At 59.3% G+C, this 57,671-nt stretch carries 47 protein-coding genes and 1 pseudogene (2 of these 48 only partly in view); 17 read left to right on the top strand and 31 right to left on the bottom strand.

The features are described 5' to 3' along the window. Window positions 1-44: the start of a DNA (cytosine-5-)-methyltransferase gene (dcm, locus tag ACK4HL_RS01615; RefSeq protein ID WP_409756068.1), read on the bottom strand. 1,231 nt of this gene lie to the left of the window's left edge; only the first 44 of its 1,275 coding nucleotides appear in the window; the start codon lies at window positions 42-44; the stop codon falls past the left edge of the window. Window positions 45-1,002: 958 nt separating this feature from the next. Between dcm and ACK4HL_RS01610 the strand changes: the two genes are divergently transcribed. Further along, complete coding sequence (locus tag ACK4HL_RS01610; RefSeq protein ID WP_409756066.1) at window positions 1,003-1,284, top strand: HNH endonuclease; 282 nt, start codon at window positions 1,003-1,005, stop codon at window positions 1,282-1,284. A 36-nt stretch (window positions 1,285-1,320) separates the two neighbouring features. Here the strand turns inward: ACK4HL_RS01610 and ACK4HL_RS01605 are convergent, their stop codons facing one another. From ACK4HL_RS01605 to ACK4HL_RS01575, 7 genes and pseudogenes are all read right to left on the bottom strand, one after another. Beyond that, on the bottom strand, window positions 1,321-3,132 hold the full coding sequence (locus ACK4HL_RS01605; RefSeq protein ID WP_409756064.1) for an AIPR family protein: 1,812 nt from the start codon (window positions 3,130-3,132) through the stop codon (window positions 1,321-1,323). A 1-nt stretch (window position 3,133) separates the two neighbouring features. Beyond that, on the bottom strand, window positions 3,134-4,138 hold the full coding sequence (locus ACK4HL_RS01600) for a PD-(D/E)XK motif protein (protein WP_409756062.1): 1,005 nt from the start codon (window positions 4,136-4,138) through the stop codon (window positions 3,134-3,136). After that, complete coding sequence (locus ACK4HL_RS01595) at window positions 4,122-6,989, bottom strand: Z1 domain-containing protein (protein WP_409756060.1); 2,868 nt, start codon at window positions 6,987-6,989, stop codon at window positions 4,122-4,124. The genes ACK4HL_RS01600 and ACK4HL_RS01595 overlap by 17 nt, the downstream gene beginning before the upstream one ends. A 2-nt stretch (window positions 6,990-6,991) precedes the next feature. After that, on the bottom strand, window positions 6,992-8,452 hold the full coding sequence (locus ACK4HL_RS01590; RefSeq protein WP_409756058.1) for an ATP-binding protein: 1,461 nt from the start codon (window positions 8,450-8,452) through the stop codon (window positions 6,992-6,994). A gap of 40 nt (window positions 8,453-8,492) precedes the next feature. Then, window positions 8,493-10,676, bottom strand: coding sequence for a sigma-70 family RNA polymerase sigma factor (locus ACK4HL_RS01585; protein ID WP_409756056.1), 2,184 nt, complete (start codon window positions 10,674-10,676; stop codon window positions 8,493-8,495). A gap of 434 nt (window positions 10,677-11,110) precedes the next feature. Further along, window positions 11,111-12,222 (bottom strand): annotated as a pseudogene (locus ACK4HL_RS01580) (IS3 family transposase). A gap of 208 nt (window positions 12,223-12,430) precedes the next feature. Then, on the bottom strand, window positions 12,431-13,174 hold the full coding sequence (locus ACK4HL_RS01575; protein WP_409756054.1) for a competence protein: 744 nt from the start codon (window positions 13,172-13,174) through the stop codon (window positions 12,431-12,433). Window positions 13,175-13,819: 645 nt separating this feature from the next. On the opposite strand from ACK4HL_RS01575, the gene ACK4HL_RS01570 reads away from it, so the two are divergent. The 3 genes from ACK4HL_RS01570 to ACK4HL_RS01560 all read left to right on the top strand — a co-directional run bounded on the left by ACK4HL_RS01570 (window position 13,820) and on the right by ACK4HL_RS01560 (window position 16,983). Continuing rightward, window positions 13,820-14,716 (top strand): NAD-dependent epimerase/dehydratase family protein, encoded by an 897-nt coding sequence (locus ACK4HL_RS01570; RefSeq protein ID WP_409756052.1) that lies wholly within the window; start codon window positions 13,820-13,822, stop codon window positions 14,714-14,716. Window positions 14,717-14,813: 97 nt separating this feature from the next. Beyond that, window positions 14,814-16,145: an aspartate aminotransferase family protein gene (locus ACK4HL_RS01565; RefSeq protein WP_409756050.1), complete on the top strand. Its 1,332-nt coding sequence runs from the start codon at window positions 14,814-14,816 to the stop codon at window positions 16,143-16,145. A 4-nt stretch (window positions 16,146-16,149) separates the two neighbouring features. Beyond that, window positions 16,150-16,983 carry a 3-keto-5-aminohexanoate cleavage protein gene (locus ACK4HL_RS01560; RefSeq protein ID WP_409756048.1) on the top strand — a complete coding sequence of 278 codons (834 nt, stop codon included), beginning with the start codon at window positions 16,150-16,152 and terminating at the stop codon, window positions 16,981-16,983. A gap of 5 nt (window positions 16,984-16,988) precedes the next feature. Here ACK4HL_RS01560 and ACK4HL_RS01555 read toward each other — a convergent pair whose 3' ends face one another. The 8 genes from ACK4HL_RS01555 to ACK4HL_RS01520 are packed head-to-tail and all read right to left on the bottom strand — an operon-like array spanning window position 16,989 to window position 26,856. Further along, window positions 16,989-18,044: a zinc-binding dehydrogenase gene (locus tag ACK4HL_RS01555; protein ID WP_409756046.1), complete on the bottom strand. Its 1,056-nt coding sequence runs from the start codon at window positions 18,042-18,044 to the stop codon at window positions 16,989-16,991. Further along, entirely contained in the window at window positions 18,041-20,113 is a 2,073-nt protein-coding gene (locus ACK4HL_RS01550; protein WP_409756044.1) for a hydantoinase B/oxoprolinase family protein, read from the bottom strand. Before ACK4HL_RS01550 ends, ACK4HL_RS01555 begins: the two co-directional genes overlap by 4 nt. Further along, window positions 20,110-22,152, bottom strand: a complete 2,043-nt coding sequence (locus tag ACK4HL_RS01545; protein ID WP_409756042.1) for a hydantoinase/oxoprolinase family protein — start codon at window positions 22,150-22,152, stop codon at window positions 20,110-20,112. Before ACK4HL_RS01545 ends, ACK4HL_RS01550 begins: the two co-directional genes overlap by 4 nt. 25 nt (window positions 22,153-22,177) lie before the next feature. Next, a complete protein-coding gene (locus ACK4HL_RS01540) occupies window positions 22,178-23,251 on the bottom strand; it encodes an ABC transporter ATP-binding protein (RefSeq protein WP_409756041.1) in 1,074 nt (357 codons plus the stop codon). Window positions 23,252-23,265: 14 nt separating this feature from the next. Continuing rightward, on the bottom strand, window positions 23,266-24,018 hold the full coding sequence (locus ACK4HL_RS01535; RefSeq protein ID WP_409756039.1) for an SDR family NAD(P)-dependent oxidoreductase: 753 nt from the start codon (window positions 24,016-24,018) through the stop codon (window positions 23,266-23,268). Between the two features lie 58 nt (window positions 24,019-24,076). Continuing rightward, on the bottom strand, window positions 24,077-24,862 hold the full coding sequence (locus ACK4HL_RS01530) for an ABC transporter permease (protein WP_409756038.1): 786 nt from the start codon (window positions 24,860-24,862) through the stop codon (window positions 24,077-24,079). After that, window positions 24,852-25,718: an ABC transporter permease gene (locus ACK4HL_RS01525; RefSeq protein ID WP_409756037.1), complete on the bottom strand. Its 867-nt coding sequence runs from the start codon at window positions 25,716-25,718 to the stop codon at window positions 24,852-24,854. Before ACK4HL_RS01525 ends, ACK4HL_RS01530 begins: the two co-directional genes overlap by 11 nt. Window positions 25,719-25,770: 52 nt before the next feature. After that, complete coding sequence (locus tag ACK4HL_RS01520; protein ID WP_409756035.1) at window positions 25,771-26,856, bottom strand: PotD/PotF family extracellular solute-binding protein; 1,086 nt, start codon at window positions 26,854-26,856, stop codon at window positions 25,771-25,773. 194 nt (window positions 26,857-27,050) lie between these two features. Between ACK4HL_RS01520 and ACK4HL_RS01515 the strand changes: the two genes are divergently transcribed. The 7 genes from ACK4HL_RS01515 to ACK4HL_RS01485 all read left to right on the top strand — a co-directional run bounded on the left by ACK4HL_RS01515 (window position 27,051) and on the right by ACK4HL_RS01485 (window position 34,610). Beyond that, window positions 27,051-27,926 (top strand): MurR/RpiR family transcriptional regulator, encoded by an 876-nt coding sequence (locus ACK4HL_RS01515; RefSeq protein WP_409756032.1) that lies wholly within the window; start codon window positions 27,051-27,053, stop codon window positions 27,924-27,926. A gap of 19 nt (window positions 27,927-27,945) precedes the next feature. After that, window positions 27,946-28,791 (top strand): carbon-nitrogen hydrolase family protein, encoded by an 846-nt coding sequence (locus tag ACK4HL_RS01510; protein WP_409756124.1) that lies wholly within the window; start codon window positions 27,946-27,948, stop codon window positions 28,789-28,791. A 29-nt stretch (window positions 28,792-28,820) separates the two neighbouring features. Beyond that, window positions 28,821-30,200, top strand: a complete 1,380-nt coding sequence (gene hydA, locus ACK4HL_RS01505; protein WP_409756030.1) for a dihydropyrimidinase — start codon at window positions 28,821-28,823, stop codon at window positions 30,198-30,200. A 448-nt stretch (window positions 30,201-30,648) separates the two neighbouring features. Then, entirely contained in the window at window positions 30,649-31,437 is a 789-nt protein-coding gene (locus tag ACK4HL_RS01500) for an ABC transporter permease (protein WP_409756028.1), read from the top strand. Window positions 31,438-31,451: 14 nt separating this feature from the next. Continuing rightward, a complete protein-coding gene (locus ACK4HL_RS01495) occupies window positions 31,452-32,279 on the top strand; it encodes an ABC transporter permease (protein WP_409756026.1) in 828 nt (275 codons plus the stop codon). A 14-nt stretch (window positions 32,280-32,293) separates the two neighbouring features. Further along, on the top strand, window positions 32,294-33,400 hold the full coding sequence (locus tag ACK4HL_RS01490) for an ABC transporter ATP-binding protein (RefSeq protein ID WP_409756024.1): 1,107 nt from the start codon (window positions 32,294-32,296) through the stop codon (window positions 33,398-33,400). Window positions 33,401-33,425: 25 nt separating this feature from the next. Continuing rightward, window positions 33,426-34,610 carry a PotD/PotF family extracellular solute-binding protein gene (locus ACK4HL_RS01485; RefSeq protein WP_409756022.1) on the top strand — a complete coding sequence of 395 codons (1,185 nt, stop codon included), beginning with the start codon at window positions 33,426-33,428 and terminating at the stop codon, window positions 34,608-34,610. 47 nt (window positions 34,611-34,657) lie between these two features. Here the strand turns inward: ACK4HL_RS01485 and ACK4HL_RS01480 are convergent, their stop codons facing one another. From ACK4HL_RS01480 to ACK4HL_RS01470, 3 genes are all read right to left on the bottom strand, one after another. Continuing rightward, window positions 34,658-36,448, bottom strand: a complete 1,791-nt coding sequence (locus ACK4HL_RS01480; protein ID WP_409756020.1) for a hydantoinase B/oxoprolinase family protein — start codon at window positions 36,446-36,448, stop codon at window positions 34,658-34,660. Continuing rightward, complete coding sequence (locus ACK4HL_RS01475; RefSeq protein WP_409756018.1) at window positions 36,445-38,523, bottom strand: hydantoinase/oxoprolinase family protein; 2,079 nt, start codon at window positions 38,521-38,523, stop codon at window positions 36,445-36,447. The genes ACK4HL_RS01480 and ACK4HL_RS01475 overlap by 4 nt, the downstream gene beginning before the upstream one ends. Before the next feature lie 70 nt (window positions 38,524-38,593). Further along, complete coding sequence (locus ACK4HL_RS01470; RefSeq protein WP_409756016.1) at window positions 38,594-39,409, bottom strand: hypothetical protein; 816 nt, start codon at window positions 39,407-39,409, stop codon at window positions 38,594-38,596. A gap of 107 nt (window positions 39,410-39,516) precedes the next feature. On the opposite strand from ACK4HL_RS01470, the gene ACK4HL_RS01465 reads away from it, so the two are divergent. Next, entirely contained in the window at window positions 39,517-40,551 is a 1,035-nt protein-coding gene (locus ACK4HL_RS01465; protein WP_409756014.1) for a LysR family transcriptional regulator, read from the top strand. 204 nt (window positions 40,552-40,755) lie between these two features. Here the strand turns inward: ACK4HL_RS01465 and ACK4HL_RS01460 are convergent, their stop codons facing one another. The 9 genes from ACK4HL_RS01460 to ACK4HL_RS01420 form a co-directional block, all read right to left on the bottom strand. Beyond that, window positions 40,756-41,688 carry a polysaccharide deacetylase family protein gene (locus ACK4HL_RS01460; protein ID WP_409756011.1) on the bottom strand — a complete coding sequence of 311 codons (933 nt, stop codon included), beginning with the start codon at window positions 41,686-41,688 and terminating at the stop codon, window positions 40,756-40,758. After that, window positions 41,685-42,506 carry a glucose 1-dehydrogenase gene (locus tag ACK4HL_RS01455; protein WP_409756008.1) on the bottom strand — a complete coding sequence of 274 codons (822 nt, stop codon included), beginning with the start codon at window positions 42,504-42,506 and terminating at the stop codon, window positions 41,685-41,687. Before ACK4HL_RS01455 ends, ACK4HL_RS01460 begins: the two co-directional genes overlap by 4 nt. Next, entirely contained in the window at window positions 42,478-43,263 is a 786-nt protein-coding gene (locus ACK4HL_RS01450; RefSeq protein ID WP_409756005.1) for an SDR family NAD(P)-dependent oxidoreductase, read from the bottom strand. The genes ACK4HL_RS01455 and ACK4HL_RS01450 overlap by 29 nt, the downstream gene beginning before the upstream one ends. A gap of 9 nt (window positions 43,264-43,272) precedes the next feature. Then, window positions 43,273-44,055, bottom strand: a complete 783-nt coding sequence (locus ACK4HL_RS01445) for an ABC transporter permease (RefSeq protein WP_409756002.1) — start codon at window positions 44,053-44,055, stop codon at window positions 43,273-43,275. Window positions 44,056-44,059: 4 nt separating this feature from the next. After that, entirely contained in the window at window positions 44,060-44,902 is an 843-nt protein-coding gene (locus ACK4HL_RS01440) for an ABC transporter permease (protein WP_409755999.1), read from the bottom strand. Further along, window positions 44,899-46,008: an ABC transporter ATP-binding protein gene (locus ACK4HL_RS01435; RefSeq protein ID WP_409755997.1), complete on the bottom strand. Its 1,110-nt coding sequence runs from the start codon at window positions 46,006-46,008 to the stop codon at window positions 44,899-44,901. Before ACK4HL_RS01435 ends, ACK4HL_RS01440 begins: the two co-directional genes overlap by 4 nt. A gap of 18 nt (window positions 46,009-46,026) precedes the next feature. Next, window positions 46,027-47,172, bottom strand: coding sequence for a PotD/PotF family extracellular solute-binding protein (locus ACK4HL_RS01430; protein WP_409755994.1), 1,146 nt, complete (start codon window positions 47,170-47,172; stop codon window positions 46,027-46,029). A 132-nt stretch (window positions 47,173-47,304) separates the two neighbouring features. Further along, the gene (locus ACK4HL_RS01425) at window positions 47,305-48,864 is read right to left on the bottom strand and encodes an ABC transporter substrate-binding protein (protein WP_409755991.1); all 1,560 of its coding nucleotides are present in this window, start codon (window positions 48,862-48,864) and stop codon (window positions 47,305-47,307) included. A 33-nt stretch (window positions 48,865-48,897) separates the two neighbouring features. Then, on the bottom strand, window positions 48,898-49,791 hold the full coding sequence (locus tag ACK4HL_RS01420) for a dimethylarginine dimethylaminohydrolase family protein (RefSeq protein WP_409755988.1): 894 nt from the start codon (window positions 49,789-49,791) through the stop codon (window positions 48,898-48,900). A gap of 119 nt (window positions 49,792-49,910) precedes the next feature. On the opposite strand from ACK4HL_RS01420, the gene ACK4HL_RS01415 reads away from it, so the two are divergent. Continuing rightward, the gene (locus ACK4HL_RS01415; protein ID WP_409755985.1) at window positions 49,911-50,822 is read left to right on the top strand and encodes a LysR substrate-binding domain-containing protein; all 912 of its coding nucleotides are present in this window, start codon (window positions 49,911-49,913) and stop codon (window positions 50,820-50,822) included. Between the two features lie 822 nt (window positions 50,823-51,644). On the opposite strand, the gene ACK4HL_RS01410 is transcribed toward ACK4HL_RS01415, so the two are convergent. The 3 genes from ACK4HL_RS01410 to betI form a co-directional block, all read right to left on the bottom strand. Next, complete coding sequence (locus ACK4HL_RS01410) at window positions 51,645-52,454, bottom strand: hypothetical protein (RefSeq protein WP_409755982.1); 810 nt, start codon at window positions 52,452-52,454, stop codon at window positions 51,645-51,647. 305 nt (window positions 52,455-52,759) lie between these two features. Further along, window positions 52,760-54,304, bottom strand: a complete 1,545-nt coding sequence (locus ACK4HL_RS01405) for a trimethylamine methyltransferase family protein (protein WP_409755979.1) — start codon at window positions 54,302-54,304, stop codon at window positions 52,760-52,762. Window positions 54,305-54,346: 42 nt separating this feature from the next. Next, the gene (betI, locus tag ACK4HL_RS01400; RefSeq protein WP_409755976.1) at window positions 54,347-54,949 is read right to left on the bottom strand and encodes a transcriptional regulator BetI; all 603 of its coding nucleotides are present in this window, start codon (window positions 54,947-54,949) and stop codon (window positions 54,347-54,349) included. Between the two features lie 128 nt (window positions 54,950-55,077). Here betI and ACK4HL_RS01395 point away from each other — a divergent pair, with 128 nt between their 5' ends. The 4 genes in view from ACK4HL_RS01395 to ACK4HL_RS01380 are tightly spaced (at most 18 nt apart) and all read left to right on the top strand, a layout consistent with a single transcriptional unit that may run on beyond the window. Further along, the gene (locus ACK4HL_RS01395) at window positions 55,078-55,887 is read left to right on the top strand and encodes an alpha/beta fold hydrolase (RefSeq protein ID WP_409755973.1); all 810 of its coding nucleotides are present in this window, start codon (window positions 55,078-55,080) and stop codon (window positions 55,885-55,887) included. Window positions 55,888-55,899: 12 nt separating this feature from the next. Next, window positions 55,900-56,580: a cysteine hydrolase family protein gene (locus tag ACK4HL_RS01390; RefSeq protein WP_409755970.1), complete on the top strand. Its 681-nt coding sequence runs from the start codon at window positions 55,900-55,902 to the stop codon at window positions 56,578-56,580. 18 nt (window positions 56,581-56,598) lie between these two features. Continuing rightward, complete coding sequence (locus ACK4HL_RS01385; protein WP_409755968.1) at window positions 56,599-57,651, top strand: PotD/PotF family extracellular solute-binding protein; 1,053 nt, start codon at window positions 56,599-56,601, stop codon at window positions 57,649-57,651. A gap of 3 nt (window positions 57,652-57,654) precedes the next feature. After that, window positions 57,655-57,671, top strand: the start of a protein-coding gene (locus tag ACK4HL_RS01380; protein WP_409755965.1) for an ABC transporter ATP-binding protein. The gene runs 1,102 nt beyond the window's last position; the window shows 17 of its 1,119 coding nt (coding positions 1-17); its start codon is at window positions 57,655-57,657; the stop codon falls past the right edge of the window.

The following is a 57,671-nucleotide window of genomic DNA, read 5'->3' as shown; positions in this document are numbered from 1 at the left end:
CGTTCCCGCAGGTCCTTCAGGTGGGTCTTTGGTTTTTTCGGCATGGGCACCCCGAATCATCTCTGGGATGATTTTGGACAGGGTGTCACAAAACTTCCCGCCTGCCAAAAGATTGTTCTATGTTTGTCCACTGTTCTGTCGATCTGCAGGCTCTCTGCCTGTTGTTGTGGTTGGCGAGGGTTTGCACTGCATCCGCCCGTTGATATCATCAACCCGGCTGTTTGAAGTACAAGGGGGAAAGCGGAAGCAAAGACTTCAACGTCGCGGCCGAATTGAGATCATGGCGATTTCCATCCCGAGAGACGTGATTGATAGTGAGCATGGCAAGGGCTTGGAGCATCATCACTCTGGGTGACGACCGGCAGTACGGAGGTAACACTGGTTACGCCGATATGCCCGGGCGCCAGTACCGCTACGACAGCAACGTTGCGAATCATCGGCAGCTGGCTTCCGGAGACCTCGTCGTAGTCCGGGACCGCGAAGTGGCGCAGGGGTTGGCCCGGATAGTTTCCATCTCGGAAGAACCCGGAACCAAGATTATTCAGCGGTGCCCGGAGTGTAACACTACGAGCATCAAACGGCGACCCACGATGAGCCCACCCTGGCGCTGTGCAAAGGGGCATGTATTCGGTACTCCAATAGCTATGGAGGAAGCCGTAGTCCAATACACCGCCGATTTCGGGGACACATTTCAACAACTGCCAGAGGGGATTACGGCACAGCAGCTCAAAGGATTGGCTCTCCGTCCAAATGACCAGATCTCAATCGAGGAGCTGGACCTTGCCGGGCTTGAGGTACTACTACAACTTCGCTCCAAGAGGGCTGCCGAGGCTGTGTCAGTATGTGCGATGACTTCTGCACTGAAGCCGGACGATGCAGCTGAGGACAGTGCCGAAGCGCCATTTGAACCTTCGACGCTTAATCAGAGGAGACGAGTGCTGCGAGAGATTGCCACGCGAAGAGGGCAGCGCTTATTCCGAAACACGCTCATCAGGCGATACAATGGCACGTGTGTTGTTACCAAAACAAGGCGGCCGAGACCGGACGCTTACCCACATCTGGCCATATCGGAGCGAGCAGGATAATCACCCCGAGAACGGACTGCTACTTCGGACGGATATGCATACCTTGTTCGACCTGAACCTGATGGTCATCCATCCTGACACATTGGCGATTCATCTTGATACGCGCGTACGCCGACACGGCTACGAAGATCTTGGTAATCTATCGCCGTCGCGGGAAGCTTTGCGCAACCGCTGGAAAGCGTGGCACCAATTACGATGACACCAGCTCATCGCCAGATCAGCAAGTCGAACTTGATCAGTGCGATGGCTGTCTGAGTTCCGGAATGTTAGCCTTCGGTTCTGGAAATGTGGCAGCGCGCACCCTGTTCCAAGTATCGATGCGCTTCGCTACTTCCGAAATCTGCTGTCCCGGAGCGATGCTGCCAAAGACCGAATTCACAACCAGAGCCCACTCCCACAACAGATCGCGGAGACCCGAGGAAATGTCCTGACGGAGCCAGATCTGTTCAAGATCAAGCCGGTCGCCTAATCGGTCTGCCACGACCGAAACAACGTAGGTTGCAATATTGACCCAACCCTGCCGAAAAACCGTCTTTGCCTCTTTGGTCTTGATCATGCTCTCTATGGACTTGAAGAGTATGACCTTGGCTATCATCGAATGATACCAGCGCGTATCAAGGGGATTGGGCACAATCGAGGGGTCTTCATCCAGAGCGGCCATGAATGCTGCGAAATTCTTTTCACCTGCCATTGCCACCTGACTGGGTTTGCCACGCCAGGCCTCGTGAAACTTGGCGATATCGTTCTTGGTCAGCTTGCGCTTTGGGGAGACAATCTCCTTCAGCTTGTTGCGGCGAGCAGGAGTGGTGCCCTCACGCAGCAACATCACATTATATGCGCCTGCAGCACGTTCGTAAAACCACCTCGCCGAGCCGTCAGGGCACCAGGTTTCGTTCGCCAGCTTCTCGAGCTGAACATGGAATGGCCGGTTTGCAGACAGATCTGACAGTTTGACTGCATTCTGGCTGTTGGCAAAGCGCGATACGTTGCTGATCAGCTTCTCGCGGGCGTCGTCGTCTGATCCCTTCAGAATGATTATCTTTGCAGGCACCATGACGTGGCTGAGATCGATGGTGCGGTCATCGCGGGATGCAAAGTAGATGGTGGAAGTGGTCTGACCGCCATTAACTATCTGCAGGCCCTTGACAAATGAAAGACCGATGTATCCATCTTTGGTCTGTTCGAATTCTGCCCTGTCACAGACAAGAACCAGACCATTGTTGAAGGCCAGAAAGTGTTCGGGCTCCATCCTGAGAGTTTCGATGATGCCCCTGTTCACAGTTTTCTTCGTACCGAGGAACGTACGTACATTTGCCTCAAGAAGTCTTGAGCCAAACCGGAGGTACAGATCCCTGATGATCTGGCCCGGGATTGCTGTGAGCACGTATTCATAGTCAGCGTCGGGATCGGGGACATGAACACATGGGAGCGGGCGTCCGACCGACTGGACAAGGCTGAGCGAGAGTTCATCTCTCGGCTTGCCTTCGGTGTGGCGGAACAGGCGTTCGATGTCCATCGCCTCCACAGCGACCATTTTGCCGTGGACTTCCTTGTCAGCGAACCGCTTTGCCTTTGTGCGCCCGTCAGTGATTACAAACACGCGGAGACGATCAAGGTTAGCCCATCTTGACCGGATCGTTGAAACAAGATCACGAACCGGGTGCGTGGGATCTATGCGGCTCTCGAGGTTTCCCCCTGCAGCGCGGAACAGGAAGCGGATGCCTTCAGTGGCGGTTGCGACTGCACCTGCATCGGTCAGGTCACTTATCGCCTCGGTCCCGAAGTAGTTTGAAACGAAGAGATCCAGAGCCGTCTCATCAGAAGAAAGGGCATAACCGGTGATGCGAAGCTTCGCGTTTCCGATCGTGCCATTCCAGTGGCATACAACCGGTGTCTCACAACTTACTGTTTCTGCCACGTGTTCCATGACTGTCTCCGAAAAGACAAGCTCTTCGGAAGGAAAGGGGCCGTCGTCAGCGCGAACACGGTCTGCGACAGTCTGTTGGACGTCAGAACGGAAGTTGCGGTGAAATTCTTCGAGGTTCATATCAATTCAGTCCAAATGCTTGCAATACGTCCGGAATCGCGACCGCAGGAACCTCAACGGCGTCGAGATCGACTACATATGCCGCTGAGCGGACTGCAGCTGGCAAGGCGGCCCGCGTCAGGCGTGGCATGTTACCATCCGAGAGGAAGGCCCTGGCGTCCTTGAGCACGAGGGAGCGCCCGTAGAGTGAAGAATGCTCATCAAGATAGCCCATCACCATCAGGAGGGCTTCGAAGCCTCGCACAGTTCCTGCCTCTGTGAACCTGCCGCGAAGAGCGGTTACGAGGTCAACAAGCGAGGTTCCTTCTGTACTCTCCTCGAAGCGCATTGCACACAGGAAAACCGGCGTCCGCTCACTGTCCAGCTGCTCGATGCTGTTGATGCGAGCAAGAAAGGCGCCCGTGCGTACGGTACTCTTCACTTCTATGGCGCCCGCGCGCACGTGAAAGTCCTGGGCGGCGCGCAGTGGCCCGTGCCAGCAGTCAAGAGCCCCCACCCCAAGCGGGGATTCCATCAGCAACCGGAGCATCCAGAGTTCTCCCATCAGCCCGACCTGGGCGTCGGGCGAGAGCGGCCGGTGGGTTTTGGCCATGAACGCCTGCCACTCCCTGACCCTCTCGAGGAAGGAGTCCAGCGTGTTGCGGTGAGATGTGGATGCCGCAGCGCCGAGAGTTCGCAGCACGTCCACCGCCATGACCGCGAAGATGTCTGGCGATCCCTCGACACGCCGCACAAGAGCGATCGCAGTCTGCCCCGCGAAGGCCTGCTGACCTGCAATACAGTGGACATCGAAGCCCTTGCCCTCCGGAAGGCGCGCCGGATTGACCGGCCATGCCCCGGGGAAAGTGACTATCAGTGCCTCACGCCCTGCCGGAAAGTGGCAGCCAGCCTCCACCGAAACCTCAGCCATCTTCGTGAGGTGAACAAAACGCCAGTCCTCACCTGCCTCCTGGCGCGCGAGCGCCCTCCAGGCCCGTGAGAGCCCTTCCTCACTCCACCCAGTCATTTAGTCCTCCCCACAGGACACTGTTGGCCATGTATTTCGAATTCGAAACCCTTCGCTCCGATGTGCTCGACGGGAAGCTGATTGCCCACCCAGCGATGGGATCTGCGTCAGCGAGTTCCGGGACACTGGCCCCGGCCGGATCCAGGAGATAGAGCATCAGCAGTCCGCGATCCCGACGATGAGGCAGGCCGGTATCAGGATTGCCCTCGCCGAGAATCCGGCGGATCTGTGGTCCCCGGGGTTCCGTTGGAGGGTCCTTTCCCTCATTGCGGTCCACATCATTGCGCCAGATTTTCCGGCTGAGCTCGAGGGCGGCTGTCCATTGATCTTCGGTGAGATCGATGGCCTGATCTCGGGGCGAAGTCAGTGCCTTGATCGAATAGCGGTCAGCATGTTCGGTGGTACGCTTGCGCTGCAGCATGTTGATCGCGCAGCCGCCGACAATGCGGCTGATTTCATCCGGGCCGCTTTCCTTGCCAATCATCGCTACAGTCCAGTTGATCAGCTCCTGATCCTTGTTCATCTCTTCGATAAAGTCGGCGATGAGAGGGCTCATGATCCGAAAGCTTGCAGGATGGGTCCTATACTCGCGAAGAAATGTGATCACGTTCAAGACTGGCACGTCCCTCCACAGGTGGCCGCTCCACTTTTGTCCGTCTGGGACGAAATACTGCTGATTCAGGTCGAGCGGCGACCCCAGAGCTTGTATGAAGCGCTCCGCAGCGCGGAAATTGGCTGTGATGTCATCCTTCCGGTTTGGAAAGACAATTGTCTGCAACAGATCTCCGGAGTAGGTCAGCTGCATTGCACGTGCGTTTCGCATTTTGGCGCGTGATGTAACAGTCAGTACCGAATGGGACTTGACCCGAAGACCGAACTGTTTCGGTGTTGCACCTGCCGCAACCATATTGTCGAATTCCTGACGCAGCTCCTCGGCAGCATCAGCGATGTGGCCAAACCACTCTGTTAACTCTGTCGGCGTGTAGAGACGACAGACATCGAGGTAGCCATCCCGATAGCCGAACCACCGGCCCATCTGCATCAGCGTGTCATACATGCGTGCAGTTCGCAGGAAGTAGCTAGTGCAGAGCCCCTCGAGTGTAAGGCCACGCGCCAGTTTGTCGCCACCGATGGCGATCACCTTGAGTCCGGTACCCTCGTTCTCCGCGTAGTCCAGCGCATCCTTCGCGGTGCCATTGATTTCGCGCACCCGGATGTCTGAAAGGATATCCGGAAGTACTTTTCGCAAGTCGTCCCAGCTGAAGTCTTCGAGCGTCTCTCCCTCCACCAGCGCACTGCGGATTCGCTGCATATTGGGCCGGAAAGCTGTCTCGTACTCGCTCTTCATGGATGCTTCGAGATCGGCGAGATCGATACCACGGGTGTATCGCCCCTTGAGATTGCGGAGGTATTCTGCAACCTGGTTTACAACCACATTCTGCACGGAAGTAAACCGGGTGACGTGGATGAGCATGGAAGAATGCCTGTTACCCTGACCCCGGAGCGCGCGAACAGCGCAGGCAAACACAAATGACCTGACCGCTTCTGCAAGCGAATCCGGGATGCGGTCTTCTCCTTCCCAGCGGGGACGATAGCCGTTCTTGTGCCGTGGAGGAATCCAAGGCTCGAAGTCCTCATCGGCCAGCGGCCGGACCAGTGGCAGGTCGTCAGGCGCGCTGGAGGCGGAACCGAAGACCCTACCGGGACCGATATAGTTTGATGGTGCCGCTAGCGCGGTGATAAAAGCCGCGGGGAAAAGGTCGGGCCCGTGTTCCTGCGTCTCGCCACGATCGTGTATGAATATGTTAGCGAAAGGCGTGGCGGTGTATCCCACATAAGCTTTTCGGGAAAAATGATGAAGGATCGACCGGATAAGCCGATTGATTGTCTTTGGCTCATGTTCGAGGTCGGGATTGCCAAATTCGTCCACTACATCTTCGCCGGTGTCGACTGATCCGTGATCGGATTCATCGTCGATCACGAGCAGCGGAAGATTCGTGACGAGCTTGCGGCCTGTGACCGGATCGAAATGGTTGGCGACGCGATTGCGAATCCAGTGCACCAGGCGCTCAAGCACTGTTTTGTTCTTCTTGACCACGAAAAGCCAGGGCCGCTGCTCCGGGCTGATGTTCATCTTGGCTGCAACAGCAGTGTTGAAATCCCCCTTGTCGCTGCGATTTGTTGCGGCATTCGGGCGGACAGATGTGTCGCTGTCAATGAGTCCGACACCAACCGCCGGAAGTTCGTCTGCATCCGCAATTGTCGCGAAGCCGAGAAAACCCTCATCCATACGGATCTGTGTCTGGGATCTGAGATTGTTATGCAGGCCGGCAAGAACGATGATAATCTTGTAACCTGCATCTGCTGCCTTGCAGATCAGGCCAGTGTAGTTCCCGGTCTTTCCAGATTGTACATGACCGACGACAAGGCCGCGTCGATCCCAGGCCCCTTCCCGTGTTGGATCCTCAAGCTGCGAAAGGACCTCGTCAGTTGCCACATCGAGAGCATCAAGTGCGTTCCACGGAATCCTGGTTTCCATGAACTCCGAATAGCGGCGCCAGTAGGTCCAGCCCTTCTTGCGCTCCGCGTCGAGCCAGGGAATGTGATCTTCGCCGCTGGAGAGGGTCGCATTGTCGCCGACAGTATGGCTTGAGCGACGGATCAATTCATCCATCAACGCTTCACGATCAACTAGTTCGAAGTCCTCCGCCATCACGATCGAGAGTTTGTTCAACTCTTTCTCGATCATTTCGGGAGTCACCGTGCTTTGCGCGCGTTCCGCCGAGAGTCGCAGCATGTTCTGCGCCATCGAGAGTAGTGAATCGAATGCCTTCTGGCTGGACAGCGTCATTTTCAATCTTTCGGTTCAAGTGCGGCGACAAGATCTGGGAAGCGATCAAAAGGAGGTGTGCGTTTGAGCCTCTCGCGGGCTTCATGCGGACTGAGGTGGCGATAGGTCACGAGTGACTCGAATAGCGAGCTGAGTGTGTCCCGGATCTCGGCCTCTGGTGTATCCACAAAGCCGGTCCTGGGCGTCTCCCTGTCTTCGGCAGTATCGAGCCAAATACGTTGAACCGGGACTGTTTCCTCTATGAGGCGGATGAGTGCGAGGATGTCTGTCCTCAGGGGCCCGGCACGATCCATAATGGTGGCAACGAGATCATGCTCCTTGTTGATCCTGTAGGACGTACCGCGAGTCGATTTCCGGACTTGCCAAACTTCGGTCAATGCGTCCGGTCGGGTGCCAGCAGCCGGTGTGATATGACCCCTATGAGCAAAGACGCGGCGCGCAGTTTCCCGTGTCTCGGATGCAAGCCTGTGAAGCTGCGACCGCAGTCTGACTGGCGGGCTGGCGGTTGACTTCAGGACGTTGATTTTCCAGTCGGCGTCGGCGCTGTTCGGGATATCCAGTCTGATGCGAGCAAGCCTGTGGGCCTCATCACGAGGCCAAGGCCTCCCGCCGTCTCCCAGTCCTAGCCACCCGCCCGCGAGGAGGAGTCGCCTGTTGCGGTAGACATAAAAGCCCTCCTGCTGAGTCCACCCAGCCGGTCCGGCCGCAGCCTGCTGTTCGGCCGGCTTGAGCATGTCGCGATGTGGCAGTACGTGGCACTGGACATTCACGCCCGTTGCGTGGAAAATTCTGTATTCCGCACTCTCGAGAGCCTTCCCCGGATGTCCGACCATGAAAGGATCCCAAGCCTTTACGAGGCGGCCGTTGAGCAGCAGCCTGAATTCGGGTTGCGCTCCGTCAATCAGGCGGTGAAACGTCATGGCAAGGTGCGCTTCCACACCGTCAGCCAGCTCGATCAGGTCATTCGCTGTAAAACCGTCTGTGACGATACGATCGAGAGTCTCCCATACGACTAGAGTACCATGTTCCATGCGCTCCAGAGGCTCGATCAGATGCTCCGACCCGGGTGCCGGACCTTCGTAGAGCGGCCAGTCTGCGTTTTCATCATCGCCAATGAGATCCAGGTCCCAGCGCAGGCAGACAATTGATCCACCCGCACGGCGACTGGCAACTGTCAATCTTCGGGCTTGTGAAAAGCTGGCTGTCTTCAGGCCGAGACCAAAGCGTCCGAGATCCCTGGCGGTGCGGATGCTCCTGGGGTCGCGGGCGCCCAGGCGCATCCCCGACTCAAGCGTGGCATCGTCCATGCCAACACCATCATCTACAATCCTCACCCAGCTATCGGGTCCCTTCCATTCGAACTGGATGGCAATTTCCCGGGCGTCAGCTGCAATGGAATTGTCCACAAGGTCAGCCAGAGCAGTCGCAGGAGCATATCCGAGCCCCCTGAGAGACTCGAGCATGGAACCGGCATGGGGCGGTGCATTGCGTACCCCCATTCCGTCAATTCTCCGCCAAGGCCTGCAGGCGGCGGATTCGCGCTGGGTGTGAGAGTCGTCTGACGGCCTTGGCCTCGATTTGCCGGATCCGTTCACGCGTTACGCCGAACATCTGACCGACTTCCTCGAGCGTCATCTCCTGCTCGCACCCGATGCCGAAGCGCATGCGAACGATTGCACTCTCCCGCTCAGGGATTTCATCGAGCATCCGGTTGATCTGAATCCTGGTGTCCTCCTTCTCGATGTCCTCCTGCTGAACAGATTGCTGAATCAGCTCAGGAATTTCAGGGCTGTCTCCGATTTCCACACATGACCGCGGAATGCCTTCAACACGCTCCACGTCGGCGGGCTCCCACCCAAGTCTTTCTACAAGCTCCAGTGTGCTCGGGCGTCGCCCCAGTTCATTTTCCAGAGCATCCAATGCGAGATCAAACTTGGCGATCCTCTCATGTCGATGGACCGGAATCCGCACCATTAGTCCCTCATCAGCACGCCAGCGCGCCAGATTCTGCTTCATCCAGAAAGAGGAATAGATCACAAATCTGTGCCCGCGTTCGGGATCAAAGCGTCGTGTGGCACGCTGCAATCCCATGAAAGCGATCTGAAAGACGTCTTCGGGATCCTCTCCAGTCCCTACGTTTCTGGCAGCGAAGCGACGCGCGAATGGGAGGTGTTCCATCACCAGCCGCTCGATGGCACTCTCAAATGCTGAAACCAGGGCATCAAGTCTTGCAGACTGGTGATGATGTGAATTTCTCTTGGCCAGTGTATCAACGATCGTCTTGAAAGACATTAGGCTCATGTCAAGCGCATCGACTGCTGCCAGAGCTTCGCGACGACGTCTGCCTTCCATGACCCTGCCACTTTCGGCCCAGCTCTTCAGGGCGTCACGTGCACCCAGGAAACTGCGGGTCTCCTTGTCATTTGGTTGTGACGGCAGAACATTCCTCATCGTTACGTAGCGCGCATCCACTGACCCTTCAATCACCCTGTTTGCCATATCGAGTATGATCTCGAGAGCGGGAGCATATGAAAGAACGCCCAGTTGCACATCTTGTTTTGCCCGTACCAGAGTTTCGAGCAATTGAGCTTCACGAGCCCTGTCCACAGTAAACCGCGAAGTGCCCGGCAAGAGCGTGGCCCGGGAACATGTAGCCTCGAGCGCCTCCGCCAGTTCTTCGACGGAAACTTCGGATGCGGTTTCAAAGTCATAGGAATTCCGGAAGTCTTCGTCTTCTCGCAGATCGATTTCCGCGGCCTCGAGAGTCTTTAGCAGATTGAACCGAAGTTCTTCGGGATCGAAGTTGCCATCACAGTGGTCAATCAGTGCATCAAGGTCATGTGCTGTGAAGTATCTCTTTTCCGTGACAGCGAACGCCCATTCCATGCAGAATGTTGGGTCGACCGAGAATTGTGTACTGGTCGGAAGAACCGCCGTACGGGTTGACTGTCGACCACCACTGCGAACCTTGAGGAAGTCACTTTCATCGGCTTTGACTGGAACAACTCCCGCGGCCAAGCCAATTCCTTCTCCCGCAATCATCGAAGGCGAGAGATCAAGCTCCCAGTCAACGTCCTCGCCAGATCTGGCGCTGCCGGTGTCCACGGCAGGCTGTACGAAAGTGCCCCGCACCTGCGTACCCGCAGTCCCCTTGAAGTATTCCTCAGCGTCCTCCTCCGCCACGAAATCCGGGAGATCACCAAGTGTGGGCGGATCTGCTACGAGCGCGGAGGGTGCGGGTTCGGGAGTGCGCAGGCTGGCCGCCCGCCGCGAAATCTCGTATTCAATCTCGTCCCGGAGTTCCTCCGATAGTTCGGGGCCAGTCACGGATACGCGGTCACAGTGGTCGACCCTGGCTTTTATCTCAAGCTGGGCAGACAAGGATTGTTCTATGCTGGCGCGCAGTCCATGGCCCAGTTCGTCGAGCTCATCCCGTGTCCATTTGATATCTGACAGGAGGTGATCGTAGCGTTCACGAAAAACGGAAGCTATATATCCCGCCGCAACTTCCAGGGATCGATAGGATATTTCGTCGAGGAGTTCCTTACACTCGACACAACCGGGCAATCCCACTGGTAATGCAGCGACGTCGTCCGGAACCTTGTTGACCTGAATCCTGGGAAGATAGTCGTACGGCACGGTAATTGTAGTGCCTGCATAGTCGTTGCAAAAAGTACAGCGGGTCATCGTCGAAGCCTAATCGAAGGTCAGGCCATATATCGGGCGAATCTGGAAAATCAGCGGGCAAGCGTAGATCAGATTGTCAGCACTTCGCGTGCGACACTCTTTTCCCGGTATATCTGCGGTCCGAATCCGCCTCATAATCATCCCAACCAGTATGCCCCAGTAGAACATATCTCATGTTATCCTAGTTTTCCGCTAAGGCAATTCGATGAAGGTGCGCGGTCTGGAGTCATTCCGTGCCCTCCGGATCAGGTTGCTCCGGCGCTTTCTTTGCAGGGGTTTTCGATTACATTTTGGCTTGCGGACAAGGAGGTCGGCTGGACTGGATTATCGAATTGATAACCAAAAGGGTAATTCCGGAATGTACAACCAGAAATTACGCGGACACTGCTGCGACTGAGCCAATGCGTTTGACCTGCTCCCTGGAATGCCTTCGTTCATAGGTTAGTTCTGTTCAGGTTTTGGTCCATGTTGGACCGGTTTGCAAACTCTATTGGTGTGAGCCCGTTGAGGCTCGTGTGTGGGCGGTTCTGATTGTAGTCGATCCTCCATTCTTCGATGATGTTCTGTGCCTGCCGGTAGCTTGCGAACAGGTGCTCGTTGAGGCACTCGTCGCGCAGTCAGCCGTTGAAGCTTTCCACGAAGCCATTCTGCATCGGCTTGCCCGGGGCGATGTAGTTCCATTGGACGGCGTGTTACTCTTGCCACTGCAGGATGGCATTCGAGGTGAGTTCCGCCCCGTTGTCGCTCACCACCATCAGGGGATAGCCCCGGCTTTCAGTAATCCGGTCCAGCTCCCGCGCAACTCGGTGGCCGGAGATCGAGTTGTCCGCGACGGTGGCAAGGCACTCGCGGCTGAAGTCGTCGATGACGCAGAACACCCGGAACCGTCGGCCATCAGTTAGCGCGTCAGAGACAAAGTCCAGGCTCCAGCGCTGGTTCGGCTCCTGCGGGATCGTCATGGGTGACCGGGTGCCAAGGGCCCGCTTCCGGCCACCACGCTTACGAACTGTGAGCCGTACCTCGCGATAGAGCCGATACAGCTTTTTCCAGTTCACATGGACGCCGTCACGCTCCAGCAGGATGTGAAGCCGCTGGTAGCCGAACCTTCGACGCTGGCCGGCAAGCTCTTTCAGCCGCTGCCGCAAGCCAGTGTCGTCAGGACGCTGTGACCGCTAGCGGTAGACCTTCGGGTCGATCCCTACCAAGGTACAGGCATGGCGCTGGCTATAAGCCTTCTCCTTCATCGCCCAATCCACGGCATTCCTCCTCGAACCGGGCGTCAGAAGTTTTTTGCCAGCATCTCCCGCAACGTCGATGCATCCATCATCGACTCCGCCAGCAGCCTTTTGAGCTTGGCGTTCTCCTCCTCCAGGGCCTTTAGCTTCCGGGCCTGCGACACTTCCGTGCCGCCATACTGCGAACGCCACTTGTAGAACGTCGCGTCGCTGAGCCCGTGCTTCCGGCACAGCTCAGCTGCTGATAAGCCAGCGTGATGCTCCTTCAGGATCGAAATGGTCCGTTCCTCGGTGAACCTGCTCTTCTTCATCGTCCGTCTCCCTTCCAGAGAACAGACTAACCTCAACCCGGGGAATTTTCAGGGGAGCAGATCATGAGGTTCTGGCGGGATTGGCAACAGGGCCAACATCACATTCGCATAACGGGCGTTATGGAAGACTCCACTCTTTCTGAGATGCCTGCGGTGATTGTGAATCGCCAAACTTCTTATGCGGCCGACCGCATCAGCAAAAGGGGCCTTACCAGCGGCGCCACCTTTTTCTGCGCCATCGCATGTTCCACAACGGATGTCGGGAGGTCGTGGATACCTTTTGATAACTCTGCATCATGGCTTGCGCTCGTTGTAGCCGAAGATCGCGATAGTGTTGATCAAGGAGTGTTACAATTTTTTCCGCCTGCAAGATGTATGGACGTTCAATTGCCAACCTCACGAATTCAGACCGCGGCAGCGCCCCGAAGATTACTCTCCCGTCGGCTCGTCCAGGCAGCAAACACCACAAATTGCTAACAGTATCATTGGACGAGACATTTTCAGGATCCCGACCGAAATCAAACAGGACCAACTTGCTCGAATTGACCCAGTTTTTAGGGAAGCAGTCCTGTGGGTCAAGATGGGCGCAGAAACCACGGAGTCCTGTTGCCTGGAGGGTGCGCACTCCGTTGATGAACCGTGGCCGGTCTCCCGAAAGTCGAGCGCCATCTACAACCCAGACCATGTTTCCATAAGAGGTCTCACGCTTCCGACGTTCAGCAGGACTAAGGTGTGAATGCTGAAATTCGATCACCAGCCCGTTCCCCGTCCGTACATCAGCAACGTGCCGCTCTCCATCGGGATTGTGATGGATCACTTCTTGCCATTCCATCGGGAAATGGTTCTTCCATTCCCGATGCCAGTCCGTTTCGGGCTCCCACCATCGATCGCAATGTCGCCTGGCATGATGGGCCCAATGATGAACTCTGACCTCACCGCATTTCGAAAGCATGCGTTCTCCACAAACGGGACAGGTTCCATTCAGTCCGATTGAGGGTGGCCTGCGAACACCATCTACAATGGCAAGATGCATTGTCAATCTCCAAGAACTGTTATGTTTCCGCGCATGGCGATCACGCAGATTGCTTTTGTCGTTTGGAGTTGTTGGCTGGCTTACCTCGACAAGTTGTCGGGGCCATTCTTCATTATCTTCGAGGAGGTAATCGTTCCTCGGTTATCTCGACTTCAATAGTCGGCACCTCTTCTAGGATGCTGTAACAAGTCACCACAAGAGCATCCGCACGTCAAGGCTCAGTGTGGGGTTTGGCATCTCAGGTGACGTGCCCAGCGCCAGTTTTTAAAGCGTACTCACCGTTGTATGCTCCTCGTCGCTTCAGTAGAATTGAGATCCGATCAATTGCGCAGTGGCAGAAAGGTACGACGATAGAGTGACTTGCGGTCAAGCCGTCATTGATGGAAGGCACTTGCCACTTCGGTCGTCTCGACGAGCCGGGCACATGGGGGAACGAGGGTGAAGTGCCGACATGGCTCTTTCGCTTGAGCTGTGTCCTGGCGGATAAGCCTCTCGATTGGCCGCGAACGGTGCCTGTGCGAAGAGTAGCGTTCCACAGTTTTTGAATCGGAGGGCGCAGGCGAAATGGCAAGGCAGGTCATAGTTACGGGAGGAAGTGGCAAGGCCGGGCGGCACGTGATCCGTTTTCTGGTGGGGCAGGGCCACACAGTTCTCAACTTGGATGCGCGTGCCGAGGAGTCACTGCCATGCCGCACCCTGGTGACCGACATCCGCGATGGCACGCAGGTGTTCAGCGCGCTCTCGTCGTACCTAGGGGCCGAGGATCCCGCTAAAGCATTTTCCTTACGACCTGCGGATGCAGTGATACACTTGGCGGCAATCCCGCGCATGTTCGCCGTCGCGGACCCGGAGGTCATGAAAGTCAATGTGCTGGGAACCTACAATGTCCTTGAGAGCGCCCGCAAGCTCGGCATCCGGAAGATTATCCTTGCCTCGAGCGAGGCAGCATACGGTTTTGCCTATTCCGAGCGGATCCGGGCACCCCGGTACTTTCCCGTCGACGAAGAACACCCGCTCTCGCCCACCGATGCCTACGGTCTCTCAAAACTGCTCAATGAGGAAACAGCCCGCGCCTTTGCTGGCCAGTACCAGGCGGACATCTATGTCCTGAGGATCGGCGACGTCATCGTGCCGGAGGACCACGCCAAGTTCAGAAACTGGTTCCGGACTCCGGAGACCCGAATGCGCTTCTTCTGGAGCTATATCGACGCGCGCGACCTCGGGCAGATGGTTCACTTGGCACTCGAACGGGATGGGCTCGGGTTCCAGGTCTTCAACGCCGCAAACGACCACACCTCATCGGATATTCCTAACAAGGAGCTACTCGCGCGCTTCTTTCCCGGCGTGCCGCAGAAGCACGCGCTCGGTCCCTTTGAGACGCTCCTCGCGAACCGGAGGATTCGCGATGTCCTCGGCTTCCGCGAAGAGCACGCCTGGCGGAACTACGTGCCCGGACCCTGAGAGCGAGGACTTCGGAGGAAACATTTGTTTCAATTGTGAGCTCGTGTAACAGATGTTACAAGTTCGGCAGGCTGTGCCGGACCATCTGGAGTGCGAAATGACCCATGTCTTCCACCGTGATCCCCGCAAGGCTCTTCCCGTCGCGGTGAGGGGCGATGGCATCTGGATCATCGATTCCGAGGGCAAGCGTTATCTCGACGCATCGGGCGGGGCGGCGGTGTCGTGCCTAGGGCATGCACATCCGCGCATCACGGAAGCAATCGTCCGGCAGGCGCGCGAACTGGAATATGCGCACACCTCCTTCTTCACCACGAAAGCGGCTGAGGACCTTGCGGATCATCTCGCCGCGCATGCCCCGGGGACGCTGAACCATCTCTACTTCGTGTCTGGCGGATCGGAGGCGGTGGAAGCGGCGCTGAAGCTGGCGCGGCAGTACTACCTCGAGATCGGCCAGCCCTCGCGCCACCGCTTCATTGCTCGCCGGCAGAGCTACCACGGCAACACGCTGGGTGCGCTGGCGATCGGCGGCAATGCCTGGCGGCGCGAGCCGTTCCGGCCGATCCTCATCGAGGCGCATCACGTCTCGCCCTGCTATGCCTACAGGGACCTCCGTCCGGGGGAGAGCGAGGAGGACTATGCCGTCCGCCTCGCGGCGGAGCTGGAGCAGAGGCTTCTCGAACTCGGGCCCGAGACGGTCGCGGGATTCGTGGCCGAGACGGTGGTGGGCGCCACGCTCGGCGCTGTGCCGCCGGTGGCAGATTACTTCCGCCGTATCCGGGCCGTCTGCGACAAGTATGGCGTGCTGCTCATCCAAGACGAGGTCATGTCCGGTATGGGTCGAACGGGCTATCTCTTCGCCTGCGAGGAAGACGGAATTGTTCCGGACATCGTGGCCATCGCAAAGGGTCTTGGTGGAGGATACCAGCCCATCGGCGCCATTCTCGCGAGAAGTCACATCTACAAGGCGTTAGTGGAAGGCTCGGGTTTCTTCCAGCACGGTCACACCTACCTGGCCCATGCCATCGCCTGTGCCGCAGCCCTCGAGGTGCAGAGGACGATCGAGGAGGAGGACCTGCTCGCCAACGTGCGCGTGCGCGGAGAGCAGCTCGACCGGCTTCTGCGGGAGAAGCTCGCCCGGAACCCGCATGTGGGAGACATCCGGGGCAGGGGGCTGCTGCGCGGCGTGGAAATCGTGGAGAACCGCGAGACCAAGGCACCCTTCGATCCCGCGCGCCGCGTGCACGCCAAGATCAAGAGCGAGGCCATGGCCCGCGGGCTAATGACATACCCCATGGGCGGCACGATCGACGGGCGCCGGGGAGACCACGTGATGCTGGCGCCGCCGTTCATCTGCACGGCGGAAGACATCGCCCGAATCGTGGACCTCCTGTGCGCCGCGATCGATGCGGCGACCCGGGCGAAGGTCTGACGGCATGCACCCTGCGGGCTCCATCTTTCTGGCCGTGGCGCCCAACGGAGCGCGCAAGACGAAGTCCGACCACCCCCGGCTTCCGCTCTCCGCAGCGGAACTTGCAGACTGCGCCGCGGCCTGCCGCGAGGGCGGAGCCTGCATGATCCACCTTCACGTTCGGGATGCCGCGGGCCGCCACAGCCTCGACATCGATGCCTATCGTGAGGCGACGCGGGCCATTCGCAGTGCCGTGGGAGACAGCCTCGTCATCCAGGTGACGAGCGAGGCGGTGGGAACATACACTCCGGGCGAGCAGATGAGCATGGTGCGAGGCCTCAAACCGGAGGCGGTCTCGATCGCCGTGCGGGAACTGTTCTCCGGCCAGGCACCGGAACAGGAGGTAGCCTCGTTCCTCACCTGGGCGCATGCGGCAGGCATCGTCATGCAGTTCATTCTCTATGATGCCGCGGACGTGCGGTCCTACCTCGGGCTGAGGCGTCGTGGCGTCATCCCGTCCGGCAGGCACTGGGTGCTCCTGGTCCTCGGCCGCTATACCGGGGGCGTCTCAAGGTTCGAGGACCTGCTGCCGATGTACTTGGCATGGACCGCGGAGCCCGGGCTGTCGGCCGGAATTCCCTGGTCCATCTGCGCCTTCGGGCAGCGCGAGGTGGAGTGCGCGGCGGCTGCCGTCACGCTGGGAGGCCATGTGCGCATCGGCTTCGAGAACAACATGAGCCTGCCTGATGGCCGTGTGGCGCGCGATAATGCAGAGCTTATCAGTTGCTTCGCCGGCGTGGCGCGCACGCTGGGATACGGCCTCGCCACGGCGGACGACATGCGGCGGCTCTTCGCCTGAGCACCTCAGGCATGGGGATGGCGGCGCTCGAAAAACAGGTGCAGTTGGGGATGCCTGCGATAGAGGGAGAGGGTCGCGTCCGTCCAGCCGCGGACATAGCCGTTGCCCACGATCATGGTGATGTCGCGCCCTGCGCCCTCGGCGGTGAGCGCTGCCCGGGTGAAGGAAGTGGACATGCTGAAGAAGACGAGTTGGCCGCCGGGCCGCGTGGCGAGAATGGCAGCACCCTCGGTTCTCTCCACATTGGTGGTGTTGATGACGAGATCGAACATGCTGCCGCCCGACAGCCGGTGCAGCACGCCATGAACGGCAATGGCGTCCTGAGCATCGCACTCTATGACGTGATCCGCGATGCCGAGTGCGCGCACCTCCTCGACCGCAGCAGCCGATCCCTCCACGGCGACGAGAAGGCCGGAACCGCCCAGAATCTCGCGCGCCGCGAAGAGGCAGAGGGTTCCGGCCTTGCCTGCTCCGAAGACGCAGATCCGCTGCCCGGGAGTCGCGAGCTTGAGGACGGTGGCGGGAGCGCCCGCGACATCGAACAGTGCCGTGGCGATCCTTTCCGGGATATCGTTCGGGATGCGGGCGCAGAGACCGGTCTCGAATAGAATGGCCTTCCCTTTGACTTCGATTTGCGCTGCCGCGGCGCCGATGGACCCGATCTCCTCCAGGGTGAGCGGCGTCAGGCTCAGCGACACGAGCGTGCAGATGCGGGTTCCGGGGGTGAGGGTGCGGTCCGGAAAGTCCGGTCCGATCTCAGCCACCCGGCCGACCAGAACTCCGCCGGAACCGGTAACGGGATTATGCATCTTGCCGCGCGACCTCACGATCTCGCTCACCCGCGCGGCAATCGCCTCCTCGCCGCCTCCGCTGGATTCTGTGATCTGCCGCATGCTGGATGAGTCGAGGTTCAGCATGTCCACGTCAATGAGCAGTTCGTTGTTCCACAAGGGCAGCGACGCATCGAGCCGCGCGGCTTCCTGGGGAAGAACGCCCTCCGCCCGATGCGAGCCGAACAGGCAGCCGCCGGTGCGGAAGGCACGTGACCGATCCGCGCTCACTTTGCCTCCGCGGACGCATCCTGATTGCCATGGCGCTGAAGCCAGCGGTCCAGGCTGTCCATGTCCCAGAACTTCACGGCGCGCGGATTTGTGAACGGCGTCCTGAGCGTGGCACCCAGCGCGTCCGCCTTCGCCCCACCCAACTCCTGGCGCAGACGCGCAGCACCCGCGGCAATCCGCTTCTCGGTCGCTTCCACCGTCTGACCGGCTTCCTCCGAGAGTTGTTGCCCGGCCGTTGCAGCCCTGGCGCGTTCCACCGCCTCCGCGCGTGCCAGTTGCCGGCTCCGCGGCGACCGCCGCATATCTGCGCGGCGTGCCTCGGTGCGTTCGGGATCATAACCCAGGGTGTGGTCGGGATGAGTGACGATGACGACGCCGTAATCCGCCTGAGCTCCTTCGCGGCTCACGAAGCCCTGCACGACGTCGTCGACGACGCGTGCCGCCGGACGCGCGAGCGGGTCGCCGTAACCACCGCCTCCGCCGGACATCATGCGAAACCACGAGTCCCGACCCGAACGTAGACCGTTGAATTTCGAAGGGCTCGCCGTGTGAAGAGCCTGCCGGATCGTCTGCCAGTCTCCATTGCTTCCGCTCCGGATAAAGAGGGCATTGCACGCGCCGGGATCGCCCCCTTCGAGGCCGAAGGGCGGGATGAGGAAGCGCTCACCCAACGAATTGATCTCGACCGAGTCCGCGAGGAGCTGCACGGTGCGGATGGTGCCCACTCCGCCGCGCCACTGGCCCGGGCCGCCACTGTCGGTGTGCAGTCTCACCTCCTTGTAGCGAAGTGGAAGCGTGGACTCGATCCATTCGACGGGATAATCGTTGAAGTTCGACGTCGGGTTTGGCGTGCAGTTCCAGCCGTCACGCCAGGAACACGCGCCCCAACCACCTTCGATGAAGAAGTAGAAGCCGTAGCTCGCCCGGCGCTCAGCATCATAGCCGCCGCCGGAGAAGTTAATGCAGGTACCGTAGCTTCCTGCGCCGATGAGGTTGGAGGCAACCGGCGCCAGCGCTCCCATGATGGCATCCACAACCCTGATCGAGACCTCTGTCACACCCCCGAAGCAGGGGGCGGGAGGCGCGGGGTTGAGGAGGCAGCCGCGCGGTACCACAACTTCAATCGGCCGGAAGCAGCCGTTGTTGAAGGGTACGTCTGGCCCCAACAACTGAAGGATGGCGTTGAAGGTTGATGACAGCGTGTTGCCGTAGGAGGAATTGACCGGCCCTTCGGCCTGCGGGCTCGTTCCGGTAAAGTCCACCGTCATCCGGTCGCCGTGAACGGTTATCGCGACCTCGATCCGTCGCGGTTGGTCTGTCACGCCATCGTCGTCGACGAACTCAGTGAAACTATAGCGCCCGCCCGGGAGATCGCGGATCATCAGCCGGGTCAGTTCCTCGGCGTGGTCCTTCACATCCTCCATCGCCGCCTGGACGGCGTCTGCGCCATATCGTCCTGCCAGCCGCAACAGCCGTCGTTCGGCGGTCTGGGTGCTCGCCAGCTGTGCCTGGAAATCACCCCACTGGTCACGCGGGAAGCGGACGTTGAGCGTGATGAACTCGATGATGTCGCGGTTCTCCTCGCCCTTGTGGAACCAGCGGATCGGCGGAATGCGGAGCCCCTCCTGGAACACGCTGCGTGCCGTGCCCGGAAAGCCCGCGACGGCCATGCCGCCGATGTCCAGGTGATGTGCGCGGTTCACGGAATAACCGAGAAGGCGGGAATCAGCGAAAACCGGGCGTATGAGGGTAATGTCCGGCAGATGACCGCCGCCGCGATAGGGATCGTTCACGAGGTAGACGTCCCCGGGAAAGATGTTCTCCGGACCGAAGAACAGCACCACGAACTCGACGGTGAGCGCCATGGCCGACAGGTGGCTCGGGTCATAATTGGCCGCCGCGATCAACTCCGCATTCCGGTCCACGATGGCGCAGGAGAAATCACGCCCCTCGACGAAAAGCGAGGAGTTGGCCGTACGGATCATCGTATGGCCCATCTCTTCGCAGATGATCTGGAAGGCGCTTCCGATGACGCGCTGGGTGACATGGTCCAGGTGCGGCGTCGTCATGCTGCGGTTCTCCGGATAAGGATTTCGCCAGAACTGCCGATCGCGGCTTCTAGCCCCAACGGAACAATGCAGTGGGCCTGCGGTTCGATGATGATCGCAGGCCCCGCGATCCTGCTGCCGCGCCCCAACTGGCCGCGCGCGATGACCTTCGTGCTCAGTGGCCGGTCATGGCCGTGAAACCAGACCTCCGCCTCTTCCATAGGTAGATGCTGGGGGGCTTCTGCGACCGATACCGCCGGAATTGCCAATTTTCGTCGGACTGACGCGGAAAGCCGCACAGTTACGAGCTGGCACGGATCGCTCCGCTGGTGGGAGAAGATCTGCAGATGTGCCGCATCGAAGCGCACCCGGGCGGCGGCAAGGCTGTCGCGGCCGAAGGGAGGGGCGTCGGCGAGCGGAACGGAGATCTCGTGTGACTGCCCTTCGTAGCGAAGATCGAGCTTGAAACGAAACGCCGCGTCAATGAGCGAATACCCGTCGCGCGAGAGGTCAGCCGTCGCGAGCTCGCGCAGCTCCGCGCATACGCCATTGAGGAGGTCAAGATCGATGCTCTCGACCTTGGCGAGGCATGATTTGGCATAGTCGTGGACGACATCGGCAAAGAGGCCTCCGAAGGCCGACCACACCGCGGGGTAAAGAGGCACGATGCCGGCTGCGGCTTCCGTCTCGGTCACCAGGGCGGACAGGAACAGAGGACCGCCGCCGCCAAATCCGACGAGCGTATAGTCGCGGGGATCGAGACCCACCTGCACCGTCATCTCGTCGATGAGTTGCGCCATCCGGGTGGCTGCGAGATGGAGGATGCCGCACGCCGCGCGCTCGACCGGCAGCCCGAGAGGCCCGGCAATGGTCGCCTGCAGGACCTCTCGCGCCTTGTCGGCATAGATCGGCATGCGTCCACCGAGAAAGTGCTGCGGGTCGAGATGGCCCGCGACAATCGCCGCATCCGTCACCGTCGGCTGGGTGCCGCCACGCCCATAGCAGACCGGCCCGGGGTTGGCGCCCGCGGATTGCGGCCCGACCTTCAGCCGCCCCGTTGCGTCGAGGCTCGTAATCGAACCGCCGCCGGCGCCGATCGAACGCACGTCCACCATGGCGGTTCGGAGCGGAATGTCCCACTCGAGGTTGGCCTGCTGCGTGAAGCTTGCTTCACCGCCCGTGATGACCGAAACGTCAGCTGTTGTGCCGCCGATATCGATCGCAATCAGGTTCGGAATGCCAGCCTCCCGTGAAAAGCGAAGGGCCGAGGCAACCCCGCCAGCCGGCCCGCTGCGCGCCATCTCCAGCGGCTTGGTCCGCGCCGAGCTGGAGGACGTGATGCCTCCGTTCGATTTGATGATCTGTGGCCTGGCCGGCACCCCGTACGCCGAAAGCTGGGCTTCAAGATTGGACATGATCTTTCCGGCAAGGGGCGCCAGGGCTGCTGCAATTACCGTGGTCGAGGCGCGCTCGTATTCCTTGATCTCCGGATTGACGGTGCTGGACAGCACCACCTGGATGTCCGGTGCGGTCGCGCGGATGCGCTCGCGCACTTGCTGCTCATGCGCAGGGTTGAGGAACGAGAACAGCAGCGAGACTGCGGCGACGCGGATTCCGCGCTGCTGCATTCTTTCCACAGCTGCATCTACATCGGAGATATTGAGGGGCTCAATCTCCTCGCCTTTCCAGTCAATGCGGCCCCGAATGCCAAATCGCAGGTCGTGGTCGACGAGGCTCCGGGGCCGATCCCACTTCCAGCCGAAGAGGTGTTCGCGCCAGAGCCTTCGGACCTCCAGCGTATCGGTGAAGCCCTCGGTGCCGAGGAAAGCGACTGGTGTGAGCCTCCGCTCGACAAGTGCATTGGTGATGGCGGTGGAACCGAAAATCAGTGTTTCGATTTCCTGTGGGGGAATCCCACTGAGTTTGATCGCATCAATTACGCCACTGACCGCATCTGAAGTCGAGTCGGCCTTCTCGAGAACGATCCGGCCGTCACGGTCATTGATCGCGAAAAGGTCCGTGAACGTTCCGCCGACATCTACTCCGACATGATAGGGCATGAGACTTCCATAACTTGCAGTTTGTTTAAGGCATGATGCTCGGGCCGTCCGGGGAGAGGCTGACCGCCACACTGTCTCCCCGCCTATGAACGGCTGGTCCCAGTACAACCGACTCGATACGGAAATCGCCACGGCCCAGGACGATGTCGCTCGTCTCTCCAGCCGGCGTCACCTCCTGGACAGTCAGGTTGCGCCACGTCGCATGGGCGAAATCGTTTGGATGAATATGAACGTGTTCAGGGCGGATAAGCACCTTGACCGCGTTGCCAGGCTGGCCGTACCCACGACAACTGAACACGGCGTTCTCCACTTTCACCGTGAGCCCACCTGAGTGCAACGTCACGATCTCCCCGTCGAACAGCCGGCCCTTTCCCAGGAAGGTGGCGACGAACTCGTCATTCGGCGATCTATAGAGTTCGCCGGGGGCCGCCACCTGCAGTAGTCTCCCGTTCCGCATGACCGCCACGCGGTCGGCCATTGAGAAGGCTTCCTGCTGGTCATGGGTCACCAGGAGGGCCGTCATTCTGAGTCGCCGCAGCAGTTCTCCAAGTTCCTTCTGCAGGCGTAGTCGGATTTGCCGATCGAGCGCACCCAACGGTTCGTCAAGCAGCAGCACACGTGGCTGGACTGCCAGTGCACGGGCGGTGGCAACGCGTTGCCGCTGGCCGCCCGAAAGCTGGGAAATGGCCCTTCGCTCATAACCGGTCAGACCGACGAGCTCCAGCATGTGGGCAACTTGCCGTTCCATTTCCGACTTCTCCCAGCGATGCATGCGCAGCCCGAAAGCGATGTTCTCGGCGACTGTCAGGTGCGGAAACAGCGCATAGTCCTGAAAGACCGTCGCCGTCGGACGTTTGTTGGGAGGCAGGTTGACGATGGAGTTGCCGGAGATGCGGATGTCGCCTGAGTCGGGGCGGATCTGGCCTCCCACCATTCCGAGCAGCGTCGACTTGCCGGAACCGGATGGTCCCAGGATCGCGACGATCTCTCCCGGCGCGAGCGTCAGCGAAACATTGTCCACGGCAACGACGGAACCGAAATGCCGAGTCAAACCGGCAATTTCTAGCGTTGCTCCAGGCATGTCCTCTTGTAATGCCACTGTTTCTTTTCCAATCACAGCGCCAGATATCCGCCGTCCACGAGAACTGTTGCCCCGGTAACGTAGCTCGACTCATCAGAAGCAAGGAAGACCGCAGCTCCGACCATGTCCTCCGGCTGGCCCACCCGTCCCATCGGAATATGAGGCATCACTTTGACATACTCCGCCATGCCCTCAGGGGTATCAAGCGGATTCATCGGTGTATTGGTTAGGCCAGGCGCAAGTGAATTGATACGGATGTTGTACTGAGCGAGGTCCACAACCATTCCCTTGGTGATCATCTTCGCTCCACCCTTTGAGGCAACGTAGTGGGTACACTTCGGTTGGGCAACTTCCGACAGTTGCGAGGTGACGTTGATGATGACGCCGCCGCCCGCTGTCTTCATGTGGCGCGCGGCAGCCTGGCCACAGAGGAACAGGCCCTTCAGGTTCGTATCGATCACGCGGTCCCACTCCTCCTCGCTGATATCGAGGAAGTGGGTTACAGGAGAGATGCCCGCGGCGCACACCATGATATCGAGTCCGCCCAACCTCTCGAGCGCACAGAACATCATGTGTTCCACCTGATCACGAAAGCGCACATCGACCGTGATGGCTTCGGCAATGAACCCTTCCGCGCGGATGGAGGTTGCGGTTTCTTCTGCGCCGCGCAAGCTGGCATCGGCGATGACGACAGTAGCACCTTCGCGTGCATAGCCCTTCGCGATAGCCCGGCCGATGCCGCTTCCCGCGCCGGTGATGATGCATTTGCGGCTCTTCAGTCTCATGTCGTCTCCATCCGGTTCATGTGATCGCCGCCGGCCTGACTCCTATTATTGATTTACATCAGTCGCGTCTGAGCATGCGCAGAACAAATGGCAGTAGTAGGAGAACAGTTGCCAATACGAATATTACGATCAGGCTCGAATATGCGAGCACAGAAGGGGGGAGACCGTTCCGCTGCATGGAGTAGACCAGCATCGGCAGTGTGTTGAAGCCTCGGCCGGTGAAGAAGGCGATGGCCCACTCGTTGAAGCTGAGAAGAAAGGCCAGGATCGCCCCTGACCGTATGCTCGGCATCAGGATCGGCAGGGTTACGTACCGAAATGTTTCGATAGGACTTGCGCCAAGATCGCGCGCCGCTGCATCGAGACGCTGATCGTAGCGATAAAGCTGTGCCACCACCATTAGAACCACGAATGGGGTCGCAAAGATTGTATGCCCGATAATTACCGTGCCATAACCGAGAGGGAGGCCGAGTTCGACAAAGGCAACCTGCAATGCAGCGGCCAGGACCAGTACGGGGACTGCCAGGGGGATAAACCCGATGGCAGAGATTGTTCTCCAGTAACGTCCGGCACTGCGCACCACAACGAAGGCAAATGCCGTGCCCATGCATGTCGAAATGACTGACACGCCAGCGGCAATGAGTAGGCTGCTGAGAAGCGACGACCATATTCGCTCATCCGCTAGCAAGTCTCTGTACCACTGCAGGGTCAAGCCAGTGATGGGAAAGGCGTAGAAGCGCGACTCATTAATGCTGAAAATCGAGATCAGGATAAGCGGTGTGAGCGAGAAGATCAGCATGGCTGCCGTCGCCAACGTCAGGAACGCATGCCGTTCACTTGCCACGAAGAGTACCTCCCGTGGCAAGGCCATAATGGCCGAAAAACCTCAGGATGGAAGAGGTGACGAGTGCAACCAGGGTGAGGGTGATTGCGCCCGAGATGATGAGCACAACGGTCAGAGCAGCGCCAAGCGGCCAATTACGAGCGTGGAAGAACTGGTCCCGAATGGCGGTGGCCATCAAGCGGCTCGATGTGCCGCCGAGAATCTCTGGCTCCAGAACGGCACTGAGCGTTGGAACAAAGACCAAAACCGCACCGGTGATCACACCGGGAGAGGCGAGCGGAAGTACTACCCGGAAGAAGGCAGAGGCTGGGGAGGCGCCAAGATCGCGGGCCGCAGCAATGATGCGATCGTCGAGCACCTTCATCGACAGATAGGTGGTAAAGAGCAGAAATGGGAAAACATTGTACACAAGCGCCAGCGTCATGGCGAGTTCGCCATAGAGGAGCGACAGAATCGGACCTTGGATCAGTCCTAGCTGCATCAAGGGTTCGTTGATCAATCCATGCACGCCCAGAATGCCGCGCCAAGACACAGTGCGCACCAATGGACCTGCAAGGAAAGTGGCCGTGACGAGAAGGAGAATGAGGGACTCAACGCGAGTCGACTTCACTATCTTTGCGAGATAATAGGCCACCGGTACCGAAATGCAGAGTGAGATCAGGATGACCATCACTCCGATGCGAAGCGTGCGGATCAAAACATCCAGTCGCCCGGAGGAGAGATCGGCGAGCGACGCGTAGTTCGCAATGGAAAAATTTCCGGCTTGATCGGTCAGGGAAAGCACGACCAAGCCGGCAAGTGGGAAGGCGAAGAAAACAAGAAGGCTGGTTAGCCACGGCAAGGCAGCTGCATTCATCCAGCCGCTGCCCCTTCCAATGTTTCCGAACCCTGTAGCCACAGATAATCCGTCAAGCGTTCAAGACACGGTCCCATGCTGCCTGATAAGCGGGCGGATCCGATGGATTCAGGAACCAGGTAGCGCCCTTCAGGAATGCACCTGGGTCATTGATCTCCAATTTCTTCTGGAGATCTTCCGGCATGGCGGCTATGGCGAGCTTCGATGCGGTGCGGTATCCGGTCTCCTCACCCAGAATCCGCCCATAGGTGTCCCCCGCGAGGTAGTTTGTGAAGGCCTCGCAGGCTGCCTTCACGTCGCCTTCGGCCTCCTTGGTGAGATAATTCGCATCATACCAGCCAAGCTCGCCCTGTTTTGGATGTGCCCAGCGAACATCAATGTCCTGCTTTCGCAATTCCATGACCGGTTGCCAGCCCCACCCTACGACGACCTCACCCGTCGCCATCAGATTCTTGAGGTCGCCAATGTCGTTCCAGTAGGTGCGGACGAGCGGCTTCTGCTTGATGAGCAGATCAACGACGCTGTTCAACTCATCTGCAGTCATTGAGAACGGCTTCTTGATGCCAAGGTACATTGCCCCGACGATCAAGCTTTCAAACAATCCGTTAGGCATGGAAATGCGGCCAGCAAACTGTTGATCGAACAGGGCACCAATATCATCTAGCTCCCCGCCTACGTCTTGGGCGCGATACATCATGGAATTCGTGCCCCAGACAATAGGAACGCCATACACTTTGCCGTCGAAAGACAAGCCCTCGACGTCCTTGAACTCTTCGAGCACATGTGCGGCATTTGGAACATTCGCGATGTCAATCGGCTGCAGGACGCCATCTGCATAAGACAGGTTCACATGGTAGGATCCGTCCACCAGCATATGGACGCCAGCACCGCCGGCCTTGAGCTTGGTGACCACTTCCGCTGGATCGGAAAAGAGCTCGGTCTTCACTTTGATGCCGCTGGCATCCGTGAACGGCGCCAGCATGTTTGGCCGCGCATAGGCCTCGTTAGTCCCCCAGACGATTTCGCTCGCTCCGGCTGCCCCGGCGCCGCGCGACCACTGCCCTGCCATCGCCGCTGCCATGGCTCCCATCGAGGCGGAGCGGATGAGCTTACGCCGGTTCAATGTCGTGTTCAGCATGATTTCCTCCTTGGTGCGCGCGTCACCTTATGAGGCGGACCCGCTCCTCGGGGGCGGCTTCCGCCAATGACTTTCTCAACGGCATTGGGATGCTGCACCAATTTTCCGTTTGTTACAAGGTCGTACTTCCGTATAACATTTGTACCGTGATCGCTGGCAATTCCCGCCGCGACAAGCTGAAGCCCCGGAGATAGATGGATATCAGGGAGATCATTGCAGAGCTGGGTCGGCTTCGCGCTGGCATGAGTCCGCAGGTCAGGAAGGCAGCGGAATTTGTCCTCCGCAACCCGGCTCTTACAGCGATGCACTCCATGCGTCGGGTAGCGGAGGAGGCGGGGGTTACCCCTCCCACGATGCTTCGAATGGTCAAGCTTCTGGGATTCGATGGTTATGAGGCTTTTCGGGATGTCTACCGACAAGGCTACCATTTGCTGATGAGCGACTTTGGTGGACGCGCACGCAAGCTTCAGATGCGGCGAGACCAGGACATGAGTCTTTGGTCTGACCTGATCGAGGCCAACAACGCGCATTTGCAGTTGCTCATCGATCGCGTTCGGCCTGAAGACCTTCATTCGGCGGCTGCACGCCTGCTGAGCAGCCGGCGTGTCTTCGTGGTGGGAATGCTCAGCTCTTTCTCCTTCGCGACCTACTTTCATTACGTCGGAAGGCTTGCCCTGCCCAATTGGCATCTACTGAGCGCCAGTGGCAGCACGTTGGCGGATGAAGTGGCAACACTGGGACCCCGCGATACAGTCATTGCAATTGGATTCAGTCCTTATGCCCTCGGTACGGTTCAGGTGGCGGGTCTCGCGCGCGAGCGCAAGGCGGCGGTAATTGCCATCACCGACAGTGCATCTTCGCCGCTCGCCAAGTCTGCGGGCCACGTCTTTGTCGCGCCAAATGACAGCCCTCAGTTTTTTGGCTCATTCGTGGCCACCATCGCGCTGATCGAGGGGTTGCTGGCATACATCGTCAACCAGGGCGGCGAGGAACTGGTGAAGAATATCGCTGCAATTGAAGGAACACGTGAGATCTTCGATGAGTACTGGTCTGCCGATAAGATCAGCTGACGAGACCCCGCTCTTGCGGGTGCTCGCCTGTCAGGTCTTCATTCCACTTATGGTGTCGCGCGACGAACGCGACGCCCATGTGAGGCGCATCGCGACGAAAGTCGATGAATTCCTGTCGACGGCGAGGGTTGACATCGTGGTGCTGCCGGAGCTCTCCACGATCGACTACTCTCGTGCTGCTTTCTCCAGCCTGGACATGCTTGCGGAAGAGGTTGATGGCACGAGTGCTACCGTGTTCGGCGAGATCGCCCGCAGGCACGGCGTTCAGATCATTTTTGGAATGCCCCGACGTGAGGGAAAGCTCTTCTTTATATCGCAAGTTCTTCTTGGCTCCGAGGGTATTTGCCTTGGAACCTACGACAAGATTCACATCGCCCAGTTCGGCGCCTCCATGGAAAAGGAATACTTCCAAAGAGGTCAACACACGCTCACCTTCGAGTTGAATGGCTTTCGCATCTCGCCCATCATTTGTTACGATATTCGATTTCCCGAACTGCTCAGGACTCTTTGCGATAATGACAGGACCGACGTCATCCTCCACTGCGGAGCTTATGCGCGGGACGAGTCCTACTACAGCTGGCACCAGTTCGCCGTCACGCGGGCAATGGAAAACATGGTGTGGCTGGTCAGCCTCAACCGTGCAGGTTCCTTCTATGGTCGCTCCATTGTCTGTCCTCCTTGGATCGATGAGCTGCATCCGGAAGTCATCTTTCCGGACGACGAGGTGTTTCGTCTAATCACTTTGGGCAGAGCAGACCTTGTGGAGGCGCGAGGCAACTATCCGTTCCTAAGAGACAGGCTGCCTGACTACCACGCACTTTCCACTGATGTGGTTCGCTGTCGTGCTGAAGGTACGGCGGTTTAGAGAAAGATATTTGGTTCAGGAGGTTGATCATGGAGTTCGATTTAGTTTTGAAGAACGGAACCGTGGTAACCGCCGGTGATGTCTTCGACGCTGACATCGGCATCTCGAACGGCGTCGTCAAGCAAATCGGGTTTGATCTGGGGGCTGGCCGGGAAGAGATCGACGTCGCTGGTCACTACCTGCTGCCGGGAGCAGTGGACGCCCACACTCATGTGGATGCTGAGTTCCAGGGCGTTCAGTCGAGGGAAGATTTCTATACCGGCACAGTCGCTGCGGCCTGTGGCGGGGTGACCACCATTCTCGACTACGCCATTCCAGCACCCGGTCAGACCCCACTCGAGACTGTTGAGACCTGGAAAGCCAAAGCGGAGCCAAAGGCGATCATCGACTACGGTTTCCACGTGGCGGTTTTCCAGCCAAACGACACTGCAATCCAGCAGGTGCCGGACGTGATCGCTGAAGGCCACCCCAGCTTTAAAATCTTTATGATGGGCAGCTTTGAGCATAATCTCGATGGATTCATGGACATGATGGCCGCCATTGGCAGGCATGGAGGAATGATCAATGTCCATTGCGAAGATGCTTGCTGCCTAAGTTACCTTGCCCGTCAGTTCAACAAAAGTGGAAAGTTCGGGGCGGACTACTTCGCGGACTCGCGCCCGCGCATTGCGGAAGGAATCGCCGCGATGAGAGCAATCGGTCTCGCACAGGTGGCGGAGGTACCGGCCTATCTGGTGCATCTGTCATGCGAGGAGAGCCTGGAAAGCCTGAATCGCGCACGCGGCAAGGGTCACACTGTGTATGGAGAAACGAGGCCCTGCTATCTTCACTTTTCCAAAGATCGTATGCAGGAGAAGGATGGAGTACTCTTCGCTGGGTGGCCGCCGCTTCGCGAGGCGGACCAGATGGATATTCTCTGGCAGGCCCTAGAAAGTGGTGTGCTTCAGACGATTGCTACTGATCATGATGGCTGGTCGCGGGAGCAGAAAAGGATGTTTAACAAGGTCGATGAGATTCTGGCCGGGATGGCTGGGCTCGAAACCATGGTTCCGCTGCTCTATTCTCAAGGGGTCCTTAAGAAGAAACTCAATATCAACCGCCTGGTACAGGTTACGGCTACCAATCCGGCGCGGTTGTTTGGTCTCTATCCCCGCAAGGGAACTATTGCGATCGGGTCGGATGCCGACATTGTAGCTTTCGATCCATCTGTCAAAAAGACGATACGGGCAGAAGAAATGCATTCTGCTGCCGACTGGGATCCTTTCGAAGGATGGCAGGTCACAGGCTGGCCGCGTCTGACGATCTCTCGTGGAGAGATCATCGTAAGAGACGGAGAGGTATTGGGTCAACCGGGTCGCGGGAAGCTTCTGAGACGCAAGAGGTTCGCCGAAACAGATGCAAGGATGTAATAATCTATTTTTGGACCGATCAGAGCAACTCGGTCGAGTTCAGTTGGTCCGTAGAGGCTTTATCCTTTTGGATGCGTATTTTCGCCGGAGGCGTACGGACGCGGTCCACGGCTTGATGGTGGGTTTGGCCGGAGTTGTGAGTTGTGGATCTGCCACCGCGGATCCGAGCTCTCTGCCAGGAACCCACTATTGAAAGAATTAATGCGACGCATTGCGCATTTGTCCATTCCTGCTGATCGCTACAAGTCGGCATTATCCGAAGTGTATCGGAGTGGTGGCGTTTCAGAGGTCATTGCTCTGCCGCTTTGTGTTGAAACGCGCCAGATTGGCTCGGCAGTGCACCCGGAGGGGAGACTAGGGATTGCTTAGAAGGCCTCCGACAGGCGACTGGGCGGTATTCTCTTTCACCGCAGTATGGGTTGCGGGCGTTCTCCTACCCATCGCGGGAGTGCTGCTGTTCTCGGTCCTTCGCGCGACTGCGGGCGGTCTCGATTTCTCACTCACGCTTGATGCATATCGCGAGATCCTGCTGACGGGCCGGTGGGAGGTGACGGTGCGGACGATCCGGATCGCAGCCACCGTGACGCTGATCCTGCTCCTGGTGTCCTTTCCCTTCGCCCTCTGGTTAGCCAAGGGTCTGAAATCGCCCACCATCAAGGTCGTGATCTGGACGCTGCTCACCGCCCCCTTCTTTCTTAGCGATACCGCCCGCGTCGTGATCTGGCGCCCCGTCCTCGGGCTCATGGGACCGGTGAACAGCGCCCTCATCGAACTGGGCCTCACCTCCCGTCCTCTGACCTGGCTGTTGTTCTCTGAACCGGCCGTGCATTTCGGGCTGATCGGACCATACCTACCGAACATGCTCTGGCCGATCTTCCTGTCGATCACACTGATCGACGACGAACTGATCGAAGCCAGCAAGGACATAGGCGCATCCCCCGTCCAGACGCTGCGACACGTCATACTGCCGCTCTCCCTGCCGGGAATCCTTGCGGGGATCATCTTCAGCTTCGTTCCAATGCTCGGGGACGACGTCGTGTCCAAGATTATCGGCGGTCAGCAGGTGCTAATGCTGGGAGGCGCCATGCTCGATCTGATCACGGCGCTGAATTATTCCGTCGCGGCTGCGATGTCCACGCTGGTGCTGATCCTGATCGCGGCCCTTCAGTTGGTTCTGATCATGCTGCTGCGGCGGATTGGAGGCGGTGCCTCCATGATCGAGGGGGTACGCAAGTGAGGGCGCCTCGGGCCTTGCCGGCGTCAGTGACGCTGGCGGTGCGCCGCGAGCGCATTCTCATGCGCATCGGTACCTCGCTTGCGATCGTGCTCGGCTTCCTGGGGATCATGCTCATGTACGGCCCCGTGGCATGGCTGGGTCTCATGTCTCTGAGCGCCCGTCCGCTCACCGGCAAGCCGGGGCCGTTGACGCTCGTCTGGTACGAGAAGCTTTTTGCAGACCTGCGCTGGATCGATCCTCTGCTGAACAGCCTGGGCATAGCGGCGATCGTCTCTCTCCTGTGCATGGTGGCCGCCACGCTGGTGGGCCGCGTCATTCCGCATATCGGGCGCGCCGGAAACTGGCTGCTGCTGCTGTTTCTCGTCGTCCTGTTCGTGCCGGGCGTGATGCTCGGTATCGACTTCATCATGTTCTACCGGCTGTTTCTCGGTATCCGCACCGGCCTCTGGTCTCTCGTCCTGGCGCATTTCGTCTGGGCGTTCCCGTTTGCACTGCTGAGTGTCCTTGTGGTGGCCGCGCGCTTCGACGTCAGGCTCCTCGAAGTCGCGGCGGATCTCGGCGCAGATGGCTGGCGCCGCTTTCGCGACATCGAAATGCCATTGCTCTTCCCGGGCATCGTTTCCGCGGGATTCTTCGGATTTCTGCTCTCGCTCAACGAGCTGCCGCGCAGCATCTACCTGCGTGGCGGCATAACCACCTTGCCCCTGTTCCAGTGGGCGGAAGCCTCCTCGCATACGACCATGGTCCCGCTGATCTACAGCTTGAGTACACTCATAACGCTCGCGAGCCTCATGCTGACCGTCTTCTCCCTCCGCCTGCTCTTCAAACGGGAAGCCCAATGAACGAAAAGCCGCCCATGACCGCCGCAGGCGAACCGATCCTGGTCGTGCGCGATGCGACACGCCGGTTCGGGCCCATTGTCGCCCTGGAGCGGGCGTCGCTGGTCGTGCCGAAAGGCAGTTTCGTCACGCTTCTGGGCCCCAGCGGGTCGGGCAAGACCACGCTGCTGCGCATCATTGCCGGTCTCGAGGCGCCCAGCGAGATCGCTGAATTGCGCATCGAGGGTGTCGACGTCCGCGGGGTTCCCGCAAACCACCGCAACGTCGCCACCGTGTTCCAGCATTACGGCCTCTTTCCTCATATGACGGTGGGCCAGAACGTCGAGTACGGCCTCCTTGTCCGAGGACGCTCCGCGGAAGAGCGCCGGCGCCGGGCGGTCGAGGCGCTGGAACTCGTGCGCCTCCCCGACAAGTATGATCGACGCGTTCACCAATTGAGCGGGGGAGAGCGGCAGCGCGTCGCATTGGCGCGCGCGCTCGTCATCGAACCGGCGATCCTGCTGCTCGACGAGCCATTGGGAGCTCTCGACGAGCGGCTTCGCCGGGACATGCAGGTGGAGCTCCTGCAGCTTCAGAAGGCGCTCGGCACCACCTTCATCCAGGTCACCCACAGTCAGGAGGAGGCGCTCACCATGAGCGAACGGATCCTCCTCTTGAACCGCGGGCGCATCGTCCAGGACGGCGCGCCGCAGGAACTCTTCGACCAGCCACGCTCGCGTTTCGTCGCCGAGTTCATGGGCATCGACAATGTCCTGGACGGGCGGATCGTGTCCGTGGGCGAGGGGCTCGCCACGGCAGTTGTCGAAGGTGTGGAAATCTCCGGCCGGCCGGTCCCGGGCTACCGCCCGTCGGCGGGCGATGCCGTGTTCATTGCCATACGCGCCGAACGCATATCGCTCGAGGAGAACGCGGGGGCGAGGGAACCGGACGTCAACGCCGTGTCGGCGGTGCCGAAACTGAGAATCTACAAGGGCAACTTCTACGACACTGAGCTGGAGACTCCCCTCGGCACTCTGACATCGAGGGAAGTGGACGCTGTCCAGCACGGTTCCGGCAGCATCGCGGTGTGGCGCTCCAGCCACTGCGTGATCGGCCCGCACCATGCCGATGCTTCGAGTGACTAGAACGAGGGTTCAAAGGGAGGAAACCATGACCCGCATTACCCGCCTGCAGAATATCTCTCGACGTGAAATCCTGAAGGGCACTGGCATCGCAGCCACGGCTCTTGCTGCCCCTGCCATTCTCACGCGTCCGGTCAGGCGCGCGGCAGCGGCGGAGAACGTCATCCGCATCATGGGCGTAACGACTGTCGCACTGCCGGATTGGTCCGAGTTCGAGAAGGACACTGGGTTGAAGGTCGAGTTCACGCCCATTGACGATGCCATCGGCACGTTCCTGCACGAGGTCGAGGCGAATGACGCTGGCGAGCGCTACGACCTGTTCGCGGCCTTCAGCGGCCCATGGAAGGGCCTCGCGGGCAAGGACCTCCTTCTTCAGGTCGACAGCTCGCGCCTGTCGAACTGGGGCGGGGTATCGCAGGAGGTTCGCACCAGCCCGCTCATCATGGGAGGCGAGGGGGCTCTGTGGAGTGTTCCGCTGGTGATGAACGCGGATTCCTTTGCCTACTTCCCCAGCCTCGTCGGGGCGCCGCCGGCCCCGGAGCCAGTGTCCTGGAGCCTGATCTTCGACAGCGACAAAACAAAAGGCATGATTGCCCTGGACGACAGCTTCTTCACGCTGCAGCATTGCGCCGCCTATCTGAAGTTCAACAAGCTGGCCGAGATCGGCAATCCGGGCAATCTGAGCTCCAGCGAATGCGAGACGGTCGCCAACTTCCTGATCGAGCGCAAGAAGGCAGGTCAGTTCCGCACGCTCTGGGTCACCTACGACGAGCAGGTTTCGCTTCTCGTGAATGGCGAGGTGGCTGCGGAGACGGCCTGGGAGCCCGCGGCGATGGAAGCGCGCAACCAGGGCGCCGCGGTCGAATATGCCTGGACGATCGAGGGCTATGACAAGTGGATGATCAATGCCTTCATTCCGAAGCAGGCCGAGCAGCGCGGAAACCTCGACCAGATCTATACCGCGCTGAACTGGTTCCTGGGCGGGGCCTATGCCGCCAACATCGCGAAGCTGCGCGGCTACGTCACCCCGCGCTCCGACCTCGGCGTGGCCTACGGTAAGTCCGCTGGTCTGCCCGCCGCCGATGTGGCCCTCATTGAGGACACGGTCAGCAAGCTCCAGAAAAAATTCAGCCATGAGCTGTTCTGGAATTCCGGCTGGCCGGACGACATCCCTGCCTACGAGCGCGAGATGTCGCGCTTCAAGAACGCTTAGGGCGAATGTTTAGGACGGGTGTTGGCGGAGCCTCCCGCCGGCACCCGTCACTTCGCTTCGCGGTTCTGCGTTCCCCGGAGCGCCGATGTGGCGACCTCGTCGATGCCGCCGTCGGGGTCGATCGCTACGCCGTAGATCTCCGCTGCCCTGTGGAGCGAGACGTAGCCATCCGCGACATCCGCGAGAACCATGAGCCGGTCGCGCTCCAGCGGGTTTCCATATCCTCCTCCGCCAGGCGAGATGCCGGTCACCCGGTCGCCCGGCTCGAGGGTAATGGTCGCCCACCCGTCCGCCGCCTGTTCCGTGCCATCGCTGCGTGTGACGAAGTTCCTTGCAGGACCGCCCCGTCCTCCGCCCCGCACGCCCTGGGCGGGGTGGATTGTGCCGTCGCTCTGGTAGAGTACCGTCACCTCGGTGCCGTTCGCCTCAAACTCAACCAACGAAGCAGGAGCGCCGCGGAACCGGCCGGCTCCCTCGCTGTCCTGCACGAGGCGCCTCTGCCGGACGATGAGGGGATGGCGCAATTCATCCACCTCTACGCTGTCGAAAAACGACATGCCCGCCGTGCCGGTCGTGATCATGGTGAGCCAGCCGTCGCTGCGGGGGCCAGCCGCGCCCAGCGTGTCGCCCAATATCAACTGATCGATGAAGGGCCTGTCGCCGCGGAAGCGGTCGCGTCCGGATATCACCGCCTGGGCCGCTGTCTGAACGCCGCCGATCTCCGCCATGCCATAACCCTCGGCAAGGCTGGCAAAGGCAAGGTGGACGGCATTGGTGAGCCGATCTGCCACGTTCTGCGTCGCGACCGAACAGCTCGTCGGATGGCGAGGAATTCCCACCACGCAGTTCTCGCGCAGCAGGATGGTCAACCTGCGGAAACTGCCGGCATTCGTTGGAACCGATGTGCTAAGGCTATTGAACACCCCCACCATTGCCGCCGTACGCGCGCAGGCTTCGCTGAGATTGAGCCCGTTCGGCAGGCAATCCATGTTGTCGCGAAGGTCGATCGTAATGCGGCCAGCCTCGGGCGAGCACGAGACAGTCGCGTTGATCGGGATTCCTTCTGGAGGGGTCCCGGGGAACGGGTCATGCGTCGTTCGGCCGGTCGCGGTTCCCGCCGGGAGTCCGCTGACCGCGAGATGCATCATCCGTTCGCTATAGTCGAACCAGCCGTGAACCAGCGCCTGAAGGTGCTCCCATCCGATCTCACCCGCTAGCGCCGCCAGTTCTCGTTCTCCGACCCGCGCGGCGCCGAGACTTGCCAGGTAGTCGCCGCGCCATTGCTCCGGAACGCGGATGCGCATTTCGCAGATTCGTATGATGTCGGCGATGTCCTGATAGTTCCGCTGGACCTGCGTTGCCGGGAATATCAGGGCACCCTCTTCGAAAACGTCCCGCGCCGATGCGTGATAGGTTGTGGGAATGGAGTTGCCGATGTCGGCCTGGTGGGCTTTCACCAGCACCGTAAAGCGGTGTGCGCCCGAACCGTCGAAGACCGGCACGAGAACTGAGAGGTCGGCGGCATGCGAGCAGCCATGGTAAGGCGAATTGTGAAGGAAGGCGTCGCCGCGCGCCAACTGAGGGTGGAATTCCTTCATGGAGCGGGCCATGAGGTCCGGACCGGCCATAACGTGTATCGGCAGGCTTTCACCGACCGCCACAAGCTCACAATCACTCGTGAGAAGGCAGCATGAGAAATCGCGGCCCGTATTGATGACGCCCGAACGAGCCGAGCGCAGCAGCGTATTCTGCATCTTGCGCACGATGCCTTCGATGCGCTTGCCGAAGATTGCCAGGTCAAGGCTGTCCATTCCGGAGGCGTCCCTCTGATCGGTCATTCCAGATTCCTTGCTTCCGTTTCGATCACAAGTCCGCTGCCGGTGTGTCGCTTGAACGTGCATCCAGGCTCGACGACGATCGTCGTCAGGGGCGTCTCCACGATCGCAGGCCCGGCAAGCTGGCTGTCTGCCGGGAGAGTGGAAAGGTCATGCACCGGCACGTCCGTCCAACGGCCGTCGAGCCAGCATTGCCGTCGGCGTGACGGGGCCTCGGTGCCGGCGTCCATCGAAACGAGCGGGAGCGGCCCCTGGCGCAGATCACAGGCAACCCGCGCCCGCCAGTTCACGAATTCAATCTCAGCTGCGGCGTCTTCAAATGCGAAGATCTCCCGATGAAGGCGGTGAAAGTCCGCTATCAGTGTCGAGACGTCGCAGTCATCGGCGAAGCGGGGAGACGCCAGTGGCACCTTGATTTCCCAGATCTGCTGTGCGTAGCGAGCCTCCACGCTGTAGCCGATTGCGGCCTTCGCATCGGCGCCTGCCCGCTCCGCGAAGGCGCGGCAGCGGCCTTCCAGCCGATCCAGTGCCGAATTGACGGCATTGAGGTCGAACGCGCCGGACCGCGTCAGGCAGAACTCCGCATTGTCATCGCTCAAGGGGCATAGGAGTCCGCCGACCGCGCTGATCGCCGCTCCCGCGTCCGGAAACAGGACGTTGCGGCATCCGAGCCGTCTCGCGATCGCAACGCTGTTGAACCCCGCTGCTCCACCGCCGCCAATGAGCACCGCTTCCCTGGGGTCGATCCCCTGGTTGACTGTGAGATCCTCTATCGCGCCGGCCATTGTCTCAGTTGCCAGCGCTATGATGGCGGCTGCTGCCGCCTCGACGGACATTCCGAGGTGCCGCGCGACTGCCGTCTTAATGGCATCGCGCGCGGGCCCCAGTTCGAGCTTCATGCGGCCGCCCAGGAAGTTATCGGCATCGAGGAAGCCGAGCACCAAGGCGGCATCGGTTACGGTGGCCTGGCCGCCGCCGCGGCCGTAGCATGCGGGTCCCGGCACGGCCCCCACGCTTTCGGGGCCCACCTGGAGCATACCGCCGACGTCGACCCGCGCGATACTGCCACCACCGGCGCCGACGCTGCGGATGTCAATCGAGGGGAAGCCGGTCATGTGGCCCAGATAGGGCCTGCCCAGCCACGTCTCCCTCGTCTCGGGAATTTCGCCGTGGCGGACGAGTGCCACATCATAGGTGGTACCGCCGGTATCGGCGATGATCGCGGTGTCGCCCAGCTTGGCTCGTTCGCTGTAGTACTTGCCTGCGACAGGAGCCATCGCGGGGCCGGACTTCACCGCGTGTATCGGTGCGGCGGCAACTTCATGCGCCTCCTTCGTCATGCCTTGCGACGTGACAACGAGCAAGCGGCCTCCATAGCCTTCCTCCCTCAACCTACCTTCCAGCTCTCCGAGATAGGTTGACATCACGGGCTTCAGCGACACGTCTATTGCCGTGGACGAGGCGCGCCGGTACTCGCGCAGCGAGGGGTTGACGCGATGCGACAGGCTGATTGCGGCTGCAGGCAGGCGCTCGCGGATCGCCGCTTCGACGCGTAGCTCGTGCTCGGGGTTGACGATGGACCAGAGTAGGCAGACCGCGACCGCCTCCACCCCAGCGTGTTCTACGCGCTGCAGAACATCCCGAAGAGCGGCCTCGTCCAGCGGCCGGATCACCTCCCCCCGTGGTCCCATGCGCTCCAGCACTTCGAAGGTGAGCGAGCGCGGCACATAGGGGCGAGGGTAGGGGATCGAGTGGTCGAACAGGGGCAAGCCCATACGGCCCCCTTCACGCAGCACGAGGATATCCGGGTGACCCTCCGTCGTGAGAAAGGCCGTCTTCGCCGTGTTGCCCGTGATCACAGCATTGGTGGCCGTCGTCGTGCCGTGCACAAACAGTTCACCGCGTGCCAGGAGTTCGCGTCTCGAGCACCCGAGGGACTCCGCCGCGGCCTGCAGAACGTCGAGCACGCCGCCCACGGGATTTTGCGGCGTGGTGGGCGCCTTGAACAGGCGAAGCTGCCGGTCCCCCTCGATGACAAGATCGGTAAAGGTGCCGCCGGTGTCGACCGCCAATCGCATCAATTAGGCCCCAATCGCTCTAGATTTACCGTGTCAGAGGCCCGACGCCGGTTGGCTGTTCGGCCGACCCTCATCCGTTCATCAGTTCCGCAAGTTCTGGAAGGGCAAGCGTCGACTCGACGATGCTCCAGGGCTGATTACCATCATCTGTCGCGAGCACGTGTGACTCCGGCGCCAAGGAAAATCGCCTCTCGGTCAGACGCTGCCCTTCCCTGAAGGGGATCGTCGAGTTTGCAACTTTCCAGCCTTCGCTCACCAGGCCGTAAGATACTTCGCAGTCGAGGTAGCCATGGATGAGCTCACGGTCATTTCCCGCGGCCGCGATTAGATCGCGGAGTGATTCCGCTTGCGGCAGCGGACGAGGCCGCGCGCGGGCGTAGAGGAACCGGTCGTCAATCACGATCAACACTGCAGCGTTTTCCCGCGCACCTTGACCCGCAGGACGGTAAAGTGCCACCGAGCGCTGCTGCGCGCGGCATTGGCGGTGATAGGTTTCCCGGTATCCTTCTCCCAGTACGGAACTCGGATCGCCTTCCTCGAACAGCGTATCGCCGTCAATTCTCAGGCGACCCTGGTCCGAACGACCATTGTCTGGCCGAAAGTCAATGTAGCGGACCCAAGTGCACATACTTCCATCGACCACGACGTGGCCGGCAAAGCCCTTCTGTTCGGCGAGGCTCAGCAATTCCTCATCCGAGAAGTCCTCGAAAGAGCGACGCCCTTGCGCGTCGGGGCGATCCGCGGGGATTCGGAGATCGACGAACAAGGTTTCCGTCTGTCCCCAGTACACCAGGGTTGTATCGTCGACGGTGCCGTCGGCAAGAACGATGCTGCTGCGCCGCCACAGCCCGGCGAGCCAGCCGGGTGCAGTGGGGGGATCCAGCATTGGAGAGGTTCCGCGTGTCATGCTGGCATTTTCGCCTTGCGTAGTGCAGGGGCCAATCGGAGAACCGTCAATAGCGGTCATTGACTCGATTAATGGGAGAAGGTCAGATGGACGCTCTCCCGCCTTTCAAGCGCAGAGTGAGCATGCGTTCGGTCAAACAAACTCCAGCGATAGAAGACAAGTTCGTCCGGAACCTGGATTGGAACTTGCTATATACATTTCACGCCATCGTACAGGCCGGTAATCTCACCCGCGCTGCGGCACGACTTGGTCGTCAACAGCCCGCGATCAGCCTCGCCCTCCGGCGTCTGGAAGGTCATCTTGGTGCGCCGCTCTGTTCTCGCACCTCGAACCGGTTTGCCCTTACGCCCGAAGGCATGCTTGTGGCCCAACTCTGTGCGGACCTGTTCCAGAAGGTTCGTGACATGCCAAATCGACTGGCCAACCTGCCCGGCGAGGTCGTCGGCAGCCTCCGCATTGCGACAATCAGCAGCGTCACAAGCGATAAGTTAAATCAAGCAATCGCGGAGTACCATCGCCGCTGTCCCAAGGTCCAGATCGAAGTGGACGTTGTGCCCTGGGAAGAGGTGACGCGCCGACTCAAAAAGCAGACCGCAGATGTCGGAATTGCGCCCGCGCGGTTCCTGGATGTGAGCTTTCGACACACACTGCTCTATTCCGAGTCGGTGCGCTTGTACTGTGGTCATCTTAGCCCGCTCAATGGCAGAACCTTTGCCAATCCGGCGGAACTCTCTGGCGAAGGCCTGATCGTAACGGGCGGCGATGAACCTGATGTCATTCGGCGGTATCGCCTTGAGCACGGGTTGGGGAGCGTCATCACCGGGCAATCCGAGTATCTCGACGAGGCCAGACGTCTTACTATCCTTGGGGTGGGGATTTGCTTCCTTCCTGAGCCGATGGTCGAGAGGGATGTGAAATCGGGTGACCTCTGGTCTTTGCTACCGGACAGTGAGTCGTTCACCTCGGACATTTACGCTATCACGCTGCCTCTGGAAGAGATGCAGCTTCCAGGTCGACTGTTCGACGCCGTTCTACAGGAAATTGGGCGACATGCACCACAAGCACCCTCTCAAGCCGAACCGAGAAAGCGGTCGCGGAGAAAGCGACGATCTAAGAAGTAGGTTTGGAATCGAGGCGCATCTGAGGTGTCTTCGATATCAAAGTAGCAGATCGGCTTGGGCTGAACACTCAACGAATCGAGAGGAAATCTTCAGTGGCAAATCAACTGCGGATCGCCTCGCCATGCAGGTGCCACCTTTCGCTTTCCAAGTTCATTAGTTGTGTGAAGAATAGAATTGGAGTTCTGGGTGCACTTAAATACTGCGCTATTTGGTCTGGTTTGGACGATCCGGTTGCGGTAAGCCTACGGAATAATATGGCATAGAAACCTCGCGTGGGTTGAAAGTACCGGCTGCCTTGCACTCGATGATATGCCCAGCAATCTCCTCCATGGAAGCAATCCAGACGTCGCCCCTCTTAAGTATACCCTCGATGAAGACTGCGAGACGCTCCGCGCGAGCCAGTCGGCCCATGAGCCAGGGATGCCACACACCGACGCAAAGTGCCCCGTTGCGACAAGCACTCTCTAGCTCAGCCTCATACACAGCAAAGGCCTCATCAGGGCTTCGGATCGTCATCATGTACTGTAGCTCGATGTTGTGAGCGAACTGCGGCCAGTCATCCATGGCCCAATGAGACGGCAACTCCATGAGGGGGCCGGCGTTCGTTTTCATCAGGTACGGCACTTCGTCCGCCATAAGTGTCGCATCGTAGAGGAACTCCTCCTGTGCGAGGAGATCCGCAGTGTGGCGGGAGAAGTTATACACCGGTGCCCGGTACCCCCTCGGGCGCCTTCCGGTCATTCTGACGATGACATCGATGCCACGCTGCAGCCAGGCCAGCTCCTCCTCCCGGCTCAGAAGGTTCGGACTCTCATGAAGATATCCGTGATGGGCGATCTCGTGCCCGTCTTTCAGAATGGCATCCACCAAATGAGGATAATTCTCCATGCACCAGGCGGGAAAGAAGAATGTCTGGTGCAGGCCAAACGCCTTGAAGATCCGAAGAATGCGCGGAACGGCAACCTCGTCGTAGCGGAGCCATGACGTAGTCGACACCATGTCCGGCACTCGCTCGCCATGATCGAGGTGCAGGAAGCTGTCCGTGTCGATATCGAAAGTCATCGCCAGGGCACACCGGGCACCATTCGGCCACGGCACGGGGTTGTCGACCATTTGGATGGTTCTGGAGCTGCTCATCGAATGATGTGTCCTCCGTCGATGACAAGTTCGGAGCCGGTCACGTAGCGGGAGTCATCACTCACGAGATAGAGGATGCCCGCCGCGATGTCGCGAGGCTCACCAAGCCCCAGGGGACAGATCTGTGCCCATTCGCGCTCCACTGTCTCAGTGGACGGGAGCCCACGCTTCGCACTCACATCCCTTATCTCCCGGTCCAGCATTGGCGTGCGGATTACGCCCGGATGTACGGAGTTGACCCGAATATTGTAACTGCGGTCTGCGCAATACAGGGCAGCAGCCTTGGTGAAATTGCGAACAGCCGCCTTCGAGGCGCAGTAGTGTGCATTCAAGCCGTCGGCCACCATGGCATATGTCGAAGATACATTGATGATGGTTCCTCCGCCCGTGACCTTCATGTGCCCGATGGCGGTTCGCGTTCCAAGGAACGTACCCTCCGCATTCGTCGCAAAGACGCGGCGCCAGTCAGCGAGCGAGATCTCCTCCAGAGGCTGGGTCATCTGGATACCGGCGTTGTTCACGAGAATGTCGAGCTTCGAGTGACTTGCAACGGTGCTGGCAATGGCCGTGGCCCAGTTCTCCTCGTCCGCGACATCCAGACGGACGAACGTGGCTCTGGCGCCATGGCGCGTCGAGATCCGTTCCGCTGACGCGATGCCAGCCCTCTCGTTGATGTCGGCCAGGACAACAAATGCGCCCTCTTCGGCCAGCAGATCAGCCGTGGCGTAGCCAATTCCCTCGGCCGCTCCGGTGACGAATGCAACCTTGCCTGCAACTCTCGGCATCAGATCACCCCATGAAAATTCCACGATCCACATTGATCGCCTGCCCCGTAATGTCCTTGGCAGCATCGGAAGCGAGAAACAGATACATGCCCGCGAGATCGCCTGAACCCATGATACCCGGCAGCGGCTGCCCCGCGATATAGCTCGCGACAAGGTCCTGCACGCTCACCTGCTGGCGGCCGGCAATCTCGCGTACGGTCCACATTGCCCCCTCCGTTTCGACCCAGCCGGGGCAGACCGCATTCACGGTGATTTGCCTAGACCCCAGGTCGAGGGCGAGCGCACGCATGAACCCGATCGTTGCGTGCTTTGAAGCACAATAGCCGCTGTACTCTGCCGCTCCCGTCTTGCCCCATATCGATGACGTGAAGATGATGCGCCCACCGTCGTTCATCCTGTCGAGGGCGAGTCGAGTGACGTGATAGGTTCCCATGACATTCACGTCGATGACTCTTCGAAATGCAGCGTCGGTGCTCGAATCGGCTGGATTCATCGGGGTCCGGGGCTGATATCCGGCGTTGTTGATGAGGATGTCGAGTTGCGGAATCCGGCCGAGAGCTGACACCACTGAACTCCTGTCCGAGATGTCGCAGCGCAGTGCATTGACGTGCCGACCCGACTCCGCGGCAAGAGAATATGCAGCATTCTCGATACCCTCGTCCTCTGCCAATATCCACAGATCGGCACCTGCAAGGGCAAACGCCCTGGCCACCGCAAGCCCGATGCCACGGCTTGCTCCGGTCACCAGCGTTGTCTGTCCGGAGAAGTCGAAACTGGGGGTTCTGGGCACAGTCTGCTCCTAGCCACGATACCTTGTGAGATTGAGGGCGACGACGCTCGCCGTGATCGTCGTGACGAGAATGAGCGTTCCAAGTGCGTTTATGCTCGGATCAAGTGATGTCCTGAGCATTCCCCAGACCAGGGTCGGAAGGGTCATGCCGTTGCCGATCGTGAAGAAGGTGATGACGAAATCATCCAGGGACACCGACATCGCGATCAAAGCCGCCCCGATCAGGGTCGGACGAGTGAGTGGCAAGGTCACGGTCGCGAAGCTGTAGAGGGGCGAGGCTCCGAGATCGCGTGCGCTGTCGAGTACATTGAAGTCGAACCGCTCCATCCGTGCGTAGACGATGAGGATCACAAACGGTTGCGTGAAGACGAGATGGCTCGGAATCACCGTATGCAGTCCAAGATGCCAGCCGAGAGTCGAGAAGAGGGTGGCGAGCCCCAGGGCAAGCACCAATGGCGGGAGCATGACCGGAAGAGACAGCAGGGTCATGAGGGTATCCGCGCTCCTGTCCGCACAGCGAGCCAGAGCAAAGGCAGCGAGTGTGCCGGTCATGGTCGATACGATCCCGGTCACGCCCGTTACGATCAGGCTGTTCTCGAGAGCGCTCCAGAAGTTGGCATTCTCGAACAGAACTGCATACCATCTGAGGGTGAGCCCATCGATGGGCAGCGTGGCCAGCTCATTCTGGCCGAACGAGAACAGAACGACTAGGACGAGTGGCGAGAGGAGAAAGAGCGCCACTGCCAGTCCGAAGGCGTTCCACAGTCCCTGATTGACTGCCTTCCACGCCATACCTCTACCTCATTGCCAGGGAGCGCCTGAGGCCTTGGCGGACGACGAGGAGAACCAGGAGTGATGCTGCAATCGTCAGGAACGACATCGCTGCACCGAGTGGCGCATTCAGGCGGTTGATGAACTGACTTTCGATGAAGTTGCCGATCATGAAGGTGCTCGTCCCGCCTACAAGGCGCGGTGTAACGTAGTCACCGGCGGTGATTAGGAAGCAGAGGGCGAAGGCCGAAAACAGTCCGGCCCGGCATTGCGGAATAATGATCTCGAACAGAACCCTGGAGGGACCGGCTCCAAGATCCCGGGCAGCTGCGATGGGGGTATCCTCGATGTTGCGGAGGGACCCGTAGATGGGAAGTACCGCGAACGGGATGAGGAAGTTCACCAGCGTGATCATGACCGCGACCGGGCTGTACAGGGACCAGGTAATCGGCTCATCGACGACGTTCAGGCTCAGGAGAGCGCTGTTGAGAATCCCCTGAGTTCCCAGCAGCGTCTTCCAGGCGTAGATCTTCACGAGATATCCGCCGAACAGGGTCACAAGGACGATGAACAGCAGTGCCTGGCCCATCGCGCCTGACTTGAAGCGAATGAAGTAGGCAATGAGAAAGCCGGTGACCGTGGTGATGGCCGCGACCGCAGCCGAGACGACGAGTGTAAATAGCAGCGCTTCTCCATAATCGCTGATAGTGGCAAGATAGTTGGAGAAGCTGAACTCCCTGACAAGCCTGTAGGACTTCAGCCGCCAGAAGCTCACGACGAAGAAGAATGCAAGCGGAGCGGTGAAGAAAAGCATGAATATGCTGATTGCCGGGAGCAGCATGATGCTGGAACGGATGCTCGGTCTCATGGCCCGGCTTCCATGATCTGCTGGTCTGAGTGGTTCCAGCTCACATCCACCTCTTCCTCGGGTCCAGCTCCGAGGGCAATCCACTCCTCGGGGGCGACATGCGCGACCAGTTCGATCCCGGACTCGCTTCGCATTCCGATCTTGTGGTATGTTCCCATGAAGACGACGTCGGTCACGCGGCACACCAATCGCGCCTCACCCGGCGAGGGTCGTCCGCTTCTCCCGATCCTCAGGCAGCGCGGCCTGACGACGATCGTCACGCGCCTCTCCGGGCCCGAGGCTGGTGCCCGGACTGACGTCCCATCGATCTCCATGAATCCCTGCCGAACTCTTCCCTGCAGAAGGTTTGCGTCTCCTATGAAGCTTGCCACGAAAGTCGAACGCGGGTGATTGTAGATCTCGTGGGGTGCACCTTCCTGGATGATCCGGCCTTCATTCATCACGGCAATCCGATTGGCCATCGCCATGGCTTCACCCTGATCGTGGGTAACAAAGACGAAGGTTCCACCAATGGACTTGTGGAGCGCGCGCAACTCCTCCTGCATTGCCCTGCGAAGCTTGAGATCAAGAGCGGCGAGGGACTCGTCGAGAAGCAGAACTGCTGGTTCGGTCACCAGGCTCCTTGCCAGCGCGACGCGCTGTTGCTGGCCTCCCGAGAGCTCGTGCGGGAGTCGGTCAGCCTGGCTTTCGAGCTGGACAAGCGAAAGCATCCCGTCAACCCTCTCGCGCAGCTCAGCAGCAGGTCTCCGGGCCACGCGGAGACCATAGCCGATGTTCTGACGAACGGTCATGTGGGGGAAGAGGCCATAGCCCTGGAAAACCAGACTGGTCCTTCGCCGCTCGGGCGGATCGGCAGTCACATCCCTGGATTCAATCCGTATGGTCCCGGTATCCGGTGTGATGAAGCCGCCTATGATCTTGAGGAGCGTGGTTTTCCCGCAACCGGAGGGGCCAAGCAGAGCAAAGAAATCCCCTTTTGCGATCGAGAGGTCGACCGGATGAACAGCGACTGTCTTCCCGAAGGACTTTGATATGCCCTTCAGGTCCAGAATGACCTCGCGCGCCCCTGACAAGGTTGCCCTTCCACTCTCGCCGTCGCCACGCATGACCGGGAGTGCGGGAGACTAACTCTTGATGACCGTTTCCCACGCAGCCTGATATTCGTCCCAGGTGGCGAGATCGCCATCTTCTTCGAGCGGATACATGGGCACTACCATGGTCCGCTGGGTGAAGTAATCGTCCAGATTGCCATAGTTGTAGAGGGCCTTGTTGCCCTCGCTCGCCTGCTCCATGGCTTCGGAGGTCACCACGGGCATGGTATTCGCTTCAGCTCCCGCCAGCTGGCCTTCGAGGGACAGGGCATGGTTTATGATCTCATGGGCGAGGTCGATGTTGGCGGAACCCTTGCCGATGGCATAGCCTTCGATGAAGCCCATGCTCTTCTCTTTCGGGTACGCCACCTTTATCTTCACCTTGTCGCCGGCCCAGACCGTTACTGGTTCCCAGCCCTGAGCAACGACGACTTCACCGCTCGCCAGGAGATTGATGAGGTCACCATAGCTCGGAGCGATGGTGCGCAGATGATTCTTCTTGAGCGTGACGAGAAGTTCGACAACCTTCTTCAGCTCGTCCCGTGTCATCCTGTTGGGATGCTCCACGCCGGCGACACGCGCCCACGCAAACAGATTGCCCGGATAGTCGGAGGTTATTGCAACCTTGCCCTGATACTCTTCCTTCAGCATGTCGGTCCACGACGTCGGCTCGGGGATCTTGTCGGCATTGTAAACCATGCAGATCGAACCATAGGTCATTGGTACCGAATACCAGATGTCACCTTCGGACATGTTGTTCTTGGTGTATTCGACGATGGTGGGATGAAGCTTCTGGAAGTTCGGAATCTTGTTCAGGTCGAGTGGCTCCAGAAGTCCCTCCCGCGCGAGGAAGTCATCATGAATGAAATACGGCGTGCAGATATCGACCTGACCTGATCCCAGGCGAAGCTTGGTTATCACTTCGTCGGCACTGGAGATGAAGGTCTTCTGGAGTTCCGCTCCCTTGCTCTTCGGGAAATCACCTGCTTCCAGAAAGGTATTGTACCCCTCCCAGCCGATGTAGTTGAGGTTTGTGGCAGCGTATGCTGCCTTGTGCAACGGACTGACGACACCGAGTGCCCCGACGGAGAGTGCTCCCTTGAGAAGCTGGCGCCGGTCAAGTTCAAGATAGCGACGAATGCGAATGACTGAGGTCCTGGGATGCGTTGAGGAGGTCATGGCATTTCCTTTGCTGTGTTTTCGCCGGCTATGCTTCAGTCGATCGCATGAAAACCGGAGATCAACTCCGAGGCTAACGCAATCCTGCCACGCTCAACCGCGACTCGGTCGTCGCTGTTTGCGCATGACAACTCAGGTGAACCACCACCGATCGGCGGCGCGGCCACCGTCCATGTTCAGATTACCGGAAACCTCGCCCGTGGCAACCTTGTCCGATGTCGCATCAATGGAAGAGGCAAAGAAGGGAATTACGGTTCCCCCGTCGTCACTCAGGATCCGCTGCATTTCACCATAGATCGCCTTGCGCTTGGCTTCATCAAGTTCGGAGCGGCCCTGCCTGAGAAGGGAGTCGAAATCAGCATTCCGGATGAAACTTTCGTTCCAGGGGGCATCCGAAGCGTATGCGAGCGAGAAGATTCCGTCGGGAGTCGGTCTTGTGCCGAAATAGCTCTGGCACCAGGGTTTCTTCTGCCAAACGTTCGACCAATAACCATCGGCGGGCTCGCGCACCACCTCGATCGTGATTCCTGCCTTCAGGGCTGATGCACTGTAGAGATCCGCAACCGCCTCCCCGGCTTCCAAAATGATGTTCGATGCACTCAAGGGGACCTTCATGTCCGATAAACCCGCCTGCTTCAGGTGAAACCTTGCCTTGTCAGGATCGAATGTCTTCTGTGGAAGTTCCGAGTTGAAGTAGGGGCTGAGCGGCGAGATTGGATGATCGTTGGCAACCTCTCCGTTGCCATTGAGGACTTTCTCCACGATCTCTTCGCGATCAATCGCATATTTAAGCGCAAGTCTGACATCGCGATTGTCGAATGGCTGAAGTCCCATGTTCATCGGCAGCGTCATATGCGTTCCGCTGGCCACCTTCAGCACACGTACCGACGGATTACTTTCGATCATGCTCAATGTCTTGAGATCGACGAACATCACGGCGTCGAGTTCGCCCGCGAGAAGAGCGTTCATCCGCGCAGTCGAGTCCGCAATTGCACGGCAATCGACCTCATCGAAGTTTCCGTGCCCCTCCTTGAAGTAGTTGGGGTTACGGCTCCCCGTCCATCTCACCCCGGGCTCAAAGGATTTCATCACATAGGGGCCGGTGCCCACCCCGTCTCCAAAATCAGTGGTGTTGTGGGGCACGATCTGCGCGTGATAGTCCGCCAGTACATAGGGGAAATCTGCGTTTGGCTCCTTCAGGGTAATGATCAGGCCGAACTTTCCATCTGCCTTGATCTCCGAGATGTCCGCCAGCATCGACTTGATGGCCGACTTGGAGTCGGGCTTCAAGTGATGGTTGAGGGAGAAGAGAACGTCCTCGGCCTCAAGGGTCTTGCCGTTGTGGAATTCAACGCCCTGCCGGAGCCTGAACACCCATTTTCTTCCCCCGTCCGTTCCCTCCCAGCTTTCCGCCAGTTCCGGCTTTAGCTTGAGATCAGGACCAAGCTCAACGAGGTTGCTGCGGCTGTTCCAGCTCATCATTCCCGGCGCGATATCCGCGAATGTGGCTGGATCCAGCGTGTCGGCCGTCGACGCTCCGACGATCGCAAACCTGAACTGGCCGCCCCTTTTGGGCGTGGAGGCATAGGCAGGTGTGGCTGCGAAAGGCGCACCAGCTGCAGCTCCGGCCGCGAGGCCGACAGTACCGGCGAGCATCTGCCGGCGATTAATGCGAAAGAGCGGAATCGTCATCGGCAGTACCCCGTCATGAAGTGGTCTCGAAACCTAATCCGGCAACCTGTGCAGCTCATGGCATGAGCAATGCACGCCCCCGCCACCCAGCGCAAACATGTCATAGTCGACGGCAATCACCTCGAAGCCGGCTTCTCTCAGCTGCCTGTTGACGTTGACATTGTGCGACATGGACAGAACACGACGGTTACCAAGGCTCACGACATTGCCGCCCAGTTTCACGCAATCGGCATATGCCACTGGTATGATTTCGATGCCGTGTTTCTTCTTGATGTAGTCAAGTCCATAGGCCGGAAGAGCATCTTCGCAGACAAGTGCGAGGCCCTTCTCCAGCATCACCACCACTGCATCCATGTGGACGAACTGCGGAGGAATTGGGACAATCGCAACCTCCCAGTCCTTCTCCCGGAGCCAGCCGGCGACCTGTTCCGCACCTTCCTTGGTTGACCTGTCTCCGGACCATCCGAGAAGCGCAACCCCTTCCTTGAGGATGACGAAATCGCCCCCTTCGAAATGACCTGCCGTCACCCATTTCCAGATGGGAATGCCTGCCTTGTGGTAGAACTCGGACACTACTGCGTAGTCCCTCCGGCGCGGCGGGGTCTGGATCGAGGTCACAACAGCACCCCAGGGCGTCATGAAGCTGGAGTCGCGGGTGAAAACGCTGGATGGAAGTCCTTCATCGGCTTCCACGAAATGGCAGCGGACGCCAGCCTTTTCATAGACGTCCACCATTTCCCGGTGCTGGCGCATCGCCTTCTGCTTGTCGAAGTGATAACCCATCGCCTCCTGATTGGCGAAAGTTACAGCAGAGATCGAATTCAGCGGCACCCAGCGGAAATGGTCCGGCTTGCCGAGCAGGACGTCAGTCAGGACGCCAGTCTGCGCATTCACCCCCCAGCGCGCTGGAGCAGACATGTTGTTCATGTGTCGGTCCTCTCACTGTTCAATCAATTATCAATGGGCAATGATCACACCGTTTTTTTCTAGCGCAAAGCGAGAAATTGTGATCCATACTGTGAAACAAATTAACATCGGAGAACTGGATGGCCTTGGACCGGAGCCGGCTGCCACTGCATGCCTTGAGAGCATTCGAGGCGGCGGCCAGACACAGGAACCTCGTCCGGGCGGCCGAAGAACTTGGCGTCACGCATGGCGCCGTCTCCCATCAGATAAGGGCACTGGAAGAGGCACTGAAGACGCAGCTTTTCGATCGTCGTCACAGGCCAATTTCGCTGACCACATCAGGGGAGCAACTGCTGTCGGCGGTGGACTCGGCCTTCGACAGGCTTTCACGAGCCGCGGGCGCACTGAGGGCAGGAGAGCTCGAGGGTGAGATCACGATATCCTGCGTGCCCGGCTTGGCATCCAATTGGCTGGTACCCAAGCTAGGAGAGTTTCTCGTCGCACATTCAAGCATCGCTGTTCATGTGGTCACTGAGTACTGGCAGCATCCGACCATAGCGGACCAATGTGATCTCGCAATTGCGTACGGTAGCGCGGAGCATCCCGGAAAGAGGGTCGTGCTCCTGGGGCACTCGGCGTTCTTTCCTGTCTGCAGTCCAACATTACTGGCCGGTTGTGCCCCGCTTCAGGCGCCAGAGGACATTGCCGACCACACATTGCTTCACGAGTACAGCGACGAAACCTGGTCGCGCTGGTTCGTGGCTGCTGGGCTGAAGAACATCCTTGCCCGGAGACAGGTATACTTTGACGGCGCTCACCTATCTCTTCAGGCTGCACGCTCAGGATATGGCTTGGCCATGGGCGATATCCCAACTGTTGGAGATGATCTCATCGCTGGGAGCCTTGTGCAGCCGTTCACTCTGTCTGTTCCGGCAGCGTATCCTTATTACCTCATCGCCCCGCCCAAGGCAGAACAATCTGCTCCAGGTCGTGCACTAGAGGAATGGCTGATCGAGAAGTTCAAGGAAATCACTAAACTCCTGATCCCTTGATCGTGAATTCGCAGAAGCTGAGATCTGGCGATCGGGTACATAAATCATTGGTACCGGACTGTCTCCTAAAGCGAGCGACCCGAAGTCTGTCTCTCGCACGAACTGCGATCCAGCCCCAGAGCAGCTTCGGAAGTCGACAAATCCAGATGCTTGCAGCCCATCAGCTAGGTGGGAGGTTTCTTTCCCCGTTCCATGCGTGGAGCGCAGCGTCCCGCCTGCCCGAGCCGAGCCACTATCACGTGAGACAAAACAGTCTATAGTTCGATCAGGCCCGACCAGCCTCCAATCCTGCTTGCCTTGAAGTAGGGGCGGTCAGGGCATAGTTACGTACCGGTCGTTCTTGAGGGACCGCGACGCTGCCGGGCGGGACCATGCCTTGCTCGTCACTTCTCATGCTCCACGACGAGTTTGATGGGTCTCAACCATGAACGAGCACAAAAGGTCCTGCTACAATCGTCGGCGCTGTAGCCTCCGCGCGTGTCGTATGACCGGATCGAGATTGCCGGCGACCTGGGTCATGCTGTCGACCTGGTCCTTGTCCGGAATGCTGGGGAATCCCGCGACTTCTGCAAGGAAGGCCTCGAGCCAGGGAGCGCTGGTGGGGATGAGAACCCGTCAGTCGGAAATGGCTAGTACGGCCTTTCCGAGACGCTCGATCTTCGACGCGCTCGGGCGAATGCTGGGCACGCCATCCCGTTCGAGGGGCTCGGACGTAGCGGTCGATCCAAGGACGTGCCTGTAGCCGTTTCTGACCAGTTGCTGCTTGGCACCGAGGCCTACTCCCTGCTCATCCAGGATGATCAGGGCGGATCGTCGAGCTTGTCAGCGGTCTTTATGGACGCGATGACTTCGGGGAGTTCCATTTTCATGCGCCTCACGGACGTCAGGTAGACCGCGTCGCGACCCTCCCTGTTCTTCCTCAGCCCCCGCCTCGGCAGGGGCATAGCGCGGCCACTGGTCGACCGAATACATACCCGAGCCGCCGACAACGGGCCTCTGCTGGTACTGGGACGCGAAGACATGCGGTGGCAGCATGTGCCGCAGCCTGTCGACTGTCTCGGCGCTCATCAGGGCGGGATTGAGCAGTTCACCTGCCTTTCGACGATAGATGACCCGGCCTTTGTACTCATAAGACTTTTCGTCTGCTTCTGCGATGAGCGGAAACCTGAGGATGGTGTCCGCTCCCCCCTCGAAATCGGCTGAAGGATCATCCGGTGCCAGCCGATGCATGACCATGATCAGGGCGCCCTTGTTCTGGTCGTTGAAGCGGGTCAGCACCGAGCTCCCGAGCCAGGACCGATACTTCCGCTTCGCAGATTCGGCCAAGATATCTTCCGGCTGCAACGGATCATCGATGATGATGATGTCTGCCCCAAAACCCGTGATGGTGCTTCCAACCGACGTCGCATACCGAAACCCACCGGCCGTCGTGCGGATGTAGTCCTCGGCAGACTTCTCGAGCTGAACGTTCGGGACGATCAGCCTGTAGAGTGGCGATCGAAGCACGCGGCGGGTGAGGTTGGAGAGATCGTGCGCGAGATCGTCGCTGTAGGAGATGCAGATGAACTTCGCCGCGGGATTGCGCCCGAGGCACCATGCCGTGAACAGCACCGACGTGATGATCGACTTCATGTGCCGGGGCGGAAGGTTGATCAGCACACGGCGGCGCCTGCCTTCCTCCACGCGACAGAGCACACTTGCGAGGAGTTCCAGGTAAGGCGCGAAGTGCAGCTTCTGGCCGGGGTGCAAGACGTCGAACATGAGCTCGAGAGGGGGGCCCAATCACTTCACGACTCTCCCCAGATGGAGCGGGAGACCGTTGACGGTGGCGAGCAAATCGGGTGCCTTCGTCAAGGCCCCAGTAACTCATTGCCATGTTGTTGTTCTTGAGCCCGCTCCCCATGTTGATAACGTACAGCTGAAATCAGGTAGGCTGATCAGCTTTCTGGCGGCGCCCCACCCTCTCGTGTTCGCTTTTGGATATATTCGCTGAGCGCATCAACTCGCTCGACGGAATTTGATATCGTGGCTCCCTCGTTCACGATGGACTGCCATATTCCGGTGGCGCGCTCATTGGCGGACTTCGATCCGTTTTCCGTCCATGTTCCGAAGTTCGACCAGTCGGCTACGAGGGGCTGATAAAATGCCGTCTTGTATCTCTCCATCGTGTGAGCTGCGCCGAAGAAGTGACCGCCCGGCGGCACTTCGCGCAGCGCATCGAGAGCAATGTCGCTCTCTTCAGCCGGAACCGGCGTGCAGAGTTCTGCGAAGGTCTGCAAGACCTCCAAGTCGGTGATGAATTTCTCATAGGAAACGGTGAGGCCCCCTTCGAGCCAGCCAGCGCCGTGGATGATGACCGTGGCCCCCGCCAATACCGCTCCCCATGCGCTCATTTGAGTTTCGTTGGCCGCCTGCGCATCGTTCATGTTTGCAGCTGAGCCGGCAGCGCAACGCCACGGCAAACCCAGAAGTCGCGCAAGCTGGCCGGCGCCAAGGTTTGCCTTCACCTGCTCGGGCGTGCCGAAGGCCGGAGCGCCGGACTTCATATCGACATTAGAAGCGAATGCTCCATAGCAGACTGGAGCTCCCGCACGCGACAGTTGGGTCAGCGCAATCGCCGCCAGTGCTTCGGCATGTGAAAGGGTCAAGGCACCTGCGATAGTTATCGGAGCCATTGCGCCCATCAGGCAAAACGGTGTGACGATGGACAACTGGCCGGCGCGTGCAAAGTCGATTAAACCTTGCGCCATGGGTATGTCCAGCTGCCGCGGCGAATTGGTATTGATGATCGTATAGCAGTGCGCCGCCGCCTCGAACTCAGCAGTGGATAGGCCGCGAAAATCCTGGATCATTCTGAAGCAGTCCCTGACCTGCGGCGTACCGCGGGAGAATACGAAGGGAAACTTGTCAGAGAGAGTGAGCTGCGCTTCCGTCACGTGATAGTGCCGCAAGTGCATCGGGATATCCTGCGGCTCGACCAGCGGGTTCAACATGTGCAGCACATCGAAGTGCTGTGTCAGTTTCGTGAGTTCGCGATAGTCGCGAAGTGTCGCAGCGCGGCGACCGCGAATGAGGTCAGTGACATAGGGAGACCCCGCGCCGCTCTGGAATGTGAGGCGCCCTATCGTGAGCGTCAGATCGCGCAGCGGTGCCCCGGAATGCAGATCGATGGAGCGTGGGGCCGACTTCAATGCCGCGCCGATGACATCACGACCGATGCGGACGATTTGGGAGTCATCGTCGACTATTGCGCCGCCTCTTGCGTAGATCATCCGCGCCTCGGGAAGCAGGACTTTGATCCCGAGTTCCTCCAGGACGCGCAAGGCCGACTCGTGAATGGCCGCGACGCGGTCCTCGGAGAACACTGCGGCAGGCTCAAATGGATTCCGGAGCCGGTGATAGTCGCACGCCCGGCTGGCGTCGCGAGAGGGACCACGACCTCGCAGGCGGCGACGCTCATCCCTTTCCTTCGCGCCAGACATCACGACGTGGTCTCCGTTCTCTCTGACCGGCATGTAGGCCAGTCAAACACCGGCTGGCTCTCCTCGATCCGATGCAGTCGCTGTTACAAGGTAACGGCGGCAAATGCGCCGTGCGTCATCCATACTGAAGCTGTCCGGATCGATGAATTGACGCATCCAAAAGCCATCGATGAGGGCGTAGAGGCCGAGGTAGACCTCGTCGACCTCATCCGGGGGGACCATCGAGCGCAGCGATACCTTGATGTTGGAGCGGAATCTCCGATTGATCGTGCGCTGCAGCGACGCGAGCTGTGGGTGCGTGGGAAGCTGCGCCCAGAAAGCCCGCCACGCGAACATCGCACCGGGCCTCAGCTGTTCGGGCTGGAGGCAACCGTCAATGATGGCTTCCAGCCGCTGTGCAGGTGTGGGATTAGCGGGCGTCAGCCGCCGAATTTCGAAAGCCAGTTCCTTGGTGAGGCGGCGCAACGTCGCTTCGAGGAGCTCCTCTTTGCCGTCGAAATAGTGATTGACCAGGGATGGGGAAACACCGGCCTGCTCCGCGATCGTCATGAGGGTCGTATCCGGCAGGCCGTGAGCTGCAATGGACGCTATGGCGGCATCGATCAACTCGTTGCGCCGGAAATCCCTGATCTTCACTCTCGACATGAACGTCCCTGCGCGTGATTGATCGTTTTGTACGATCAAACAGTGAATTAAATAATCGATCAAAATATTGTTTGACGCAACAATAAAACAATAGCAGTCTCAACGTTGTTCAAACTGGGAGAGCTCTGGTGCCCCATCTGGAACTCGCTGACTGCAGCTTGTGGTTTGTTCAGCGCGGCGATGGCCCCGACATCATCTGGATTCCCGGTGGCGACAATGTCGCCGAAGATTGGGATGATCAGATCGCAGAATTTGCGGGAAGTTACCGCAACACCGCGTTCGACCCGCGAGGAGCAGGCCGCACAAAGAGTCATCGCCCTCCGCCCTGGTCGATTGCCGACATGGCGCGCGACTGTGCGGACTTGATCCGGGCCGTTTGCAAACCCCCCGTCTATGTGGCCGGACTGTCCATGGGTTCGTTCGTCACGCTGCAGGTTGCGATCGATTTTCCTGAGCTGGTCCGTTGCGCCATTGCCATGGGGACTGCGGCAAAACCAACCGGCTTCTGCCGTGACTGGATGAAAGCTGAGGTCGAATTCCGAAAGGCCGGAGGCCGCCTCTCTCCGGAATTTGCTGTCCATCACTATGGCGCATTCATGTACCCGTCCGATGTGCTCGGCAACGACGAGCTCTGGTACAGACTGAAGCCCTTCATCGAGCGCAGCTACGGAGAGCGGGAGAGCGAGCACCTGATTGCGCAGTGGCAGGCTTGCATCGAATTCGATGTCGAGGACAGGCTGAAGCACTGCCAAGTTCCAATCCACGTAATCGGATTTTCCCAGGACATGCAGGCCCCGCCAGCATTGGGAAGGCGAGCCGCAGCACTCGCACCGAACGGCAATTTCCACCTCCTTGAGGGACTCGGTCATCTGTCGCTGTCGGGACACCGCCCCGAGACGGTCAATGGTGAGATCCGAAAGATCATTGAAAGCTACTGAGAGAGATCAAAAATGCGTACTCTTCCGGCCGGATTTGAACGGACCGCAGTCGTTGCGGTGGATTTGCAGAATGACTGCATCGAAGCGGAAGGGGCATGGCCCATCTACAACAAGGATCAACTCCTCAAGAGTGCCGCTAACGCGCTTGATGCCTGCCGTGAGGCGGGCCTTCCCATCATCTATACCCAGCACTGGCTTGACCCGCGCGGCATTGACGCGCTTCGTTATGAGCCGCTGACGAATGGGAGACCGACGCATGGCGTCGCAGGCACGCCAAATGCCGAGATCCATGCTGCCGTTGCTCCTTCCGAGCGCGACATCATGGTCAGGAAGCAGCGGTGGAGCGGGTTCTATGGAACAAACCTCGACGTCATCCTTAACCGGATGGACGTCGATCATCTGATCATGTTCGGTGTCTGGACGGAGGCGTGCTTCGAGACGACGGTCTGGGATGCGATCTGGCGCGACTATCGCGTCACAATTGTGAAGGATGCCTGCGGCACGGCGACAGAACTCATGCACATGACGTCCATTCTCGATCTTGCGAACTGGCTCTATGCCGGCTCGATCATCGATGCAGCCGAGCTCGCCAAGGCGCTCGAGGGGAAACCGCACAGAGCGTGGAAATTCGATCAGCCAAGCGCATTTCCCTATACGCTCGAGAACATTCGTTCACTCTACAATTCGCTCTAAAAAAATTTGGAGGAAGTCATGGAAAGGCGTGAGTTTCTGAAGACCAGCACAATCTTGGGCCTCGGCGCCGCAACCGGTCTGAGCTTCTCCAAGCCCGCCGCCGCAGCGGGCGAACTTCGACTGCTGACCTGGGAAGGTTATGCGGAAGATGCATGGGTGAAGGATTTCGAGCAGGCCAATGGCGTGACGGTAACCAAGACGTATGTGGGCTCGAATGACGAATACATGGCCAAGCTCGCAGCGGGTGGGGGCGACTACGACATGGTCGTCATTGTGAGCTCGCTGGCGAAACGCGCCATCGATGCCGGATTCGTGGAAGCCTTGGACATCTCCCTCATTCCGAACTTCGAGCAGCTCTATCCGCGTCTCAAGAAGGTAGAATTCATTTTCAAGGACGGACAGCTCTACGGCGCACCTACGTTCCTCGCGATCAGTCCAGTGACCGTGAATGCCGAAGTGATCCCTCAGGGGAATGATTTCGGGATTCTGTTCGACAAGCAATATGCCGGCAAAATTGCAATGTGGGACGACGTGTCCACCTTGGCAGATACGGCGAACTGGATGGGGATCAAAGACATCTGGAACATGTCTGACGATGAGTTGAACGCAGTCAAGCAAAAGCTCGTCGAGCAGAAGCCCCTTGTACGGACCTATTGGTCACAAGCCGGTGAGGCCATAGACCTGTTCATGAACAAGGAAATAGTCGCATCGAACTCGTGGAGCTATATAACTGCCACGCTGAAGTCGCGGGGTCTCCCCGTCCGTGACTTCGTGAGCTCACCGCCAATCGGGGCAATCGACTCGCACTTCATCGTGAAGGGAACTCAACAACGAGAACTCGCGCATAACTTCATAAATCACATTCTTTCGGCCGAATCGCAGGGTGAGATTGCCGACCTGACGGGCTATACACCGACGAGCCCCTTATCCAAGGACCACATGAAGCCCGATACCTGGGCAGCACTCCGCATGGATGATGTCGGCAAAATGATGGAAGAGATGAAGTTCTGGGAAGACATTCCACGACGCGGCCGCTACCTGGAGGTCCTGAACGAGATCAAGGCCGCCTGATAGATGCACTTCAAGGGCCG

It is taken from the genome of Aestuariivirga sp. (assembly GCF_046294715.1).
In the GTDB taxonomy this organism is placed as follows: domain Bacteria; phylum Pseudomonadota; class Alphaproteobacteria; order Rhizobiales; family Aestuariivirgaceae; genus Aestuariivirga.
The sequence above is the reverse complement of the archived record's forward strand: the minus strand, read 5'-3'. Positions and strand labels throughout refer to the sequence as shown.

Coding starts and splice junctions, on each gene's coding strand:
- ACK4HL_RS01610 (WP_409756066.1), top strand. CDS start 1,003: ATGGCACGTGTGTTGTTACCAAAACAAGGCGGCCGAGACCGGACGCTT.
- ACK4HL_RS01605 (WP_409756064.1), bottom strand. CDS start 3,132: ATGAACCTCGAAGAATTTCACCGCAACTTCCGTTCTGACGTCCAACAG.
- ACK4HL_RS01600 (WP_409756062.1), bottom strand. CDS start 4,138: ATGACTGGGTGGAGTGAGGAAGGGCTCTCACGGGCCTGGAGGGCGCTC.
- ACK4HL_RS01595 (WP_409756060.1), bottom strand. CDS start 6,989: ATGACGCTGTCCAGCCAGAAGGCATTCGATTCACTACTCTCGATGGCG.
- ACK4HL_RS01590 (WP_409756058.1), bottom strand. CDS start 8,452: ATGCTCGAGTCTCTCAGGGGGCTCGGATATGCTCCTGCGACTGCTCTG.
- ACK4HL_RS01585 (WP_409756056.1), bottom strand. CDS start 10,676: ATGACCCGCTGTACTTTTTGCAACGACTATGCAGGCACTACAATTACC.
- ACK4HL_RS01575 (WP_409756054.1), bottom strand. CDS start 13,174: ATGCTTTCGAAATGCGGTGAGGTCAGAGTTCATCATTGGGCCCATCAT.
- ACK4HL_RS01570 (WP_409756052.1), top strand. CDS start 13,820: ATGGCAAGGCAGGTCATAGTTACGGGAGGAAGTGGCAAGGCCGGGCGG.
- ACK4HL_RS01565 (WP_409756050.1), top strand. CDS start 14,814: ATGACCCATGTCTTCCACCGTGATCCCCGCAAGGCTCTTCCCGTCGCG.
- ACK4HL_RS01560 (WP_409756048.1), top strand. CDS start 16,150: ATGCACCCTGCGGGCTCCATCTTTCTGGCCGTGGCGCCCAACGGAGCG.
- ACK4HL_RS01550 (WP_409756044.1), bottom strand. CDS start 20,113: ATGACGACGCCGCACCTGGACCATGTCACCCAGCGCGTCATCGGAAGC.
- ACK4HL_RS01545 (WP_409756042.1), bottom strand. CDS start 22,152: ATGCCCTATCATGTCGGAGTAGATGTCGGCGGAACGTTCACGGACCTT.
- ACK4HL_RS01535 (WP_409756039.1), bottom strand. CDS start 24,018: ATGAGACTGAAGAGCCGCAAATGCATCATCACCGGCGCGGGAAGCGGC.
- ACK4HL_RS01525 (WP_409756037.1), bottom strand. CDS start 25,718: ATGAATGCAGCTGCCTTGCCGTGGCTAACCAGCCTTCTTGTTTTCTTC.
- ACK4HL_RS01520 (WP_409756035.1), bottom strand. CDS start 26,856: ATGCTGAACACGACATTGAACCGGCGTAAGCTCATCCGCTCCGCCTCG.
- ACK4HL_RS01515 (WP_409756032.1), top strand. CDS start 27,051: ATGGATATCAGGGAGATCATTGCAGAGCTGGGTCGGCTTCGCGCTGGC.
- hydA (WP_409756030.1), top strand. CDS start 28,821: ATGGAGTTCGATTTAGTTTTGAAGAACGGAACCGTGGTAACCGCCGGT.
- ACK4HL_RS01490 (WP_409756024.1), top strand. CDS start 32,294: ATGACCGCCGCAGGCGAACCGATCCTGGTCGTGCGCGATGCGACACGC.
- ACK4HL_RS01485 (WP_409756022.1), top strand. CDS start 33,426: ATGACCCGCATTACCCGCCTGCAGAATATCTCTCGACGTGAAATCCTG.
- ACK4HL_RS01480 (WP_409756020.1), bottom strand. CDS start 36,448: ATGACCGATCAGAGGGACGCCTCCGGAATGGACAGCCTTGACCTGGCA.
- ACK4HL_RS01475 (WP_409756018.1), bottom strand. CDS start 38,523: ATGCGATTGGCGGTCGACACCGGCGGCACCTTTACCGATCTTGTCATC.
- ACK4HL_RS01470 (WP_409756016.1), bottom strand. CDS start 39,409: ATGCTGGATCCCCCCACTGCACCCGGCTGGCTCGCCGGGCTGTGGCGG.
- ACK4HL_RS01465 (WP_409756014.1), top strand. CDS start 39,517: ATGGACGCTCTCCCGCCTTTCAAGCGCAGAGTGAGCATGCGTTCGGTC.
- ACK4HL_RS01460 (WP_409756011.1), bottom strand. CDS start 41,688: ATGAGCAGCTCCAGAACCATCCAAATGGTCGACAACCCCGTGCCGTGG.
- ACK4HL_RS01455 (WP_409756008.1), bottom strand. CDS start 42,506: ATGTGGATCGTGGAATTTTCATGGGGTGATCTGATGCCGAGAGTTGCA.
- ACK4HL_RS01445 (WP_409756002.1), bottom strand. CDS start 44,055: ATGGCGTGGAAGGCAGTCAATCAGGGACTGTGGAACGCCTTCGGACTG.
- ACK4HL_RS01440 (WP_409755999.1), bottom strand. CDS start 44,902: ATGAGACCGAGCATCCGTTCCAGCATCATGCTGCTCCCGGCAATCAGC.
- ACK4HL_RS01435 (WP_409755997.1), bottom strand. CDS start 46,008: ATGCGTGGCGACGGCGAGAGTGGAAGGGCAACCTTGTCAGGGGCGCGC.
- ACK4HL_RS01430 (WP_409755994.1), bottom strand. CDS start 47,172: ATGACCTCCTCAACGCATCCCAGGACCTCAGTCATTCGCATTCGTCGC.
- ACK4HL_RS01425 (WP_409755991.1), bottom strand. CDS start 48,864: ATGACGATTCCGCTCTTTCGCATTAATCGCCGGCAGATGCTCGCCGGT.
- ACK4HL_RS01420 (WP_409755988.1), bottom strand. CDS start 49,791: ATGAACAACATGTCTGCTCCAGCGCGCTGGGGGGTGAATGCGCAGACT.
- ACK4HL_RS01415 (WP_409755985.1), top strand. CDS start 49,911: ATGGCCTTGGACCGGAGCCGGCTGCCACTGCATGCCTTGAGAGCATTC.
- ACK4HL_RS01410 (WP_409755982.1), bottom strand. CDS start 52,454: ATGAAGTCGATCATCACGTCGGTGCTGTTCACGGCATGGTGCCTCGGG.
- ACK4HL_RS01405 (WP_409755979.1), bottom strand. CDS start 54,304: ATGTCTGGCGCGAAGGAAAGGGATGAGCGTCGCCGCCTGCGAGGTCGT.
- betI (WP_409755976.1), bottom strand. CDS start 54,949: ATGTCGAGAGTGAAGATCAGGGATTTCCGGCGCAACGAGTTGATCGAT.
- ACK4HL_RS01390 (WP_409755970.1), top strand. CDS start 55,900: ATGCGTACTCTTCCGGCCGGATTTGAACGGACCGCAGTCGTTGCGGTG.
- ACK4HL_RS01385 (WP_409755968.1), top strand. CDS start 56,599: ATGGAAAGGCGTGAGTTTCTGAAGACCAGCACAATCTTGGGCCTCGGC.